The organism is Streptomyces caeruleatus (genome assembly GCF_001514235.1).
Taxonomy (GTDB): Bacteria; Actinomycetota; Actinomycetes; order Streptomycetales; family Streptomycetaceae; genus Streptomyces; species Streptomyces caeruleatus.
The window spans coordinates 434,301-481,778 of sequence record NZ_KQ948931.1 but is presented as its reverse complement, the minus strand read 5'-3'; the positions used below and the strand labels follow the sequence as shown (position 1 = coordinate 481,778).

Annotated in this window: 40 protein-coding genes and 1 pseudogene; 27 read left to right on the top strand and 14 right to left on the bottom strand. The window is 71.1% G+C overall.

The window, feature by feature from the left end; all coding sequences use genetic code 11:
* From AQJ67_RS25765 to AQJ67_RS25735, 8 genes and pseudogenes are all read right to left on the bottom strand, one after another.
* Window positions 1–1,655, bottom strand: a 1,655-nt coding sequence (locus AQJ67_RS25765) for a site-specific integrase (protein WP_159058830.1), incomplete at its 3' end; no start/stop codon positions are given.
* On the bottom strand, window positions 1,652–3,463 hold the full coding sequence (locus tag AQJ67_RS25760; RefSeq protein WP_159058829.1) for a hypothetical protein: 1,812 nt from the start codon (window positions 3,461–3,463) through the stop codon (window positions 1,652–1,654). The genes AQJ67_RS25765 and AQJ67_RS25760, both read right to left, overlap by 4 nt.
* Complete coding sequence (locus AQJ67_RS25755) at window positions 3,460–4,938, bottom strand: site-specific integrase (protein ID WP_159058828.1); 1,479 nt, start codon at window positions 4,936–4,938, stop codon at window positions 3,460–3,462. The genes AQJ67_RS25760 and AQJ67_RS25755 overlap by 4 nt, the downstream gene beginning before the upstream one ends.
* Before the next feature lie 576 nt (window positions 4,939–5,514).
* A complete protein-coding gene (locus tag AQJ67_RS25745) occupies window positions 5,515–6,414 on the bottom strand; it encodes an aldo/keto reductase (protein WP_062721545.1) in 900 nt (299 codons plus the stop codon).
* Window positions 6,411–7,598, bottom strand: a complete 1,188-nt coding sequence (locus tag AQJ67_RS25740) for a cupin domain-containing protein (RefSeq protein ID WP_062721543.1) — start codon at window positions 7,596–7,598, stop codon at window positions 6,411–6,413. Before AQJ67_RS25740 ends, AQJ67_RS25745 begins: the two co-directional genes overlap by 4 nt.
* A gap of 21 nt (window positions 7,599–7,619) precedes the next feature.
* Window positions 7,620–7,757, bottom strand: coding sequence for a hypothetical protein (locus AQJ67_RS48340; RefSeq protein WP_167366224.1), 138 nt, complete (start codon window positions 7,755–7,757; stop codon window positions 7,620–7,622).
* Window positions 7,758–7,994: 237 nt separating this feature from the next.
* The gene (locus AQJ67_RS47800; protein ID WP_159058827.1) at window positions 7,995–8,168 is read right to left on the bottom strand and encodes a hypothetical protein; all 174 of its coding nucleotides are present in this window, start codon (window positions 8,166–8,168) and stop codon (window positions 7,995–7,997) included.
* Window positions 8,165–8,530 (bottom strand): annotated as a pseudogene (locus AQJ67_RS25735) (ATP-binding protein); the annotation flags it as partial. The gene AQJ67_RS47800 and the pseudogene AQJ67_RS25735, both read right to left, overlap by 4 nt.
* 323 nt (window positions 8,531–8,853) lie before the next feature.
* On the opposite strand from AQJ67_RS25735, the gene AQJ67_RS25730 reads away from it, so the two are divergent.
* From AQJ67_RS25730 to AQJ67_RS25720, 3 genes are all read left to right on the top strand, one after another.
* On the top strand, window positions 8,854–10,110 hold the full coding sequence (locus AQJ67_RS25730) for an NsdA family TPR-like regulatory protein (RefSeq protein ID WP_482258143.1): 1,257 nt from the start codon (window positions 8,854–8,856) through the stop codon (window positions 10,108–10,110).
* Window positions 10,095–10,625, top strand: a complete 531-nt coding sequence (locus AQJ67_RS25725; protein ID WP_062721540.1) for a GNAT family N-acetyltransferase — start codon at window positions 10,095–10,097, stop codon at window positions 10,623–10,625. The genes AQJ67_RS25730 and AQJ67_RS25725 overlap by 16 nt, the downstream gene beginning before the upstream one ends.
* A gap of 496 nt (window positions 10,626–11,121) precedes the next feature.
* Window positions 11,122–11,916: a polysaccharide deacetylase family protein gene (locus AQJ67_RS25720; protein WP_062721539.1), complete on the top strand. Its 795-nt coding sequence runs from the start codon at window positions 11,122–11,124 to the stop codon at window positions 11,914–11,916.
* Between the two features lie 57 nt (window positions 11,917–11,973).
* On the opposite strand, the gene AQJ67_RS25715 is transcribed toward AQJ67_RS25720, so the two are convergent.
* Window positions 11,974–13,146, bottom strand: a complete 1,173-nt coding sequence (locus tag AQJ67_RS25715) for a serine hydrolase domain-containing protein (protein WP_062721538.1) — start codon at window positions 13,144–13,146, stop codon at window positions 11,974–11,976.
* 92 nt (window positions 13,147–13,238) lie between these two features.
* On the bottom strand, window positions 13,239–14,162 hold the full coding sequence (locus AQJ67_RS25710) for a LuxR C-terminal-related transcriptional regulator (RefSeq protein WP_244190594.1): 924 nt from the start codon (window positions 14,160–14,162) through the stop codon (window positions 13,239–13,241).
* A 258-nt stretch (window positions 14,163–14,420) separates the two neighbouring features.
* On the opposite strand from AQJ67_RS25710, the gene AQJ67_RS47795 reads away from it, so the two are divergent.
* The 16 genes from AQJ67_RS47795 to AQJ67_RS25635 all read left to right on the top strand — a co-directional run bounded on the left by AQJ67_RS47795 (window position 14,421) and on the right by AQJ67_RS25635 (window position 31,498).
* On the top strand, window positions 14,421–14,558 hold the full coding sequence (locus tag AQJ67_RS47795) for a hypothetical protein (RefSeq protein WP_159058826.1): 138 nt from the start codon (window positions 14,421–14,423) through the stop codon (window positions 14,556–14,558).
* Window positions 14,559–14,798: 240 nt separating this feature from the next.
* On the top strand, window positions 14,799–17,306 hold the full coding sequence (locus AQJ67_RS25705; protein ID WP_062721536.1) for a dCTP deaminase domain-containing protein: 2,508 nt from the start codon (window positions 14,799–14,801) through the stop codon (window positions 17,304–17,306).
* A 2-nt stretch (window positions 17,307–17,308) separates the two neighbouring features.
* Window positions 17,309–18,544: a hypothetical protein gene (locus AQJ67_RS25700; protein WP_062721534.1), complete on the top strand. Its 1,236-nt coding sequence runs from the start codon at window positions 17,309–17,311 to the stop codon at window positions 18,542–18,544.
* Complete coding sequence (locus AQJ67_RS25695) at window positions 18,544–19,326, top strand: HAD-IIA family hydrolase (RefSeq protein ID WP_062721532.1); 783 nt, start codon at window positions 18,544–18,546, stop codon at window positions 19,324–19,326. Before AQJ67_RS25700 ends, AQJ67_RS25695 begins: the two co-directional genes overlap by 1 nt.
* Window positions 19,323–21,029, top strand: coding sequence for an alkaline phosphatase family protein (locus tag AQJ67_RS48675; protein WP_062721530.1), 1,707 nt, complete (start codon window positions 19,323–19,325; stop codon window positions 21,027–21,029). Before AQJ67_RS25695 ends, AQJ67_RS48675 begins: the two co-directional genes overlap by 4 nt.
* 5 nt (window positions 21,030–21,034) lie before the next feature.
* Window positions 21,035–22,144, top strand: a complete 1,110-nt coding sequence (locus AQJ67_RS48670; protein ID WP_244190593.1) for a DUF6001 family protein — start codon at window positions 21,035–21,037, stop codon at window positions 22,142–22,144.
* Window positions 22,141–22,755, top strand: a complete 615-nt coding sequence (locus AQJ67_RS25680) for a DUF6031 family protein (RefSeq protein ID WP_062721527.1) — start codon at window positions 22,141–22,143, stop codon at window positions 22,753–22,755. Before AQJ67_RS48670 ends, AQJ67_RS25680 begins: the two co-directional genes overlap by 4 nt.
* A gap of 28 nt (window positions 22,756–22,783) precedes the next feature.
* Entirely contained in the window at window positions 22,784–23,239 is a 456-nt protein-coding gene (locus AQJ67_RS25675; RefSeq protein ID WP_062721525.1) for a type II toxin-antitoxin system RatA family toxin, read from the top strand.
* Complete coding sequence (locus AQJ67_RS25670) at window positions 23,236–24,315, top strand: hypothetical protein (protein ID WP_062721523.1); 1,080 nt, start codon at window positions 23,236–23,238, stop codon at window positions 24,313–24,315. Before AQJ67_RS25675 ends, AQJ67_RS25670 begins: the two co-directional genes overlap by 4 nt.
* On the top strand, window positions 24,312–24,872 hold the full coding sequence (locus AQJ67_RS25665; RefSeq protein ID WP_062721522.1) for an AAA family ATPase: 561 nt from the start codon (window positions 24,312–24,314) through the stop codon (window positions 24,870–24,872). The genes AQJ67_RS25670 and AQJ67_RS25665 overlap by 4 nt, the downstream gene beginning before the upstream one ends.
* On the top strand, window positions 24,869–25,396 hold the full coding sequence (locus AQJ67_RS25660; protein WP_062721520.1) for a dCTP deaminase: 528 nt from the start codon (window positions 24,869–24,871) through the stop codon (window positions 25,394–25,396). The genes AQJ67_RS25665 and AQJ67_RS25660 overlap by 4 nt, the downstream gene beginning before the upstream one ends.
* A complete protein-coding gene (locus tag AQJ67_RS25655) occupies window positions 25,383–26,744 on the top strand; it encodes a cation:proton antiporter (RefSeq protein ID WP_062721518.1) in 1,362 nt (453 codons plus the stop codon). Before AQJ67_RS25660 ends, AQJ67_RS25655 begins: the two co-directional genes overlap by 14 nt.
* 74 nt (window positions 26,745–26,818) lie before the next feature.
* On the top strand, window positions 26,819–28,510 hold the full coding sequence (locus AQJ67_RS25650; protein ID WP_062721516.1) for a CTP synthase: 1,692 nt from the start codon (window positions 26,819–26,821) through the stop codon (window positions 28,508–28,510).
* Between the two features lie 12 nt (window positions 28,511–28,522).
* Window positions 28,523–29,782: an ATP-grasp domain-containing protein gene (locus tag AQJ67_RS25645; RefSeq protein ID WP_062721514.1), complete on the top strand. Its 1,260-nt coding sequence runs from the start codon at window positions 28,523–28,525 to the stop codon at window positions 29,780–29,782.
* Window positions 29,772–30,749 carry a hypothetical protein gene (locus AQJ67_RS25640; protein ID WP_062721512.1) on the top strand — a complete coding sequence of 326 codons (978 nt, stop codon included), beginning with the start codon at window positions 29,772–29,774 and terminating at the stop codon, window positions 30,747–30,749. Before AQJ67_RS25645 ends, AQJ67_RS25640 begins: the two co-directional genes overlap by 11 nt.
* Window positions 30,746–31,498: a phosphodiesterase gene (locus tag AQJ67_RS25635; protein ID WP_062721510.1), complete on the top strand. Its 753-nt coding sequence runs from the start codon at window positions 30,746–30,748 to the stop codon at window positions 31,496–31,498. The genes AQJ67_RS25640 and AQJ67_RS25635 overlap by 4 nt, the downstream gene beginning before the upstream one ends.
* A gap of 31 nt (window positions 31,499–31,529) precedes the next feature.
* Here the strand turns inward: AQJ67_RS25635 and AQJ67_RS25630 are convergent, their stop codons facing one another.
* Window positions 31,530–36,830 (bottom strand): tetratricopeptide repeat protein, encoded by a 5,301-nt coding sequence (locus AQJ67_RS25630; RefSeq protein WP_062721508.1) that lies wholly within the window; start codon window positions 36,828–36,830, stop codon window positions 31,530–31,532.
* Complete coding sequence (locus AQJ67_RS25625; RefSeq protein WP_062721506.1) at window positions 36,827–37,636, bottom strand: hypothetical protein; 810 nt, start codon at window positions 37,634–37,636, stop codon at window positions 36,827–36,829. Before AQJ67_RS25625 ends, AQJ67_RS25630 begins: the two co-directional genes overlap by 4 nt.
* A gap of 312 nt (window positions 37,637–37,948) precedes the next feature.
* Between AQJ67_RS25625 and AQJ67_RS25620 the strand changes: the two genes are divergently transcribed.
* On the top strand, window positions 37,949–38,479 hold the full coding sequence (locus tag AQJ67_RS25620) for a Pycsar system effector family protein (protein WP_062721504.1): 531 nt from the start codon (window positions 37,949–37,951) through the stop codon (window positions 38,477–38,479).
* 11 nt (window positions 38,480–38,490) lie between these two features.
* Here AQJ67_RS25620 and AQJ67_RS25615 read toward each other — a convergent pair whose 3' ends face one another.
* Window positions 38,491–39,198 (bottom strand): Crp/Fnr family transcriptional regulator, encoded by a 708-nt coding sequence (locus tag AQJ67_RS25615; protein ID WP_244190592.1) that lies wholly within the window; start codon window positions 39,196–39,198, stop codon window positions 38,491–38,493.
* Between the two features lie 301 nt (window positions 39,199–39,499).
* On the opposite strand from AQJ67_RS25615, the gene AQJ67_RS25610 reads away from it, so the two are divergent.
* The 6 genes from AQJ67_RS25610 (at window position 39,500) to AQJ67_RS25585 (ending at window position 43,976) form a co-directional block, all read left to right on the top strand.
* Window positions 39,500–40,606, top strand: coding sequence for a sugar ABC transporter substrate-binding protein (locus tag AQJ67_RS25610; RefSeq protein WP_244190591.1), 1,107 nt, complete (start codon window positions 39,500–39,502; stop codon window positions 40,604–40,606).
* Between the two features lie 116 nt (window positions 40,607–40,722).
* The gene (locus tag AQJ67_RS25605; protein ID WP_062721499.1) at window positions 40,723–41,061 is read left to right on the top strand and encodes a helix-turn-helix domain-containing protein; all 339 of its coding nucleotides are present in this window, start codon (window positions 40,723–40,725) and stop codon (window positions 41,059–41,061) included.
* Window positions 41,062–41,299: 238 nt separating this feature from the next.
* On the top strand, window positions 41,300–41,503 hold the full coding sequence (locus tag AQJ67_RS25600; RefSeq protein WP_007383480.1) for a cold-shock protein: 204 nt from the start codon (window positions 41,300–41,302) through the stop codon (window positions 41,501–41,503).
* A 254-nt stretch (window positions 41,504–41,757) separates the two neighbouring features.
* Window positions 41,758–43,227, top strand: a complete 1,470-nt coding sequence (locus AQJ67_RS25595) for a DEAD/DEAH box helicase (protein ID WP_062721497.1) — start codon at window positions 41,758–41,760, stop codon at window positions 43,225–43,227.
* Between the two features lie 25 nt (window positions 43,228–43,252).
* Window positions 43,253–43,540: an SCO5918 family protein gene (locus AQJ67_RS25590; RefSeq protein WP_062721495.1), complete on the top strand. Its 288-nt coding sequence runs from the start codon at window positions 43,253–43,255 to the stop codon at window positions 43,538–43,540.
* 55 nt (window positions 43,541–43,595) lie between these two features.
* Window positions 43,596–43,976: a hypothetical protein gene (locus AQJ67_RS25585; protein WP_062721493.1), complete on the top strand. Its 381-nt coding sequence runs from the start codon at window positions 43,596–43,598 to the stop codon at window positions 43,974–43,976.
* 58 nt (window positions 43,977–44,034) lie between these two features.
* Here AQJ67_RS25585 and AQJ67_RS25580 read toward each other — a convergent pair whose 3' ends face one another.
* Window positions 44,035–46,095 carry a glycoside hydrolase gene (locus tag AQJ67_RS25580; RefSeq protein WP_062721491.1) on the bottom strand — a complete coding sequence of 687 codons (2,061 nt, stop codon included), beginning with the start codon at window positions 46,093–46,095 and terminating at the stop codon, window positions 44,035–44,037.
* A 341-nt stretch (window positions 46,096–46,436) separates the two neighbouring features.
* On the opposite strand from AQJ67_RS25580, the gene AQJ67_RS25575 reads away from it, so the two are divergent.
* Window positions 46,437–47,438: a LacI family DNA-binding transcriptional regulator gene (locus tag AQJ67_RS25575; protein ID WP_062721489.1), complete on the top strand. Its 1,002-nt coding sequence runs from the start codon at window positions 46,437–46,439 to the stop codon at window positions 47,436–47,438.
* Window positions 47,439–47,478: the final 40 nt, after the last annotated feature.

Below are 47,478 nucleotides of genomic sequence, written 5' to 3'. Positions count from 1 at the left end.
CTGTATCCGTCTGCCATGGTGAGCTGGAGATGGCCGTACTGAATGCCCAGCGCGAGGCGGCCCCCGGGCTGACGGTTGATGAACCAGGCCACCGTTCTACGGAACCGCCTCATGCTGATGCGTCCGGCGGGGTCCGCGGGGATCATCTCGTGCACCGCCCCGTGCCGGGCTGCCAGCCGGTTGACCCAGCGTACGAATTTCTGGATCCGCTTCGCGGCCATCTCGGGCGTCATGGCCGCTCCGAGGTGATCACGCTGCTTGGGCTGCTCGGAGAAACTCCGCGGGAACAACAACTCCTCCTCTCCCAGGGCCTCCAAGACCTCAACAGCCTGGTGGACGACGTGCAAAACGGTCCAGGGTTCCTCGCGGATCTCGCCTTCGGGTTTGAGGTTGCCCTCCTCGTCCCTCACTCCCTTGAAGTGGCGGCCGACGAGCCGGTAGCGGACCACGCCGCCGGCTTCCGGTTCGTCGACGCGACGGCAGCCGCGCTCGAGATGGAGAACTTCTTCGGGCCTCATTCCCGACAAATAGGAGATCGTGACCAGAGCCGCTGTACTGAGGTGGATCGCGATCGCATCGGCCTCGTTGAAATCGGGCTTGTGCCAGGGCTTTCCGTTGATCTCAGCGGTGACCGAAGTCTCCAGCGGGGCGCCGTCCCCGAAGACAAGGCCGGCGGTGGCTTCGGGGCAGTCGCGGATGACGCTGTCGACCTGTCGCTGGGCGACGCCCAGGGTGCCCGCGATGAACCGCTTGTGCACCGGTCTCCACCCTGCCGTCTCCTCACCGCGGGCAGCCCGCCGCTCGGTCAGCATGGGGTTGACCCTGGACTTCAGGGTGGGCAACGGCCGGCCTGTCTCTCGCAGCTGGTCGAGGTAGGCCCTCACCGTTTCCCGGCCGCCCTTCCGGGCCCTGCCGGGCACCGCGTCCTCGATGCGGCGGGCCTCACGGAAGGCGGCCAGGACGTCCGGGGCGAACTCGGTCACGAACCGGATCGCCCAGACGATCAGCGGTGACATCACCGACGGGTGGATCGGGGCGGTCTTGTTCTCGCTCGACGGGGCTTCGGTCGGATCGAGGTAGGCGTCGAGCCCTTCCTCGTCCCAGGGCGGCATCGGGATGCGGTCCTGCGGCAGCAGGTGCGGTGCGTAAGCCCACAATCTCGTGATCGCCAACAGGTGCTGGAAGGTCGTGTTGTAGGACCGCTGCGGCAGATCGTCGGCGTACTCGGACAGCACGTCCGCATCAACTTCCGCCAGACTGGTGATGCCCTGCTTGGACAGCCATGTGGCGAACCGGAGCCAGGCGCCGACGGTGTTCCTCGCCGTGCCCGGGCTGACGCGGGGCCGTGTCGTCGAGTACGGCCGGTTCAGCAGGACCGCCGGAGTCGGAACGTTCAGCAGAGCCCAGCCGCATCGCTTGAACGACGCCAGCAGCGGCAACGGAAACCCGCCCCAGTTGATCACTGCCGAGGTGTTCGACTCTCTGTGGTGCATCCCCGCCAACTGCCAGAGCATGGCCGAGAAGAGAGGAATCTCCGAGGTGGGAAAGCCGGGCTTGGCCCGCTCCGGAGCGAAAGCCAGCGTGCCCGGAGCCGGGTCGACGAGAACCACATCGCCGCCCTGCTCAGCGGCCCTGCGGATCGGGTGCCTCATCATGCGTCCAGCCTCCGCTCCAGCATCCGGTCGACCAGCCCTCGGTCGGCCTCCGTCAGCCTCGCCCGTAGAGCAGGCCGTTCGTCTTCTCGGGTATGGGTCTTCACCAGGTCGCTGATCCGGTCATGGTGGGCTGACCAGTCGGCATCCCAGACCGCCTCGCTCACCACCGAGCGAAGACTGTCGATCGCCGCCTGGAGATAGAGGATCCGCGGCAGGTGCCGTTCCGTCGCGATCGCGTTGGGACAGGCGAAGCACATCAGGAACGACACCGAGCACGGGCCCTGCGGGGTGAACGGGCTGTGCTCGAAGTCAGTGCAGGACCCCACCGCCGTATCGAGGTCTCCGGCCATCACCTGCTTCGCCGTGTCCAGCGCGATGCCGGTCTGTCCGGCAAGGCGGGCCGCCTGTTCCTCGCTCTCCCCGGTATGCCGGACCAACCGCATGCGGACCTTCTCGACGGCGTCGTCCACGGCCGCCTGCAGGCCCTTGGCGACCACGGTGGCCGCCCCGTCGCGGACCTGCGCGTCCCGTAGGCGGTAGGTGTCGTCGCTGACCTGGCTCGTGTTGTGCCGGGGCCCGCCGTAGAGGACCTGGACCGTCCGGTGGATCCGCTGGGGCGACAGCGACAGAGGCGTCCCCTCGGCGGTCAGCATCGCGGCCGCCTTCGACCAGTCCTTGACAGCCTGTTCCAGGCTGCCGGCGCCCATCCCGAAGGGTTCGCCCTCCACCGGCGTGAACCGGCGGGCGATCAGCAGCCGCTCGGTGGGCCGACCCAGTGCCGCCCGGGTCGCCCGGGCCTGCTCGGTGATGAAGACCACCTGCCGCATCGCGCGGCCCGCCGAGCCCTCTCCCAGGTCGACGAGGTTGTTGCTGCCGTGCCGTAGCCGCCGCGGCCTTCTCGCTTTCTGCGTGGACACCCTCTGGATCACCGCGTCCTCGTCCTCCGTCTCACCGTTGGGACGGTGATCGGGAACGTCCATCCTCGCGAGCGTCGTGAAGTTCCAGCCGTCGTGGCAGCACAGCAGGATCGCCGCGGCTCCCATCTCTTCGAACGTCGGGAACAGCCGCCGCCAGAAGTGATGGCCGGCTCCCGAGCCGCCGACCAGCCGCCGCAGCGGCCGGCTGATCGCGCCGCGAACAGCATCTCCGTTCCGCGGAGCGTCCGCAGTCTCGGAGACATGGTGCAGAGCCCGGCCCCACAAATCCTCGTCCGTGCCCGGCTCGAACTCGCCGTCGCGCCAGCGCTCCAGCAGTATCCGGCCCTCGCGGATGCGGATTTCCGCGACTCTCACCTTCGCCTGAGCCGCCTGTCGGATCGCTCTGAACTCCTCCGTCGAATGAGAGGAGACCTTCGCCGTGGCCCTCTGCCGCGTGCCGCGAGTCCTCATCGCCTCCCGTGTGGCCTGCGGAAGCCCGGGAATCCTCAGCAGCACCGGCCGCAACCTCACCCCAGCCGAGGCCGCCAGCATCCACGCCTTCCAGACCGCCGGCGTGACATGCCGAGCCGCCTCGACGTCGGGATATTTCTCCCGTACGAATCTCAGGAAATGGGTGGCGAACTTGAAGTAGGTGCGGCAGCTCGACTCGCTGGTCCAGTCCCCGACCGGCGGCGCCGCCTGAGCGAAGGCCCATGCGATCTCCCGCCGCAGTTCGTCCGGCCCCTCGCAGGACCGGAAGTCGTAGATCCCCAGGTCCTCACCGTCCTGGGACGCCGCCGCGATCACCAGGCCGGCCTCGCTGACCCGATCCGGGCGCCGGTATCCAGCCGGCGGCAGGGCTGCCGACCGACCCGTGGAACCCCCGCTCATGCAACCGCCCCAGCAACATCGAGGATCAGCCCGGTCGACTTCGCCAGCCGAGCGAGCAGTTCCTCGTTGTCCGACACCTCTTCGCTGCCACTGAGCAAGGTGTCCAACTGCAGCCCGCGGACCGGCTCCAGATAGATCTCCCGCGTCACTGTCTCGGACTTGTGTCCCAACAGGTCCCTGACCAGCAACCAGACGTTGCCGTAGAGCTCCTCGTACTCACGACGCTCCTGAGGACTCAGCCCCAGCCGGCGGTCCAGGACCAGGTTGAGCGACACGAGCATCCGCAGCGCGAACGAGTGCCGGCACATATGCGGCGTGCAGAACACCCCGAGCCCCAGCCGTTCACATCGCTCGCTCGCCCGCTCGAAAACCTTGCTCCAGCTGCGATACCGCATCGGCAGCCCGGCCTCGGTCAGCCAGAGCGCCAACGGCTCCAGTCCGTCCTCGCCCTCCGTGTAGAGGTTCATCCGCTGCCGGTCGTTGAGGTCGTTGAGCGAGCTCTCAAACCGTCCACCATGCTCGTCGATCCAGACGATGTTGCCCGCGCGGTTGACCGATTGAACGATCCAGCAGTTCTCCAGCGCGTCATATCGGCCTGCGGCCTGGGCTTTGCGGACGGCCTCCGCCCGCGTCGTCACCCGGTAGAGCTCCGTCGCCATCAGCGCGGAACGGCTCACATAGAAGAAGCGGTCCGAGGTCTTGGCGACTGCGGCGGCGCCCCGGCCCGGATAGTAGGCGCGGACCGTCGCCATGTCCGGAAGTTCGATGGTCAGCAAGGTGCCGGCCTCACGGCGTCGCAGTCCGCTCGTGAACAGGACGTCGGCGAACGCCGCGTCGCGTCCATCATTGCGACCGCGCCAGCTGCGATCGGGGTGGCCGTCGGCGCCGTAGCCGCGAAGACCGACATCCCGCCATAGTCGGAATGCCCGTGGGGTCAGCCACTTCACGTTCGAGCTGCGGATGTTCTTCGGCATCAGCTCCGGAGTCGATGTGACCTGCCCATTCGGCAGTACGACCTCTCGAAGCTGCACTGGGCTCACCGTCACGTAGCCCCGTCGTGCCGCCCAGTCGTAGAGCAACCGGAAGGCGGTCAGCTCCCGTCCGAACTTCGCGCCACCGACCCGCCTGGGGTTGCCCTCCCCGCGAAGGCGCCATTCCTCCCAGTTCTCCAGGTCATCGGGCGTCGCCTCGTCCCAGTAGCGGCCCTCCAGCCACAAGTACGAGAACAGCAATCGGTAGTCACGGACGTACGACTCCTGCGAGCCGAACTCCAGCCGCCTGAATTGGGACTTGCGGAAGAACTCGCTCAGCCTCGGATCGACCCGGAAGTTCGGGTCGACAAGGATCGGCTGACGCTCCCGAATCCGCAGCCGTCGTTCCCACGTCTCCAGATCGTCCCAGCCCTCAAGCTCCGGCCAACCGGCGTCCTTCGGTATCGCACCATCGGCCCAAAACAGACTCCACTCGCCCGCCACACTTCCGCCTTACGCGTGCAACACGACCTGCAACAACACGCGGAATGTATACGGAAGTGCAGGTCACCGTGTCCGGTAGTCCAGTCGGCGGCGGTGACTGGCGGGATGCCGAGGAAGGCGGGAAACCCGCGGTCGATCCACTGCTGCCGTACGGCCTGGCGGTTGGTGGGCACGGTGGCGATCTCGTTGACTGCGCGCCGCAGGGCCGCCCACCACGCGTCAGGCAGGTACGGGGACTGTTCGAGGACGGGGCCGCCTGCCTGGAGTACGGGGAGGGTTACGTACTCGGTGAGTTCGGCGCGGTAGGCGTGGCCGTCGTTCGTCCAGGTGCCGATGCCGACCAGCTTGGGGCGCGGCACGACCGCCGGGATCTGCTCGGCGGCCGTGGCCGTGCCCTCCCACAGTCGGCCGCCCGCCTTCTCTTCGGACATGGACAGCACCCGAAGCCACAGGTGCCCGGCGCGGCGGCCGAGGGTGCGGCCCTCCCAGCCCCACGCCTCCGGCCCGGACGGCTCGGCGTCGAGTGCCCGCGCGCCTTGGGCGTGGGCGTCGCGCATCCGGGACCGTGTGGCGTCGTCAGGCGGCGGCGAGGACATCGGTTACCTCTCTCAGTCGATGGGCGTCCAACGGTAGGGCGAGCGCTCCTTGCGCCTCCAACCAGTGCGCTTCGGTGCTGGCGGAGGTGAGGACCACATCGAGGCTCGGGCACGAGGCGGCGGCGAGCAGGCAGGCGCCTGCAGGGGAGGACCCGGGCCGGATGAAGTCCGCCAGTTCCGGGGTGACCATGCCCGGGAGTTCCCCGCCGTGCAGGGGGGATGAGCCGAACGTGGTCAGTCCGGCGGCGCGGGCCTGGACGAGCGGGCCGCGGCCGTCAAGAGCAAGCGTCATCGGCCGTACCGCGACCAGTGAGACGGGGAGTTGCACGGCCCTGAGATGGTGGTCCGGGCCGCCGGCGGCTTCGCGGGCCAGGGCGAGGAGTTCGGGCACCGTGAAGGCCCCGGTGTCGAAGCCCGACCATGTGGCGACGCCGTAACCGCCGATCCGTCCGCCGCGTGCGAAGTCCTCCAAAACGGTGAAAGCCTCACGCAGCGCCGAGTGGACGGCTTCCCGGTCGTCTCCGACTCGTTCGGGGTTGTGGACGAACACGAGGTCGACGCGGCTGAGATACACCAGGGATCGGGCGGTCTGCCAGCGCAGGAAGCGCGGAGCGAGGCTGTGGCCAGTCGCGGCGGCCTGCGCCGGGAGAACCCCTGTCGTGACTGCCGCCTGTCGCTGGTGGCCGGAAATGAACCCGGTCTTCGTCGACACCCTCACCCCCGGGTGGTCGGCGATGACGGGCGGCAGCTCCCGGTGAGCGCGGCCGTTTTGGTAGTTGGGGGCGGTGTCGATCCACGCGGCGCCCGCCTCGCAGGCAAGGTGCGCCGCCTTGGGGACGTCGCGCACCCGGTAGGTACCCAGCCCCAGGGCGGCGCTCACAGCGCGGCGCCTACGACGGCGGCGGCCTGTCCCTTGACGAGCACGCTCACCACGGCGGCGACGTCCTCCAGCGGCAGCGTGGAGCACTCGGCGAGGTCTCCGAGGTCGATCGGCTGACCGGCCACGAGGAGTTCGAGGAGCGGGCGGACGGGGGCGACGAAGTCCCACGCTGTTCCTGCGGCGGCGAGCGTGACCGTGCCGTCCTCGCCGTCGGCGAGTCGGGCGCGGGGGCAGGTGAGCCGCACCGTGACGAACGGGTTCGCCGGCACGTCGGTGACGTAGGGCAGGGAAGGACGGTGGCGGCCGGGGTGGGTGGTGTCCATGGAGCGGGCCCACTGGCCGAGGATGCCGGGCTCGTCGAGCAGCGCCGACAGTTCCCTGCCGAGCTTGGCGACGTAGGCGGCCTGGTCCTTTACCGGGGCGAAGCGCGGCACGTCGAGTCGGTAGGAGAGCCGGGAACGGAGCTGGTCAACAACCCAGTTCAGGAAGTCGGCGCCGATACGGGTACCGAGACCGAAGGTCAGATGCAGAGACGGGGTGCCCTGGTCGGCGGATACGGCGTGCCACCAGCCGCGGGGCAGATAGAGGACATCACCAGCTGCCAGGACCGCGTCCACCAGAGGAGGTCCCTCCGGAGCGGCCGGAGCCTCCGTGTCCCGCCAGGCGGGGGCCTGCCGGGTCGGCCCGTACAGTCGCCACCGCTTCGCGCCGTACAGCTGGACAACGACCACGTCATGATCGTCCCAATGAGTGCCGAAGCCCTCTTCGGCGGTCCACGACGCATAGGCATTCACCTGCACGGCAGTGCACAGGAAGCGTTCAAGGGATTCGGCGGCGGCACCAATCGGGGGGTGCATCTCGTCGATGGCGTCCACGACGAGGGAGGCGCCGTCGGCGAGCCGGTCGTGCAACGAAGCGGCCTGCAAACGCCGCCATGCCACACCCCGACGGGTCGTCTCCGGCTGCGTATACCGGTGGTGGTGGACGGGTTCGCCGCCCTGGGAGAGGCGCAGGCGCGGGGGGGCGGTTCGGTGGGAGGCAAGAAGTTGGTTCAGTGCGTCCCAGGTGAGCAGATCGCGGACGTCGTCCGCTTCCCCGGGGACGATCTTGTGTGAGCGGAAAAGCGTCTGGGTGAGGAATTCAACCCCACCCAGACGCTCCGCCCACGATGCGGTGTCAATCATCGTGGGATGCGGCCCCTTCGGTCAGTCGTTGGAGTCGGAAACGCCGGTGCTACCGCCGTCTGACTCCTGTTCGAAGCGGCCACGGGCCGCGGCGATCCGGCGGGCGGCGACGAGCAGGCCGCCCTCGTTCTCAGTGGACGGGATTCCGTTCTCGGGCATTGCATCCTCCAAGGTGTTGCGAGGCCGGGCCGGTCGCCCGCCTCGGGTGACCCTGCCGAGGTCGCGGTGTGTGTGCGGCCCTGGCAGGGGGCTTTGTGGGGCCGCCCGCCCCCAGGGAGAGGGGATGGGCGGGCGACCGATGGCCTGGTGACCAGGGGCGTCTCCGGGCAGGCCCCTGGACTGAGTTGGATACCGGCGGCCGGGCGAGAGCCTCACGCACCGCCCGGCCGTCGGAGATCACCAACCGTCGCTGTGGGAGAGCAGGGCGAGGACGAAGGCGGTGATCGCGAGGACGTATAGGACTTGGGCGATCACCTGCCGCCAGCCGATCCGGGTTCGCCGTCGGCGCTCGCGCCGACGCTGCGCCCGGGTGGTCCCCTGTAACGCCTCGTCGATGCCGTCGAGGATCACGGGTCCCCCTGCTTCACGGAGAGTTCGGCCCAGCAGCTCTTGCCCCACGGGCGGGCGGCGGGCCCTAGCCGGTCATAACCCCACCTCTCGCTGAGGGCCTCGATCAGGACCAGGCCGCGCCCGCTCTGCTCCTCGTCCTGCGGGATGTGCAGGTGAGGGAGGCGGTCGGGGGCCCGGTCGACGACGGCCAGGCGCACGCGCTTGTCGCTGGGCCGGTCGACGGTGATCCGTACCGACGGGCCCCAGGCGTGGCGGACAGCGTTGGAGAGGAGTTCGACGATCACGAGAGCCGCAGTGTCGGTCATCTCCTCCGTGAGACCCCAGGTTATGCACGCGGTCCGGACCAGGTCGCGGGCCAGGGGAGCCGCCGCCTCGTTGCGGGGATGGGTCTCGCTGTAGCCGGGGTGCCCATTGGAACGGTCTGGCCGCCGTCTTCGTCATGGATCAACGCCTTGGTCAGGGGACGGTGGGACAGACCGGCCCCGACGGGGGGACGCAGGGCCGGACTGCCAGCCGCCACACCCGGGGCACGGGCCCCGGGGGTGGCACGTATTCAGTGCAACGGCAAAGCGTGGTCAAGAGGTAGGAAAAATGGGCCGGTTGCTACTCGCGGTGACCGGAAATTTCCAGAGCGGGAACCCCCCATCCTCTGCACGCTCCATGATCAAGTGGCTACGGTGAGTGGGTGGCGAAAAATTTCCGGTTGCAGGCCCACATGGAACAACACGGACTCAAGCAAGGCGTGTTAGCCGAGCGGGTGAACGACGAGCTGAGGTCTGCCGGGCACAAAGGCACCGTCACAGACCGCACGGTCAGGAACTGGGTAACCCGAAAATCCCGATGGCCTCACCAGCGCCAACGCGAGGCGCTGGGAGCAGTATTCGGATGTACTCCCGAGTGCCTGGGCTTCTACCCTCCTGGTACACCCGCACCACCGCCCCCAGAGGACCCCGACGTGTTCCGTCGCCACTTCTGCACCGCCACCGTGGGCACCGCCGCCACAGCGGTCCTCCTCATCGCCGCCCGGCCCACCATCGGCACCTCCGACGTGATACGCCTGCGCAGCGGCATGGACACTCTCACCGCGCTCGACCAGAGCAAGGGCGGCCATGCCGCGCTGGAGAAAGCCGCGCTCTCCGGCGCGGCCAAAGCCGTCGGCCTACAAGACAAAGCCGCATCCCAGACCATCCGGCAGCGGCTGTTCAGCATCGCCGCCGACTACACCACCACCGCGGCGTGGTCCTGCATCGACGCCCGCCAACTCGACCGCGCACAGACCCACCTGAACGAGGCGCTACGGCTCGCCGGAATGGCACAGGACCCCATGGCGCAGATGCGCGTATGGAACTCCACCGCCATCCTCGCCCACCAGCGCGGCGACGCCGGCGAGGGCATCGCCGCAGCCCAGGCCGCCCAGGCAACTGCCATCACCCGCCGCGACCCGTTGTTCGGCTCCCTCGCCCACGCCCGCGCGGCCATCGGCCACGCCGAACAAAGGAACAGGCAGGCGGCCATCCGGTCTCTCGGATACGCCGAAGAAGCTCTCGCCAAAGCCGAGTTGCGCCCAAGGCCGGGCTGGGTGGCCTTCTACGGGACTGCTGAGCTTCACGCCCTGGCCGCGATCGTCCGGGAACAGCTCGGCGAACCGGCACACGCTGAGGCCGCCTCACACCGGGCCCTGGCCGCCCTACCGAAGGAGTACCGGCGCAACCGCGCGATGGCCACCGTGCATCTCGCGCTGGCCCAGCTCCGCCAGGGCGACGCCGAGCAGGCATGCACCACCACGGAAGACGTCTTCGAGCTGATGACCGGCAGTCAGCTCCCCGGCCGCCTGCGTGTCCTGCTCGGGGACTTCTATCGCGATCTGCTCACCCTCGCGCCCTCGGCTCACGTTGCGCGAGAGTGGGGCGACCGATACCGATCCGAATGGAGCACCGTGTGACCCCGGCAGTCGACTTCCGCCACTTCGCCCATGCCGATCTCCCTGATATCCGACAGACGCTCTTGGACGTGCACGCCGACGCCTACGCCGACCGCATCCACGAGGAGTTCGTACAGCGGTTCCCCTGGTTCGTGGACCACTGGGGGGGACGTGAGGGGTTCGCGTGCGTGATCGCGTACGCGGGCGGGGAAGCGGTCGGCTTCACCTACGGCTCACCGTCCGAGCCGGGCCGGGAATGGTGGCGTGACCACCTCGACCCCACGCCGACGAACACCTCCACCTTCGCCATCTCGGAACTGATGCTGCGGCCGAAGTGGCGCAAGCAGGGCTTGGGCGAACAGATGCACGCCACTCTGCTCGCCGACCGGCCAGAGTCGATGGCCGTGCTCACCGTCGACACCAAGCGGCCCAAGCTCCAAGCGATGTACGAGGGATGGGGATACCGAAAGGTCGGCGAGAATCAGCCGTTCCCCGACTCCCCGCTGTACGCGGTCATGCTCCGCAACATGAAATGACCTGGACGCACCACAGCCGCGGCAACTTCTGACCAGCCCCGACCAGGCCACCACGTCGCGGGCGCGGGCCGCGTTGCAGTGGGGTCAACTGTCATCGCGACGGCCCAACGCCGTAGTTCTCATAAGTGGCCAGGGGGGAGGTATGCCAGCCACGTGCGGGCACCCTGAAGACCCGAAGACGCCTGCGCGGCGGAGGGGAACGCGACGACGGTCCCCGCCGTGAGCGCCGCCGCCACGGCAGCGCGGCGAACGGCCCGTACCGTCCTGCTGGTCTTCGACCTGGAGTGATCCCCCTGGGGTGGTGGACGTGCCCGACAACGAACGGATCCGATGCTGGCCACGGCCGTTCACAAACCGATGACATGTCGATGACCCCGCAGGTCACGGCCGTCCCGCCCGGTCGGATTGTGCGTGGTCGGTAACAGACGGATCCCCCGGCCGCTTTCCCCCCTCTTGCCGTTTGCACGGGCCACAGCGACGGCGAGGGACAGAGGACATGGTGCGAAGCGGCGGACGGGGATGGTACGGCAAGGTGCTCGCGGCGGCGCTCGGCGTGACCGCGGTGGCCGCGATGACCTCGTTCTGGAACGCGCAGGTCGGCTCCCCCGACGGACGGCCCGCACAGGCGGGCGTGTCGGCGCCGCCCGCCGCGTCGCCCGCCCAGCCGCGGGGCCGGACGTCGACGCCGGTGTCGGCGGAGATCGCGCACGCCTCGGACGGCGGCGCCCGCAGCGTCAACATCACCATCGACGACGGACCGGACCCCGTGTGGACGCCCCAGGTGCTTGAGGTGTTGCGGGAGAACGGGGTGAAGGCGACGTTCTGCATGGTGGGCACGCAGGCCCAGGCCCACCCCGACCTGGTCAAGACGGTGGTGGCGGCCGGACACCGGCTCTGCGACCACACGGTCTCGCACGACGTCACCATGGACCGCAAGTCGGAGGCCTACCAGTCCCAGCAGATCCTGGACGCCGAACGCATGATCACCGAGGCGTCCGGCGGTGTCCGCCCGCTGTACTACCGGGCCCCGGGAGGCGCCTTCACGCCGTACAGCCGGCACCTCGCCGCGTCCCACGGGATGCGTCCGCTCGGCTGGAACATCGACTCCAAGGACTTCGAACTCCCCGGCACGGCCGCCATGGTCGCCACCGTCAAGAACGAGATCTCCAACGGCCCGACCCTGCTCTTCCACGACGCGGGCGGCGACCGCTCCCAGACGGTGGCCGCGCTGCGCGAGGTCCTGCCGTGGCTGAAGGACCAGGGGTACGCGTTCGGCTTCCCGGTCCGCTGACACCCGGGGCCGGGGCCGGGCCGGTCCACCGCCGGCCCGGCCCCGCACCCGTGCGCCCTACTCCTGGTCCGCCGCCGCCGACTTCACCACTTCTTCGATCAGCAGCCTGTTCTCGCGGTCCGCGCTCTCCCCGAGGGCGAACCGGCTGCGGACGTAGCCGTACGCGAGGCCGAGGCTCGGGCTCGCGAAGGCGACGGCGCCGGCCGCCCCGGCGTGGCCGAAGGCGTCCGGACCGAGGGCGGGGTAGCGGTCGTCGAAGACCTGGAAGCCCAGCGCGAACCGGCTCTCCACGCCGCCCACGGCGTCGATGCCGGTGGAGTGGATCTCGCTGAACGTCGCCATGGTGTCCGCGGTGAGCAGCGCCGGCCTGTCGTCCAGCCCGCCGATGACCGCCGCGTAGGCGCCGGCCGCGCCGCGGGCCGAGGCGACCCCGCCGGCCGAGCCCTGTCCGAGGGCCCGGGTGCGCCGGAAGTTCGGGAAGACGGACAGGTCCGGCATGTACCGGGTGCTGAAGGCTATGGACACCAGCCTCGGCGGCTCCGGCACGATCTCGTCCGGGTCCGGGACCGCGGGCTCCACGGGCAGGTAGCGGGGCTCCAGTTCCTCGGGCAGGCCCAGATAGAAGTCGACGCCGTGCGGCCGCCGCACCCGCTGCTCCCACCAGTCCTGGAGGGTCCGTCCGGTGGCGCGGCGTACGACCTCGCCGGTGAGGGCGGCGATGACGAGCCCGTGGTAGCCGAAGGCCGTGCCGGGCTTCCAGTAGGGGGCCTGCGCGGCGAGCCGGTCGGCGAGCAGGCGGTCGTCGGCCAGTTCCTCGATGGTGAAGACCTCGTCGGCGCCGGGCACGCCGGCCTGGTGGGCGAGCAGCTGGCGCAGCGTCACCTCGTCCTTGCCGGCCGCGCCGAACTCGGGCCAGTACGCGGCCACCGGGCGGTCCAGGTCGAGGACGCCGTCCTGGACGAGCAGCGCCACGACGAGGTGCGCCGCGCCCTTGCTCACCGAGAACACGCCGGTCAGCGTGTCCCCGTCGGCCACGGGCCCGGCCCAGAGGTCCACCACCCGCACACCGCGGCGGTACACCGCCAGTTGCTGCCCGGTCGGCTGCGGCTGCTCCCGCGCCAGCCGTGCGAAGACCTCGCGCACCCCTTCGTATCCGGCGTGGACGTGTCCACGCACCGTCGGCTCGCCGTCGCCGGTCGCGCCGCTGTGAGTCCCACCGTGGTCGGTCAACCGTTTCTCCCCTTGTCGGTTCCGTTGTGTGGCGCATCGTTTCTGCCCGGGCTGCCGCACCGGCACGCCCGCTCCCCTGAGGGCGAACACCGTCAGTCGTCCTGCTGGGCGCGGACCGTGAGCAGATAGCCGGCCTGGAAGCGGCTCTGCGCGCCCAACTCCTCCATGATGTCCGCGATATGGCGGCGGCAGGTGCGCACCGACATGCCCAGGCGGTTGGCGATGGAGGCGTCCGTGAGGCCTTCGACGAGCAGCCGGACGATGGCCTGCTTGATGTCTCCGGCTACCTCGGCCCGGGTGCCGAAGGCCACCGCGTAGGGCTCGGCCGCCAGCCACAGTCGCTCGTACGTCTCCACGATGAACGCGACCACGTTCGGCTCGCGGACCACGGCCGCGCCCAGCCGGTTGCCGGGCAGGGAGATGACCGCCGTCTCCCCGTCGAAGACCAGCAGCCGGCTGAAGTGGTCGTCCAGCGTCCGCACCTGCGCGCCCAGCTCCGACATGTGGTCGACGTAGGCGGCGGTGCCCGGGCTGAACCTGGCCGTGTGCTGGTACAGGACGCGCATCCTCACGCCCCGGTTGAGGGCCGCCCGGTCCCGGGGCGCGGCCTCGTTGAGGATGTCCTCCTCACGGGCGCCGCCCGGCTGGGCCGTCAGTATCTCGACGCGGGCCCGCGCGGTCAGGTCGGCGATGACCGCGCGGACCTCGTCGAGGTCCGGCACCACTTCGAACCTGCTCTCCCGCTCCCGGGCGAACTGGCTCGCCTCGAAGTCGGGGAGGAAGGACATGATCGATGCCCTGGTCTCCTCCGCGAAGGCGCGGCGGGAGCGGATCTCGCGCTCGACCGGGCTGACGACACAGGCCACGGCCTCCTCCGGTGCCACCGCGCGCAGTTCGTCGGCGGGACCGCTGCGCAGCAGTCCCAGGTCCAGCAGCTCCCGGACGGCGGCGCCGACGCGCTCGGCGGGCAGGCCGGTCGCCCCGCTGACGGAGTTGGCTGAAATGGTCTCCCCCACGGCGCGTTGCAGTGCATAGGAATACACACTCCGCAGGGCCGTACTGTTCACTCTACTTCCGTCCGTATCGGTCAACTTGTCCCCCTATAACGCCATATACAGACCTGGCATCAAGCTGCCATGCAGCTTGATGATCCATTCTGCTCCCTCATGTACCTGCAAGTCCTGGCATGGTGATTCATCCAGCCCCCATCGACGCAAAGGAGCTTCTGTGGTGGGTCGGTGAACAAAGCCCAACATTCAGATGAAGGCAGGGACATGAAGATTGCGCGCAAGGCGGTTCTCGCCGGCTGGCTCCTGGCCGCGGCGCTCGGTGTGCTCGGCGGCGCGAGCGCGAGCACGGACACCGTGAGCGTGGCCGGCGGCGCCTCGACCTTCGACACCGGCTGGGGCTGACCCCGGCCCCGCTGGTTCCGGTAGTCCCGGTAGTTCCGGTAGTTCGGTAGTTCCGACAGCTGTTCCTGCGGCGCCGCCCGTCACGCGGCCGCGCCCCTCAGGTCCTGTCGTCACCCAGGCCTCTCCGCCTCCCTCGCCGCCCGCCCCTCGCGTGGCCGCGGCCTTCCAGGCCCCTTCGCGGGGACGGCTCTCCGAGGCTCTTCACATCTCTCTCACGAGAACGAGCGAACAGGTCACCCCATGATTCTGACCGGGAGTGAGATCGCGCGCGAACGGGCGAATGGTCGTATCACCATCGAGCCCTTCACGCCCGAGCAGGTCAATCCCAACAGTTACAACTTCCGTCTCGGCAAGACCCTGCGGGTCTACCAGGAGATGCCGCTGGACGCCCGGCGCACCAACGACTTCGAAGAGGTCGAGATCCCGGACGACGGCTATGTGCTGGAGCCCGGACGGCTCTATCTGGCCCACACCATCGAGGTGCTGGGCAGCGAGCACTACGCGCCCACGTTCGCGGCCCGCTCCTCGGTCGCCCGGCTGGGTCTGTTCATCAACCTCTCCGCGAGCCTCGGCGACATCGGTTACACCGGACAGTGGACGCTCCAGCTCTACTCGATGAACCGGGTGCGGGTGTATCCCGGCATCAACATCGGCCAGATGATGTGGTGGCGTCCGCAGGGCGAGATCGTCCTGTACGACGGCAAGTACCAGGGGTCCGTCGGCCCCCGCTCCAGCGACATCCACGTCGACTTCGACAAGCAGTTCGCCCGCCAGCGGTTCCCCGGGCTCGGGGCGAGCTTCGACGCGCACGACGTCGGCCCCAAGTTCGCCCAACTCGCCGTCTCCAGCCATGACTTCCCCGTGCCGGCCGCCTTCTGCGTGCCCGCGGGAGAGTTCACGGACGCGCTCACCGCCGAGCAGAACGCCGCGCTCGCCGACGCCTTCGGCGACCTGAAGGCCACCGTCGGCGCCTTCTTCACCGACTCCGTGGCCAAGATCCAGAAGATCGGCGCCGAGATCCGCGTCCCCGAGCAGGCCCGCAAGCTGCTGGCCGCCCGGCTGCACGAGATGTTCCCGGACGCCGGGGAGGACAGGACCGAACTGGCCGTGCGCTCCTCGGGTCTGGACGAGGACACCGAGGCCTCCAGCCTCGCCGGAATCCACCAGTCCGTCCTCGGGGTCAGCGGCGTGGACGCCGTCGTCGACGCCGTCGAGCAGTGCTGGCGCTCCTACTACGAGGCCCCGGCCGTCGCCGCCCGTATCCGCGCCGGTGACTTCTCGCCCGCGCCCCGGCTCGCCGTGATCGTCCAGCGGCTCGTCCGCCCGACTCTCGCGGGTGTCGCGTTCACCGGGCTCGACGGCGACGGCGACCGGGTCTCCGTCGAGTACGTCGAGGGCCTCGCCGACGAACTGGTCGCCGGTGTCGCCGTGCCGCGGCGTGCCGAGTCGGCCGCGCCGGGCACCGGACCCGAGGCACCGGACGCGGCCGAACAGGAGGTCCTCGTCCAGGTCGTGGACCTGGCCCGGCGGCTGCGTGCGAGCCGCGGACAGGACGTGGACGTGGAGTGGGCGGCCGACGCCGACGGGGTCCACCTCGTCCAGGTGCGCCCGCTCACCGCGGCCCGCGAGGCCTTCCACGCCAGCGCCGAACCGGTCACCGAGGCGCACCGGCTGTACGTCGACGAACTCCCCGCCGACTTCAACCTCGGTGCGGTGGCCGCCGTCTACAGCGGTTACACCGCCAAGCGCGGTCCCGCGCACCGGCTGGCCCACGAGCACGGAGTGTCCACCGGCGCCGGCTGGGTCATCCGCTTCAACGGCCTTGGCCTGCACGGCGACGAGGGCGGCCGGGCCCTGCGCGACACGCTGGCCGGCGGCACCGACGAATGCGTCCTCGACTTCGGCGACACCCTGCGCCAGATCGTGGTGCCCAAGGAGGAGGTGCCCCGCCAGCTCGCCGTCACCACCGGCGTGTCCGCCGACGGCACCGACCTGCACACGGTGGTGGTGCGCGACTTCATCCGCGGCGAGCTCGGGGTGATCTCCCGGAAGGCGGGCGAGGCCGGTCTCGTCGTCGAGTACACCGACGAGGGCCTGATGGCCCTGAACCGCGGCACCGCGGGCGGCGAGGCGATCGTCGTCAAGGACGTGACGGCGGGCTACGACGACGCCTCCAACGTGACCTGCCCGGCCGGGGGCGAGGTGCTGCGCCCGCACCTCGACGAACTCGCCCGCTTCACCGCGGCGATGCACGCCAAGCACGGGCCGGTGACCCTGGAGTGGGTCTTCGACCGCGGCACGCTGTACTTCGTCGACTACTCGGTGCTCGGCGGCGACGACACCGTCACCGTCGCCCACGGAGAGGTCTGCATCTCCCCCGGCACCGCCCGGGGACCGCTGCTGCGCCTGGACGACGACGCGCTGCTGCGCCGCCTGTCCATCGGCCCGGCCGTGAGCATCGACAAGTCCCAGGACGTCACCGAGCACGAGGGCCTGGCCCGCATCCTCGACCTGGTCAAGTCGTACGACGAGAAGCCCGTGATCAGTGCGGCGCGGCCGTACGCGGTGCTCTCCGTGCTGCTGGAGCACGTCGCGGGATTCGTCTTCGACCAGGGCTCGGCGCTCGGCCACCTGGCGATCCTGCTGCGCGAGGCCCGCGTCCCCGCGGTGACGGCGGCCGGGATCAGCGGCGCCGAGGCAGTGATCAGCGATGGCACGGTCGCGACGACCGGCCGCAAGGGAGAGTGACCGTGAGCGACAGCACCCCCACCCCTGCCGGACGGCGGGCCTGGCTGGCCCTGGGCGGCCTGCACCTCCTCAACGGCACGGCCCCGCTCGCCGGGTCCGACCCGGTCGTCCTCGTCGAGCTCGACTCCCCGGTGGAGCAGGCCTTCCCGAGCAACACGGTCGTCCTGCGCTGGGACCGGCTCGGACCGCTGGAGCTCGCCGTCCGCACGGCCGACGGGACCCGCCGGCACACCGCGAAGGCGGCCGGCGACGAGCTCTTCCCCGGCATGCTGCCCGGCCCGGCGCTGCGCGAGGCCGTCACCGAGGTGACCGGTCAGGGCGTCGGCCCGCTGGTGCCGCTGTTCTACGTCACCGCGGACGGTGACCGGGCCCATGTGCACAGCCAGATCCGCTTCCTGGCCGAGGACGCCTGCTTCATCCGGATCACGCCCGAGGCCGTGGACACGGCCGGCGTCGAGGAGCTGGGCTGGCTGCCGGAGGCGGTCCGGCTGCACGCGGAGCAGTTCCTCTTCCTCAACAACCACCAGCGGTACTACCGCAAGTGCTTCAGCGGCAAGGAGCTGGAGTACAAGTACACGCTCACCCCACCCGTGGACTCCTGGACGCTGACGGTCGAGCTGTACCGGAGCCTGCTGGACGGCGAACTGCCCGGCTACGTCATGGAGTACCGGGACGAGTACCAGGCCTGGGACTACCTCAACCACCTCTTCGAGGTCACCGGCCCCACCGAGGCCGAGCGCGGCTACGCCTCCTTCATCCCCACCACCGACGGCAAGCACCTCCTCAAGCGCAAGTGGTACGCCGAGGACACCTTCAACCGCCGGGAGAGCCACACCTACGGGCTCGACCTGGCCGACGACGGCGGCTTCGAGCGGTACATCCGCGAGGAGCTGAAGGTGGAGGCCGTCCGGCTGCCGTCGTTCCGCAGGGTCCGCTACGACATCAACTTCGAGTCGGTGCGCACCGGTCATGTCTACGGCGTCTTCTTCGACCACTGCAGCCTGGTCGAGGCACGCGAGGTGACGCTCAACCAGTGCGAGCTGGAGTACCTGCGCAGCCGGGTCGCCGTCGAGCCCGACGAGGCCGAGGTGCTGGCCGAGATGGAGGAGATCGTCGGCTGGCTGGAGGCGTTCCTGCGCGAGCGCGGGCTGAGCGACCAGCGGGGCTTCTACTCCAAGCGCACCTTCCTCAAGGACGCCGTGGCGGCCCGGCCCGAGCTGGCCCGGAAGGTCGGCTGATGACGGGCGGCGCCGTGCGGGCGGTCCTGCTCGACCTGGAAGGCACCCTGTACGCCCGGGGTGCGGTGATCGACGGCGCGGTGGAGGCGGTGGCGGCCCTGCGCGAACTGGGCGTGGGGCTGCGCTTTCTGACCAACACCGACTCCAGGACGGCGGAACAGATTCGGGGCGAACTGGCCGGGTACGGCCTGGCGGTGGCGGCGCAGGAGCTGTTCACGCCCGTGGTGGCGGCGGCCCAACTGCTGACCGCCGCCGGGGCCCGCACCTATCCGCTGGTCTCCCGTGAGCTGCGCGCGGCGCTGCCGACCCTGGTGGACGAGCCCCCGTACAGCCATGTGCTGATCGGGGACTGCCGGGACACCCTGGACTACGCCGCGCTCGACGGCGCGTTCCGTGCGGTGCGGGACGGGGCGGTGCTGCTCGCCCTGCAGACGGGCCGCTACTTCAAGCGGGCCGACGGGGACCACCTGGACACCGGTGCGGTCGTCGCCGCCGTCACCTACGCCGCCGGCGCCGAGGCCCGGGTGCTGGGCAAGCCCGCCACCGACTTCTTCGAACTCGCGGCCCGCTCCCTGGACGTGCCCGTCACCGCGTGCGTGGTGGTCGGCGACGACGCGACGACCGACATCGCCGGCGGCCGTACCGCGGGGCTGCGGACCGTACAGGTCCGCACGGGCAAGTACGCCGACCAGCAGGCCGAAGGGCTGACCGGGCGGGCCTCGCACGAGCTGGACTCCGTCGCCGGGCTGCCGGGGCTGATCCGGGAGTGGGGTGTCGGATGACCGTCTACTGGGTGGTCTGGGACGCCGGGGCGCACTGGGTCGTGGACCGGCTGGAACGCGAGGGCGCCCTGCCCAACGTCAGCCGGATGCGGGAGCGCGGCGTGTTCACGGCGGCGCGGCCCGCCCGGCCCAACTGCCAGACCCCGCCGTCCCTCGCGACCCTGTTCACCGGCACCTGGCCGGCCGAGCACCGGGTCACCGGGTTCACCGTGCCGGGAGCCGGGGAGGGCGTCGCCAGCCATGTCAGCGGCTTCTCGCCGGGCTTCCCCGCCATGCCCACCGTGTGGGAGGCGATGTCCGAGAACGACCTGACCAGCGCGCTGGTGCACGCCCCCTGGGTCTTCGGCGCCGACGACCACGTCGGGCCGCACATCGACGGCGCGGTGGAGGCGTACAGCGACCGGCTCACCCGGCACGCCCTGCGCGTCCTGGACCCCGGCCCCGGCGAACAGCCCTGGGACATCGGCGGCCACCGCGTCGACGCCCTGGTCGAACGGGCCCCGGACGGGACCGAGCGGGTACGGCTCATCGGCGGCGAACGGCCGCTGCTGCTGGACCCGGACCAGGGGTGGCGGCCCTTCGAGCTCGACCGGCGCCACGGCACGTGGGTGCGCTGTGTACGGGCGGGCGGACAGCTGCTCCTGGTGCACACCGGGGTCTGGCGGACGCGTACCGCCGGGCGCAACGCCAAGACGCTGCACCGGCTCGCGCAGTGCCCGCCGTTCGCCGGCGAGGGGGTCGGGCCGCTCTACCGCCGGGCGGCGTTCGGGCCCCGGCTGGCCGAGGGCGGGGACGGCTCGGCCGAGGAGGTCTTCCTGTCCTCGGTGGAGTGCGTCGCCCAGTCCTTCGGTGCCGCGGCCGACGCGGTCCTGGAGACCCACGACGCCGACCTGGTCGTCGTCTACCTGCCGATGACCGACGACGTGGGCCATGAGTTCCTCGGCTGGTGCGACGAGCGCAGCGCGGCCCACCGCCCGGACCTCGCCGCCCGGGTGTGGTCGTACGTGCGGCGCTGCTACCGCTGGTCGGACGCGATTCTCGGCCGGGTCCTGGACCGGGCCGGCGCCGAGGACACCGTGGTGCTCGGCGCGGACCACGGCATGGTCGGCAGCACTCATCTGGTGCATCTCAACGACCAGTTGGTGCGGGCCGGCCTCGCGGTGCGCGACGCCGCCGGGGAGCTGGACCCGGCGGGTTCCCAGGTCTTCTACCACCCGGCGAACAACGGCTCCCTGTGGCCCGGCGAGCGCACGGCCGGCGATCCCGTGCGGGCCCGGCAGGCGATGGCGCGGGCGCGGGCCGCCCTGTGCGCGGTCACCGACCCCGAGACGGGCCGGCCCGTGGTGGCCGGTTTCCTCGACGGCGACGGCGAGCCGCTCACCGACCCCACGGCCGACGCCCCGGCCGCCCCCGCGGTGACCTATGTCGCCCTGGCCGACGACTACCAGCCCAGCTCCCAACTGGTGGGCGAGGGACCGGTCGTGCGGCGGGTCGCCAAGACCGGCGCCCACGTGGTCAACACCGGGGACAGCAGGCTGCACGCGATTCACGCCGCGATCGGACCGGGCATCCGGCCCGGCCGTGCGCCGGGTGTCCTCGACAACACCCTGCCGGCCGCGCTGGTCCTCGGTCAGCTGGGCCTGGGCACGGACGCCGAGCGCCTGTACGACTCCGGCCCTTTCGAACCGACCGACGAAGGATGATGGTCATGCCGTCCGCCTTTCCCCATTTCCTCTCCCCCGACGAGCTCACCGCCCGTCGCCACGCCCAGGTGACGGCCTTCCTCTCCGGCCGCGGCCTGGAGCCCGGGTGGCTGTCCGACCTGATGCGCGAACGCGTCGGCCCCGGCCTGCTGCTGTTGACCAGCTCTCCGGTGCACGGACTGGCCAACCCGACCAGCGACCTGGACTTCATCCGTATCCAGGAGGCCGAGATCGACGGCCCGCGGATCTCGACCAAGATCTTCGAGGACGGCCACCACCTGGAGGTCGTGTCGTTCAGCGAGGCCGAACTCGCCTCGAACCTGGACGAGTTGAACCGGCTCGCCGCTCTTCCGGCCGAGCAGACCGTGGCGGGCTTCCGCGCCTGGGACAAGCAGCGCGAGCCCCGCCGCAAGCAGACCGAGCGCATCGTCAACGGCATCGCGATGGACGGCTCCGCGCCCTACCTGCCGTGGCTTCCCGCCCTCAGCCGCGTCTGGTGCCGGGCCGCCCTGCAGACCGCGGTCGAACAGGTCACGCACGCCACGCTGGCCGAGGCCGCCGGCGAGACACGCGGACGCGTGGGCTACGCGTACAACGTGCTGCTGCACCTGATGGACGGCCTGCTCTCGCACCACGGCGACGTGTACACCACCCGCAAGTGGTACGCGTTGCGCTGGACCCGGCTGATGTCCGAGGGCGGCTGGCACGACGAGCGGCTCCAGTCGGCGGCCGCCGGGCTGGAGCGCCTCCGCAAGGAGGTCCACACCTTCCTCGACCCCGCCGCGGCCGCCGAGCCGCTGGCGGCACCGCTCACGGAGCTGGCCCTGGACGCCGTACAGGCCACCGGGACCGCCCGGTCCGTCACCGTGGGCGTCGAACTCACCAGCCGCGTACGGGCCTTCCTGCCCGGCGCCGCCGTCCTCGTGGGCAAGGACAGCGGAGTAGTGCTGCCGGGCGTCGGCACCGAGTCCGACCTGCCGCTCACCGCCGCCCCGGCCCGGCTGGACGAGCTGTCCGCGCTCGACGCGCCGGCCGCCGCCGCGCTGCTGCGGGCGCTGCGCGCGGGCGCGGCCCGGCTGCGGATCGGCTACCTGGACGAGGAGGCCGGGCGATGACGACGTACACCACGACAGACAGGGGCGACGCGGAGATGACCGACGACCGCGGCCGGGCGGCGCGCACCTCGCGCGGCGCGAACGAGCTGACCGCCTTTCCCTCGGTACGGGCCGGGCACGTCATGGCGGGCCCGCAGGCCGTGCAGGTCTGGGTGCAGGCCGCCTGGCTGATGCTGGCCGAGGGGCGGGCCTACATCGAGGACCTCGAAGGGGGCACCGAGCAGCCGCAGATGCAGCAGGCCGCCAAGCTGCGGTTCCTGGAGCAGCTGCTCGACATCGACCAGCGGCTGGCGGGCCGCGTCGCCGTGGACGACGCGCACTGCCTGGCGCTGGCGCTCGAGTACGGGATGCGCGAGGTCGTCGACGCCACCGGCCCGGAGCTGGCCGGGGTGTTCGGACTGCACGAGGAGTTCGGCGGCGACAGCTGCGCGGTGGACGAGATCCATGTGCTGTGGGAGCGGCTGCTGGAAGCGTTCCCCGGCGAGCTGCCCGACCGGCTGGTCGCCGAGGGGCAGCGGGACATGCTGCGCACCCTGCGGGTCTGGGCGGAACTCGCCCGCACGGCCGGACTCGACATCGGATTCCTGGCCCCGTTCATGAAGGCCGCCTGAAACCGCCACCACGAAAACGAGGTTGCACATGCCTGAAATACAGGCGGAGACCCTGATCGAGGGGCACGCCCCGGAAACAGTGTGGGAGTTCGTCAAGGACAGCTCGCTCGTCGCCTCCCGCGCCCGGCACGTGGTGGCCGTACAGCCGCGGTCCGAACAGGACAAGACGTTCCGCATCAACGAGTGGACCGTGCTGCTCAACGGCAGCGAGGTCACCTGGAGACAGCGCGAGGCCGCCGGGCCCGGGCTGCGGCTGCGCTTCGAGCAGACCGCCGGTGACCTGGAGAAACTGTCCGGCGAGTGGTCCGTGGCCACGGCCGGCCCCGACACCCGGGTCACCCTCGCCCTCGACTACGAGCTGGGCGTCGACGGTCTCGCGCCGCTGCTCGAACCCATCTGGTCCCAGTCCTTCCAGGCCCACGCGGACGAACTGCTGCGTGCCCTCACCGCCTGCGCCGCACAACGGGGAGCGACCTCGGCATGAACCTGTACCTGAACTTCCTGCACACCACCGTGCGCTTCGACGTCGCCGAGGACGCGACGGCCGTCTTCGAGCCCGTGCGCCGCTTCTTCCGCCACCTGATGGCACCCGCCCCGGCCGGGGACGTCACCTTCTCGGTGGACGTGCGCTCCTACGACCCGGACACGGACGTCGCCCCCGAGGTGTGGGGGCTGCCGCAGTCGGTGATCCGGCGCAGCAACGCCGCCGAGTTCAACTTCGACGCGCACATCGTCGACACCGGGGGCCGCAGAACGTACGTCAACCGCGCCACCCTGCTCGACGCCCCGGCCGACACCGCGAAGGACAACACCTTCCTGGTCCGGATCACCGAGGGCTCCACGGTGCAGATCCTCGACTTCGTGCGCGATCTCGTCATCCGGCACGAGGAGAACCTCGGCACGGTGGTGCTGCACGCCTCCGGTCTGCACCGGGACGGGGAGGCCGTGATCATCGCCGGGCCCAAGGGCGCCGGCAAGACCACCACCCTGCTGTCGGCCCTGCGCCGCCCCGGCTGGCAGTACTTCACCGGCGACAAGCTCTTCTGCACCATCGAGGACGGCCAGATCCTCGCCCACCCGTGGCGCGACTACCCCTACGTCGGGGTCGGCACCATCCGGGCCGACGCCCGGCTGGAGCGGCTGGTCCGGGACAGCGTCGACGACCAAATCGACACCTACGAGCCCGGCCACAAGATCCTCATGGACCCCGACGTCTTCGAGTCCTGGCTCGGCGCCGAGTTCACGGCCGAACCCAAGCGGCTGGCCGCGCTGCTGCTGCCCGAGGTCAAACCGGGCGAGCCGCTGACCGTGCGCCATCTGACGGACGACAACGAGCGCTGGGCGCATCTGAACAAGATCGTGGACCGGCAGGTCGACACCACCTTCTTCACCTGGCAGACCTACCTGGTCCCCGACTACACGGCGTTCTACCGGGGCCTGGCCGAACTGCGCGCCGTCCTCGGCTCCGTGGACATGGTGCGGCTGCGCGGCACCCTCGACGTCGACCCGGACGCCGTACTGCGGCACACCACCGAGACCGACAAGGAGACCGCACGATGAACACCGACTCCCGCAGCGGCCTGCGGATATCCGTCGTGGGCCTGGCCGGTGCCGGGAAGTCCACCTGCGCCTCGCTCATCGAGGAGTTCGCCGGGGACAAGGGCCTGACCCACACCCGGATCAAGCTCGCCGAGCCGCTGTACGACCTCCAGGCGGAGGTGTACCGCAGGGCCGGCGGCCCGCTGGCGGACGGGGCGCAGGACCAGATCCTGATGGAGGCGCTCGCCGACGCGATGCGCCGCATCCGCCCCGACTCGCTCGCCGCCGACTTCACCGCCCGCCTCACCCGGGCCGACGCCGACGTCATCGTCAACGACGACCTGCGCGACCCGCACGTGGACGCGCCGGCGCTGCGCGGCCACGGCTTCCGCGTGCTGCGCATCACCTGCGACGAGGAACTGCGCCGGGAGCGGCTGGCCGGCCGGGGCGACCCGTCCCGCGCCGACCGTTCGACCCGGGAGATCGACCTGATCACCCCGGACGCCGTCATCGACAACGGCGCGGGCCTGGACGAGTACCGGGCCGCCGTCCACGAGTTGCTGGGGAGCTGGCTGTGATCCTGAGCGGGCCCGAGATCCTGTCCGAGGTACGCGCGGGACGGATCCACATCGACGACTTCGACCCGGAGCGCCTGGAGCCGAACAGCTACGGCTTCCGGCTCGCCGACGACATCCTCTGGTACGAGCAGGACGTGATCGACTGCTACGAGCCGCCGACGGCCGAGCACGTCAAGATGGGCCCCGAGGGCATGGTCCTCGAACCGGGCCGCTTCTACCTCGGCGGCACCATGGAGGCCATGGGCAGCCCGCACTACGCGGCCACCCTCTACGCCTGCCGGTCCGCCTCCACCCTCGGCATCTGGATCCAGTTCTCCGCCCCGCTCGGGCACAGCGGCGCGGTCTTCCCGTGGACGCTGGAGATGAAGGTCGCCCACCCGGTCCGGGTCTATCCCGGGATGACGATCGGCAAGCTGGCCTTCTGGTCGATGCAGGGCGACTCGATCGGCTACGACGGCAAGTACACGGGCTCCACCTCCGCCGTGGCCTCCCGCTTCAGTCTGGACGCCCGTGTCACAGACTGAACTCTGCCGGGTCCTGCTCGCCCTGGCCCTGCTGCTGGCCGCCGCGCACGCCACGGGCCGGCTCTTCGCCCGGTTCCGGCAGCCGCCCGTCATCGGGGAGATCCTCGGCGGTCTCGTGCTGGGGCCGACCGTGCTGGGGCAGCTGCTGCCCGGCGTCGAGAACTGGCTGTTCCCCGCGAAGGGCCCGGTGGCCTTCGGACCCGCGCTGGTCTACCAGCTCGGCATGCTCCTGCTGATGTTCACGGCCGGGGTGGAGATGCGTACCGTCTTCTCCCGCAAGGACGGCCGCTCGGTCGCGGTGATCGCCGTGGCCGGGATGGCCGTGCCCTTCGCGATCGGCCTGCTGGCCGTCAAGGTCGTCGACACCGGCGACCTCGTCGGACCGGCCGACGACGTGACCGCGCTGACCCTGGTGCTGGCCTGCGCCATCGCCGTGACCAGCATCCCGGTGATCTCCCGGATCATGCTCGACATCGGCATCATCCGGACCCGGTTCGCCAAGGTCGTGCTGTCGGTCGCGGTGGTCGAGGACGTCGTGCTGAACGTGATCCTGTCCGTGGCGCTGGGCATGGTCGCGGGCGCCGGGAGCGACGGCTTCGGCCTCGCCCACACCCTGGGCGTCGGCTCGGCCAACGCCTCCGCGGCCTACCACTCGGTGGCCTCCGTGGTCTTCTTCGTCGTGATGGCGCTGGTGGCGCTGGCGCTGCGGCGCCTGCCGCGTCCGGCGCGCGGCGGGCCGGCCGGTGCGGGAAGCCCGCTGGGCGCGGTCGCGGTGCGCATGGCCGTGCTGCTGGCCGTGGCCGCGAGCTGTGTGTACCTGGGGGTCGCGCCCATGTTCGGCGCGTTCGTCGTGGGCCTGCTGTCCGGCATGGCGGGGCAGACCTCGCGGAGCGAACCCCTGGGGCAGCTGCGGGGGTTCGCCGCCGGGTTCTTCATCCCGGTGTACTTCGCGACGGTCGGCCTCAAGCTCGACCTGGTGCACTCCTTCGACCTGTGGTTCACGGTCGGCTTCATCCTGGTGGCCTGTCTGGCGAAGGCGGCCAGCGCCTACGTCGGGGCCCGGCTGGCGAGCCGGTCGAAGGCGGAGTCCCTGGATCTCGCGGTCGCGCTGAACGCGCGGGGCGGGCCGGGCATCGTGCTGGCGACGGTGTCCTTCGACGCCGGGATCGTCAACGCCTCGCTGTTCACGACCCTGATCCTCACGGCCATCGTCACCTCGCAGATCGCCGGCTGGTGGCTCGAACGGGCGGTGGCCCGCGGGGCGTTCGCCGCGGAGGGCGTCCCGGCACCCCGCGCCGAGGACGCCGGCGCCGGCACCAAGACGCCCGTGGACGCCACCTCGGGCTGACCCCGGCGCGCCGAGCGCGCGGCCCCGGCGGCCCCCCTTCCCCCCTTCCACCCCGCGACCTACGGGAGTCCCAGTTGGACACGCAGACCCGCCCCTCGCCGTCCACGACGACCAAGCACATCTTCGTCACCGGGGGCGTCGCTTCCTCGCTCGGCAAGGGGCTGACCGCCTCCAGCCTGGGATCCCTGCTGAAGGCGCGGGGCCTGCGGGTCACGATGCAGAAGCTGGACCCGTACCTGAACGTCGACCCCGGCACGATGAACCCGTTCCAGCACGGCGAGGTGTTCGTCACCGCCGACGGCACCGAGACCGACCTGGACATCGGCCACTACGAACGCTTCCTCGACGTCGACCTGGACGGTTCGGCGAACGTGACGACCGGTCAGGTGTACTCGACGGTGATCGCCAAGGAGCGGCGCGGCGAGTACCTCGGCGACACCGTGCAGGTCATCCCGCACATCACCACCGAGATCAAGCACCGCGTCCGGCGCATGGCGACCGACGACGTGGACGTCGTCATCACGGAGGTCGGCGGCACGGTCGGCGACATCGAGTCGCTGCCCTTCCTGGAGACCGTCCGCCAGGTCCGTCACGAGGTCGGCCGCGACAACGTCTTCGTCGTGCACATCTCGCTGCTGCCGTACATCGGCCCCTCCGGCGAGCTGAAGACGAAGCCGACCCAGCACAGCGTGGCCGCACTGCGCAACATCGGGATCCAGCCGGACGCGATCGTGCTGCGCTGCGACCGCGAGGTGCCGGCCGCGATCAAGCGGAAGATCAGCCTGATGTGCGACGTCGACGAGGCGGCCGTGGTCGCGGCGGTCGACGCCAGGTCCATCTACGACATCCCCAGGGTGCTGCACACCGAGGGCCTGGACGCCTATGTGGTCCGCAAGTTGGGCCTGCCCTTCCGTGACGTGGACTGGACGCGCTGGAACGACCTGCTCGACCGCGTCCACCACCCGGACCACGAGGTCACCCTCGCCCTGGTCGGCAAGTACATCGACCTGCCCGACGCCTACCTCTCCATCGCCGAGGCGCTGCGGGCCGGCGGCTTCGCCAACCGGGCCCGGGTGACGGTGAAATGGGTCGCCTCGGACACCTGCGAGACCCCGGCCGGCGCGGCCAAGCAACTCGCCGACGTCGACGGCGTCTGCGTCCCGGGCGGCTTCGGCGACCGCGGCGTCGCCGGCAAGATCGGCGCCGTCAAGTACGCCCGCGAGAACAAGGTCCCGCTGCTCGGGATCTGCCTGGGCCTGCAGTGCGTCGTGATCGAGGCGGCCCGCAACCTGGCCGGCATCCCGGACGCCGACTCCACCGAGTTCGACCCGGCCACCGCGCACCCGGTGATCTCCACCATGGCCGAGCAGTCGGCCATCGTCGCCGGCGACGGGGACCTGGGCGGCACCATGCGGCTCGGCTCCTACCCGGCCAGGCTGGCCGAGGGCTCGCTGGTGCGCGAGGTGTACGACGGCCAGGAGTACGTCGAGGAGCGGCACCGTCACCGGTACGAGGTGAACAACGCCTACCGCGCGGAGCTGGAACGCAAGGCCGGGCTGGTGTTCTCGGGCACCTCACCGGACGACCGGCTCGTCGAGTACGTCGAGTACCCGCGCGAGGTCCACCCCTATCTGGTCGCCACCCAGGCCCACCCGGAGCTGCGCTCCCGCCCGACCCGCCCGCACCCCCTCTTCGCCGGCCTGGTCAGGGCCGCCGTCGACCGCATCACCGCCACCCCGTCCGCGGCCACCCCCACACACCGATAAAGGAGCCCCCGCATGGGTACCTCGCAGGGCCATCGCCCGGTCGTCGCGATAGTCGACGCCTTCTCCACCGCGAGCCATCTCGCCCCGCTCTTCCACGCCCGCGGCTACGACTGCGTACATGTCCAGAGCCTGGCGCAGCCGCCCGCCGCGTTCGGCGCGTCCTTCAGTCCCGACGACTTCCTCGCCAACGTCGTCCACGGCAGCGACCCGGCCGAGACGCTCGCCGCCCTGGCGCCGTACGCCCCGGTCGCGCTGCTGGCCGGTGCGGAGATCGGCGTGGAGCTGGCGGACGTCCTCAGCGAGGCGCTGGGGCTGCGGACCAACGGGACCGAACTGAGCAGCGCCCGGCGGGACAAGTTCCGCATGGTGGAGACCGTCAAGGCCGCCGGGGTGCCGGCCGCCGACCAGATCCTCGCCACCGACCTGGACACCCTGCTGGACTGGTACGGCGAGACCGAGCGGACCGTCGTCCTCAAGCCGGTCCGCAGCGCGCTGAACGACGGGGTGTCCTTCTGCGGCACGGCCGAGGAGGTCCGGGCGGCGTTCACCGCGCTCGTCGGCGCCGAGAGCGCGGTCGGTCTGCGCAACGACGCCGTGGTCGCGCAGGAGTACCTGGTGGGCGCCGAGTACTACGTCAACACGGTGAGCCTGGACGGCGAGCACTACGTGTGCGACGTCTGGAAGACCCAGCACCTCGGGGTGAACGGCGTGCGCGACCTGCTCGGCGGGTCGGCGCTGATGGTCCGCCGGGGGCCCGAGCAGGATCTGCTGACCGAGTACGCGTTCTCCGTGCTGGACGCCCTCGGGGTCCGCAACGGCCCCGCCCACACCGAGCTGAAGCTGACTCCGCAGGGCCCCCGGCTGGTCGAGACCGGCGCCCGGGTGTGCGGCGCCATGCTGCCCCTGCTGACCCGGGCGGCGATCGGCGAGAGCCAGCTGGAGTGGACGGTGCTCGCCTACACGGACCCGGCGGCCTTCGAGGCCCGTCGGCACACCGACTACGAGGTCGCCCGGCACGCGGTCTGCGTCAACATGATCGCGCCCGAGGCGGGCAAGCTCGTCGACTACCCGAAGATGGCCGACCTGCGCGCGCTGGAGAGCTTCCACGACGTGCTGCTGAAGGTGAGGCCGGGCGAGGAGATCTCACGGACCGTCAACGACCTCACGTACCCGATGCTGGTGCACCTGCTGCACGAGGTCGAGGGCGTCGTCACGCACGACTACATGACCGCCCGGTACCTGGACGGCGAGGGTTTCTACGATGTCGTCTAGCCGCCGTCTCGCCGTGGCCGCAGGCCCGCTGCTGGTGCTCGGCTACTGCGTCATCAACTCGACCAAGTCGGTCTTCGAGGGCGCCCTGGTCCAGGACCTCTCGCCGGAGTTCATCGCCTTCAACTCCTTCGTCGTGGCCCAGGCGTTCTACTTCCTCACCCTGCGCGACAAGCGGGAGCTGCGGGCCGCGGTGCGGCGCTGTCTGCCGGACGTGGTGATGCTCAACGTGTCCACCGCGGTCTGCTGGATCGCGGTGCTGTACGCGTTCACCGCGTTCGAACCGGCCCTGGCCAACTCGTTGATCATCGGGCTGGGCCCGGCCGTGACCATCGCGCTCGGGTTCAAGCTGCGGCCCGGCACGAAGGCACTGCCGCTGGAGATCGCCGCGGCCGGAGCGATGCTCGCCGCCATGGCGTATCTGCTGGTCACGGCCTCCGACGGCGAGTCGGCCATCGGGGCCCTGCCCACCGGAAAGCTGGTCTTCGGGCTGGTGATGTGTGTACTGACCACCATCTCGCTGTCGGGGGTGACGTACTACACGAAGCGGCTCGGCGACGCGGGGATGTCGGTGCGGCAGATGATGGCCTCCCGGTTCGTGGCCCTGATCGTCGCCACCTTCGTCATCCTCGTGGCCCGCGACAGCTTCGGCGCGTACTCCCGGGACAACGTCGGCGCCATCCTCGTGATCAGCCTCGTCGGGGTGATCATCTCGCTGTACCTGCTCCAGCAGGGCATCGTCCGGACCGAACCGATCACGGTCTCCATGCTGTTCGGGACGAACCTGCTGATCACCTACGTCGTCCAGTTCTTCGACCCGCGTCTGCACCAGTCCCAGGACACCTTCTACGGCGTGCTGGCGATCTCCCTGGCCATGTGCCTGGGCACCTGGGCCCGCTGGCGGGCGGGCAAGCGGGACGCCGAGCAGCCCGAACAGGACCTCAACGCCGAGGCGGAGGTGAAGGCGTGACCGTCCTCGCCCACCTCAGCGACCTGCACCTGGACGGCACCGCGCGCAGCGCCGAGCGCACCCGCCGGGCCGTGGCCCGGCTGACCGCGCTGCCGGGCGCGGTGGACGCCGTACTGATCACCGGGGACATCGTGGACCGGGGCACGGTCGCGGAGTACCGCCAGGCCCGCGAGGTCCTCGCCCCGCTGTACGAGCGCCACGAGGTGCTGCTGTGCCCGGGCAACCACGACTCCCGCCCGGAGTACCGGGAAGTGCTGCTCGGGGGCGGCGGTACGGCGACGGCACCGGTCAACGAGGCCCGTGACGTCGTCGGCGTCCGCGTCCTGATGTGCGACTCCTCGATACCCGGCCGCCCCGAGGGCCTACTGGAACCGGAGACCCTCGACTGGCTGGACAGGACCCTCGCCGCCGCCCCCGACCGGCCCGCCTTCGTCGCCCTGCACCACCCGCCCGCGACGCTCGGCCTGCCGTACATCGACCGCATCGCCCTGCGCGAACCGGACGCCCTGGCGAGGATCCTCGACCGCCACCCCCAGGTCGTCGCCGTCCTCTGCGGCCACGCCCACACCCCGGCCACGACCTCCTTCGCCGGCCGCCCCCTGCTCTGCGCCCCGGGCATCATCTCCACGGCCCTGCTCCCCTGGGAACAGGGCCCGGACTCCTCGTGGAAGACCTACGAGGCGCCGCCCGCGCTGACCTTCCACGTCTATGAGGAGGGCCGGCTCACCAGTCACGTACGGGTGGTGTGAGGCCGGGGGGGCGGGGCGGGGCCGGGCGGAGTCAGTACTGCCGGTGGTCGCCCCAGCGCAACCCCCGTTCGGCCTTCTCCAGTTGGCTCTGGGCGTGGCGCAGCCCCTGGGCGTTGCCGAGGGTCCGGCAGGCGGTCACGGCCTGTTGGTTGGCGGGGACGGCTTCCGTGTAGCGCATCGAGTCGACCAGGGCGCCGCCGAGCAGGACGAGGGCCCAGCTCTCGCGGAGGCCGTCGCCGCTGTCCCGGCAGGCCTCGCGGCACCGGCGCATCAGGGGGATGAGTTCCTGCGGGCGTCCGTACGGGGCGAACTCGTTGGCGAGTTCGAACAGCGCATAGACCGCGGCGGCGGGGCCCTGCACCGATTCGTACAGGTCGGCGCCGCGCACGCCGAAGGTGACGGCCTCCTCGTACCGGCCCTCCTTCCAGAGGGCCTTGCTGAGGGCGAGCAGGGCCGTGCCCTGGTGGCCCTGGGCGCCAATCGTGCCGTACGCGGTGGCGGACCGCAGATAGGCGTCGGCGGCCTCCTCGTAGCGCCGCGCCTCCATGAGGTGGTGGCCGAGGTGGAGGCGGGCCTTGCCCTCGCCGTCCCCCTCGCGGATCTCCGCGTAGATGTCGGCGGCCTGGCGCAGGACGGCGATGGTCTCCTTGAGCCGACCCAGTCCCTTCAGGGCGCGGGCGAGGTTGAGGAACGCGGAGGCCTGGAGGCTGGGGAAGCCCAGCCGGCGCATGATGTCGGCGGTGCGCACGTAAGCGGGGATGGCGTCCTCGTACCGCTCCTCGTCCAGGAGGAACTCCCCGAGGTTGTACAGCGACAGGGACTCGCCGCGCTGGTCGCCCGACTCCTGGTAGCAGATGATGGACCGCCGCGCGGCCGTGATGGCCTCCTTGCGCCGTGCCAACGACGCGAGGGCGAGGCTCAGGTTCCGGAGCGCGTCGGCCTCGCCGTGCCCGTCGCCACGTTCGCGGAAGAGCGCCACTGCCCGGGTGCCGGCGGCGACGGCCTCCTCATGCCGGCCGCTGCTCTCCAGGCCGAGGGCGACGTTGTCCAGGGCCTTGGCCTCCTTGGCGCCGTCGCCGAGTTCCCGGAAGAGCTCGGCGGCCCGCCGACTGGCGGCGACGGACTCGGCATACCGGCCCAACCGGCCCAAGTCGTTGCCGAGTTCGCCCGTCGAGGTGGCCTCGGATTTCGGTTCGCCGGCGGCGCGGAACGCCGCGACGGCCCGGGTGCGGGCGGCGATGGCCTCCTGGGTTCGATCCGACTTGACCAGCGCGGTCCCGAGGCACTCCCACGCCGCGCCCTCGCCACCCCGGTCGCCCGACGCACGGCAGATGGCCGCGGCCTCCTCACTGACGGCGACGGCCCGCTCGTACCGCTCCAGATACACCAGGCAGAGGCCGATGCTGAGGAGCACGTTGCCCTCACGGTCGCGGCCGGTCTCCCGGCAGATCACCAGTTCCCGTTCGTAGGCGCTGACGGCCTCGTCGTATCGGTCCATCGAGAGGAAGTTGGTGCCCAGTGCGTGCAGCAGCGCGCGATCCCGGGGACGGTTGCCCGTCTCGCGGTACAGGGCCAGGGCCTGCTCACAGACGGCGACGGCCTCCTCGTACCGTTCCGCCTTCGTCAGGGCCTCGCCGCGGTTGGACAGGGCATCGGCCTCACCGCTGTGGTTGCCGGCCTCCCGGAACACGGACGCGGCCTTGCCGCACGCCGTGGCGGCCTCCGCGAACCGGGCCGCCCGGACACAGGCGCCGCCCAGATTGGCCAGCGCCCGGGCCTCGCCGTCTCGGTTGCCGGTCCCGCCGAGGAGGACGGCCGCCTTCTGACAGGCGGTGACGGCCTCCTCGAACCGCCCCACCTCGACCAGCACGACACCGAGTCTGCCGAGTGCTCTGCCCTCCCCGGCGGGGTCGCCGATCTCCAGGCGCAGGGCGGCTGACCGTTCGTAGACGGGAACAGCGTCCTCGTACCGTTTCAGCTCGTACAGGGCGTCGCCCAGGTTGGTCAGGGAGTCGGCCTCGCTGCTGCGGTTGCCCTTCTCCCGGTAGACGGCGGCGGCCCGCCGGGTGGGGTCGAGGGACTCCTCGAACCGGCCCAGCCGCAGCAGGGCATGGCCCAGGTTGTGCAGCGGCGGCCCCTGCGAGCCACCCGCTTCGTGCTCCTCGAAGACGTCCAGGGCGCGTCGGCTGACGGTGACGGTCTCCTCGTAGCGCTCGGCCGCCGTCAGGGCGTTGCTCTGGTTGGTCAGCGCGGCGGTCTCCAGGTGCCGCTCGCCGGTCTCCCGGTAGATGGCCGCGGCCCGTCCGGCCGCGTCGGCGGCGTCGACCGCCCGCTCCAGCCGGGAGAGGGCGTTGCTGAGGTTGGTCAGCGCGGCGGCCTCCAGTGCGCGGTCGCCGGCCCGGCGGTAGAGCCCGACGGCCCGCTCGCTCGCGGTGGCCGCATCCTCGAACCGCCGCAGGTTCACCACCGTGCCGGCGAAGTTCAGGAAGAGATCCGCCGCGCCCTTCTCGTCGCCGCTGTCGAGACGCGCGTCGGCGGCCCGCTCCACGGCGGTGACGGCCTCCCCGAAACGCCCCAGCCCGGCCAGGACTTCGCCGAGCTCGGCCAGCGACTTCGTGAGCTCCGTGAGGTCGGTGCCGGGAGCGGCGGCGTCCAGTCGCCGCCGCAGGTCCGCGGCCTTCTCGACGGCGGCCAGCGCCTTCTCCCGGCGTTCCTTGCGGGGCAGCGACAGCCGGTGCATGACCTCCGCGTACGCGGGGAGGTCGAGCGCGGGGTGGGCCACGGCCACCTGCCGGTACAGGTCGGCGGCCTCCTGGGTGAAGGCCACGGCCTCTTCCTCACGGTCGAGGTCCCACAGCCGCCTGCCGAGGCTGTTCAGCGCGTTGGCGAGAGCGAGGGGCGAGTTGAAGCCGTCCTCAGCCAGCTGCCGTTGGATGTCCACCGCTTCCTGGATCGGCGCGAGCGCCTCGTTCGCACGGCCCACTCGCACGAGGAACTCGCCGAGGTTGAGCAGCACTTTGGACAGGTCGGGCCGATAGGCGGTCGGGTTCGCCTCGGCCAGCTCCCGGAACAGGCCGGTGGCCTCCCGTACGGCGTCCAGCCCCTCGTCCGTGCGGTCCAGTTCGAGCAGCGAGCGACCGAGGTTGTTCAGCGCCGCCGCCAGATGGGGCCGCTCGGCGCCGGGGTGGACGACGGCCAGTTGACGGTGCAGGTCGGCGGTCTCGCGTGCGGCCTCCAGGGCCTCCTCCCGGCGGCCCGCGTCCGTCAGCCGCAAGCTGAGGTTGCCCAACGCCCCCGCGAGAGCGCTCCGGTGGCCGGCCGGGTCCTCGGCGGCCGTCTGCCGGTGCAGGTCGGTGGCCTCCCGGGTGGCAGCCAGCGCCTCCTCCGGGCGGCCGTGACCCTGCAGCCGGTTGCCCAGGCTGGTCAGTGCCTTGCGCAGGGTGTGCCGGTGCGCGATGGGGTCGGCCGCGGTCAGCCGGCGACTGATCGCCACGGCCTCCTCGGTCAGGAACAACGCCTCTTCCGGACGGTCGACGTCGGACAGCCGGTCCCCGTGGTCGGCCAACGCGGTGGCCAGGCGACCCAGATGGCCGAGGTTCCCGGGGTCGGCCTCGATGAGTTCCCGGTACAGCGCGACCGCCTTCCCGGCCGGACCGACCGCCTCCTCCCGGCGTCCAGCGTTGGTGCGGCGCCACGCCAGGGTGCTGTACAGCCCGGCCCGTTCGCCCAGGTCCGTGGCGACGGCCAGGCGGTGGGCGATCAGGACCTCCATGACCGCGAGGATGCCGATGTCCAGGTTGACGTCGCTGCCTGCGGGGAAGCGGGACTCGACGGCCTCCAGTACGGCCAGCACCTCGGGGTCGGTGGCGGCGGCGTCCGGGGAGCCCTGGAAGCCCTGCGCCTTGATGTCGGCAAGCCCGGCCAGGGTGGTCAGGGCCGGGCTGCCGGCGGTGATCGCGAGGTCGGGATCGTCGAGCAACAGCGGGAACAGGACGTTCTCGCGGACATGGGCCCAGCGGCCGGCGGCCGACGCGAGGAAGGTCACCGCGCGCGGGGCGATGACGGTCCGCAGGTCCTCCTCGGCGGTGAGGGCGCCGGGGACGTCGCTGGCCCAGGGATCGGGCTCGTAGGACGTGATGTCGTGCCCGGGGGTGAGCAGCCCGAGGAAGTCCTCCGCGAGCCGGTCGGGGTACAGGGGCTCCAGGACCAGGGAGCGGTCGGCGGGCGGGTAGCAGAACCGGTGGTCCTTCAGCAGGTACCCGGAGTGTTCGGGCAGGTCCAGGGTCTGCAGGGCGCGCTTGCCGGTGAAGTGACCGACCGCTCCGGTGAGGACGGAGGTGAACACGGTCTGGGCCATGACGTCGGGGTCGGTCCGGTAGGTCTGCCCCTGCTTACCGGCGTCGTAGAGCCGCTGCCAGGCCAGGCGTTCGCGGTCCAGCAGGTACGCCGACAGTTCGTGCGGCTCGGTGAGCGACGGCTTCTTGCCGTCGGCGTGCGCGTCCACGGCGACCAGGGCCGCCATGTGCAGGTTCAGCGTCAGGCCGAAGTCCCGGTGATCCAGGGAACCCGGCGGCTCGATGTCCGCGGTGTCGGACAGTCCGTACAGGTCGGCGGCGCCGTAACGGTCCCGGGCGGCGGCGAACATCCGCGCGCGGTCCGCGGCCAGTGAAGGCAGGAGCAGGTCGTCGGAGTCGGCCCGGCGTTCGCCGAGCTCACCGCGGAGCGCGGCGAACCAGCGAACGGTACGGCCCACCAGCAGGACCCGGGTGGGCCGGTCCTGGTTGAGCACGGGATCGGACAGCAGACGTGCCAGTTCGCTGTGCGCCCACCGGTCGGCGTAGTCGACGACGAGGAGCACCCCGGCCCCGGCTCCGGCCTCGTCCGGGGCGGACGGACCGTCCGGCGCGGCTGCGCCGACCACGCCGCGGAACCCCGCCTGGCGGACCAACCACCGCTCGCCGACGGGCAGTTCCGTGCTTCTGGACTGCTCGGCGAACTCCGTCGCCAGCCGGGTCTTGCCCTGCCCGCCGGGGGCGTGCACCAGCAGGACCGACAGCCGCGTCCCCGGATCGTCCCGCCACCGCCGCAACCGCTCCAGTTCGGCTTCCCGGCCGACGAACGGCACGACGTGGCTGCGCGCGTCGAGCAGACGGCTGGGCTGCGTCATCAGCCAGGCGGAGCGGGGAGCGGACGGGGCGGGGAGGGGCTCGATCGCGGGTACGCGGGTGCCGTAGACGTTGATCGCCGTCGCGGTACCGCCGTCCCCGACGACGATCGCGCTGCCCTCACCGCTGCGCAGATAGTTGACACTCGGGCCGGGGTTCTCGGTCACCGCTGCTCACCCGCGCTCTCGGGACCCGGCGAAGGCGCACCACCGGTCCCGTTGGTGACACTCGCGTTCCCCCCGTTGCCCACGACGATCGCGCTGCCGTCCCCGCTGTGCAGGCTGCCGACGTAGGGGCCGGGGCCCGGGGCGTGGCCCGGTGCGGGCTTCTTCGGGGGCGGGTCCAGGTCCAGTTGGCGTATGTCTCCGCCGGGGAGCCAGATCCAGGCCTCGCCCCGGTGTTCCTTCTTCTCGACGTCGACGCGCCGGAATTCCTCCGGCGGGATGGTGGTGTACCCCTCCTCGACGACCTCGTGGAAGACGGTCGACGACAGCGCGACGGCCAGGCAGGCGTACGGCGCCGTGTCCAGGGCGGCGCGCAGGGGCGCGCAGTCGAGGATGCGGCCGGTCTCGACCGGGGCCCGTCCGACGAACCCGTTGGCGCCCAGCGCGACCGCGCCGAAGTGGACGACGGCGCGCAGCCTGAGCCAGGGCCGCCGCCCCTCGCCGAGGTTGAAGTTGAAGGCGCGCAGGCCCGCGTCCAGGGCGCGCATGAAGTCGTCGACCAGGGCGGGCTCCGAGGTGTCCGCGGGCAGGACGGCGAACAGCGAGTCCCCGCCCTCCTGTGTCTCCCATGCCGCACGGTCCAGCCCGGCCTTCGCGGCCGCCGAGTCCAGCAGCCCCACGATCGCCTGCTGGAACTGACGCTGTGTCTCCGCGTCGACCCCGCCGTACCCTTTGGCGTCGACCGCCAGCAGCGGCCTGCGCCCGAACGCCGTTACGGCGTCCGGCTCGTCCACACCGTTCCCCACCATGACACCTCTCGGTACACGAACTTCACTGGGGAGATGGGCGTGTCTCTCAAATCCCCTTCAAATCAACGGAGTTACCGCACAGACTCCGTCCGGAGGGGCCCGGCGCCCGCCCGCTCCCCCGAAGGCGAGCGCCGGTGACAGCATTCGTACACCTGTCGTCCCGTGTGAACCCCGTGGAAGTACGGGTTGCTGGTCCGCCTGGGAAGAGCGACCGCTGTCGAAGTCCGGAGAACCCGCAGAAGTGACTGGTCCGGTCGCGGTCTTCGCCCGCCTACTGGACGGACCTCGTGCACGTCGACCGAAGGAGACTTCATGGCACCGACCGGACAGGCGGCGGCCGGCCGCCCCGCGCAGTACATGCTGACCGCGCTCCAGACGACCCACCAGCACGCGGACGCCAAGGCCGGGATCCTGGCGGCGGTGCAGGCGGCGCTGGTCGGCACCTCGGGGACGTGGATCCGGCAGTCCGTGGCCGTCTGCGGGCAGGGCGGCGCGGCCGGGGTGTACGCGGGGACGCTGCTGGCCCTGTTCGTCTGCGGGCTCGTCGCGGGCGCGGTGACCCTGGCGGCGGCCGTGCGTCCCCGGTTGCTGCGGGGCTCGGCCGACAGCAACCGGTACAGCTTCGTCCAGCTGGCCTCGGGTCCCGACCTCGCCGGCACTCCGCCCACCGGCACACCGGCCGCCGACGAGGCCGCGGACCGCCTGGAGCTGTCGCACACGCTGCGATTCCTCGCCCGTGTCGCCGTACGCAAGTACCGCTGGCTGACGGGAACCGTGGTGTGCACGGCCGTCATGGGGGTGAGCGCGGGGCTGAGCGTGGCCCTGCTGCCGGTGCTGAGCTGACCTGGCACCCTCTAGGGGAGCGGAGGCGTCAGGTCCGCGAGGCCGGTGAGGCGGGGCAGGTTCAGGATCGTGGTGGTGCGGTAGCCGGTCTTCAGCACGCGGTCCTTGCGGAGGTCGCTCAGCACCTTGTGGATGGTCGTCTCGGCGGCGCCGACCATCGTGGCCAGCTCCGGCTGCGTCAGCGAGCAGCCGATCTCCACTCCGTCGGCCCGCTCGGTCCCGTAGCAGTCGGCGAGTTCGACCAGCAGCCGGGCCAGCCGCGCCTTCGCCGGATAGCCACGGAAGTCCAGCCGCCGCCGGTTCGCCCAGCGCAGCCGGTTGGCGACGATCCCGGTGAGCGCCAGGGAGATCTCGGGCCGGCTCAGCAGCAGTTCGCGCAGTGTCTCGGCCGAGATCCGCCGGGCGGTCAGCGGGCCGCAGGCGGTGACCGTCGCGGAGCGCGGTGCCCCGTCCATGGCCGCCATCTCGCCCACGGTGTCGCCGCCGGCCCGGACCGCGAGAAGCGAGGTCTCGCCGTTCTCCACGGTCGCCGTGACCTTGACGAACCCGGACAGCAGCAGCAGTACGTGCCGGTCGTCCCAGCCCTCTCGCAGCAGTACGTCACCGGCGTCGAACCGGACCTCCGTGCCCCGGCGGAGCAGTTCGAGCCGCGCCGGGAGCGGCAGCATCCCCAGCAGACTGCGCGCGGGCCACTGTGCGGCCCCGATCGGAACAGCCACGGGCATCCCCCTGTCTCCCGGCGCCGGCCGTGTTCGTGTCCGCTCTCGTGTCCGGCGCCCTCAGGACATCATCGGGCGGCCGTCGAGGGAAGCGTTTTCGCGTCGACGGCCCGAGCGGCCCAGGGCGATGAGGCAGGTGTCGATGGCGTCCCGTGCGCGCGGCCCCAGCCGTGAACCGGGGCCTCGGCCCGCCGTCCCGGCGTATCCGCACGTCACCGCGCCCGGCCTATCCTTGGCAGTGAGTGACCGGCCCGCCGGTCAGGGGGTCTCGGACGTTCCCGGACGAGCCAGGGAGGCCCCCGTGAGTGTGCGTCGGGGTCGTGCGGTCCTTGCCGCAGCCGTGTTGCCGCCGGTCGTGGCCGTCGCCCTGTCGCTGGGGGGCTGCGGCTCGGGTGGGAGCGGGTCCGCGGAGGGCGGGTTCAAGGTCGGGCTGTTGCTCAGCCAGAACGTGCAGACGCGCTGGGAGAGGTTCGACAAGCCGCTGATCGAGAAGAGGGTCACGGAGCTGTGCGCGCGGTGCACGGTGGAGTACGCCAACGCCGAGGGGGACGTCGCCACCCAGAAGCAACAGGTGGAGACCATGATCAACAGGGACGTCGAGGTCCTGCTCCTCAGCGCCGTGAACTTCAGGTCGCTGCGCTCCTCCGTCGAGAGGGCCCACGACGCCGGCATCCCGGTGATCGCCTACGACGGTCTCGTCGAGGGCCCGGTCTCGGCCCATGTCTCCTTCGACAACGAACGGGTCGGCAGGCTCCAGGGCGAGGCACTCCTGAGGGCGCTGGGGAACAGGGCCGACAAGGCCGACAGCGGGCAGGTCGTCATGATGAACGGCCCCCAGACCTCCCCGACGAACGTCGCCTTCAAGAAGGGCGCGCTGTCCGTCCTCCAGGGCGAGGTCAGGATCGTCAAGTCGTACGACACCCCGGGCTGGAGCCAGGAGACCGCCCACACCAACATGGACAACGCCCTCGCCGCCCTGGGCACCGACAGCGTCGACGGCGTCTACGCCGCCAACGACGGACTGGCCGCCGGTGTGATCTCCGCCCTCAAGAACGCCGGCATCGACCCGCTGCCGCCGGTCACCGGCCAGGACGCCGACCTCGCCGCCGTACAGCGCGTCGTGCTGGGCGAGCAGTACATGAGCGTCTACAAGCCCTTCAAGGCCGAGGCCGACGCGGCCGCGAGGATCGCCGTCGCCCTGGGCCGCGGCGATGACATCACCGACCTCACCGACACCACGGTCGACACGGCCACCACCAAGCACATCCCCGCCGTCCAGCTCGACCCCGTCCCCGTGACCGTCGCCGACATCAGGTCCACCGTGGTCGAGGACGGCGTCTACACGGTCGACCAGATCTGCGCGCCCGAGCTCGCGGCCGCCTGCCGGAGGGCCGGACTCACCGAGTGATGCGGGACGCGCCCCGTCGCCTCCCCTCGACCCTCGCGAGAAAGTCTGTCTTCGCGGATCCACATCTCCGCACCCGGCGGCGCTAGGGTTGTCGGAGTCCCCGAATCGAAGGTGCTATGCCCGCTGAGAACGTCCCCGTCGCCGGGAACCTCGACGACGACGACTATCCCGCCTACACCATGGGACGAGCCGCAGACGTTCTCGGCATCACCCCCGCCTTCCTCCGCGCGGTCGGGGGCACCGGGCTGATCACCCCGCTGCGTTCGGAGGGCGGCCACCGCCGCTACTCCCGCCGCCAGTTGCGGATCGCCGCCCGCGCCCGTGAGCTCGTCGACCAGGGCACCCCCGTCGAGGCCGCCTGCCGCATCATCTCCCTGGAGGACCAGCTGGAGGACGCCCTCCGGCTGAACCGGGACCTGCGCCGAAGGCTGGACGAGCGGGACGCGGGCGCTTAGATACCTGATCCGGCCGGTACAGAATTACGGTCCACGGCGGACGAGAATTCCTGGTCCGTCCCCAAAATGCACAGGGCCTTCCGGCCCGACTGTGTTAGCGTGATAGCAGTTGCAGTTTTGGTTGCCAGAGACTTGTTTCTTTGCAGAGCTTTCCGGATCTTTCCGGAGGGGTGATCATCGCGGCGACTCGGATCCGTAAAGTGCGGATTCCGGCACTGCCCCCCAAGGGAGATTCAATATGGCATCTGGCACCGTGAAGTGGTTCAACGCGGAAAAGGGCTTCGGCTTCATCGAGCAGGACGGCGGCGGCGCTGACGTGTTCGCCCACTACTCGAACATCGCCACCAGCGGCTTCCGCGAGCTTCAGGAAGGCCAGAAGGTTACCTTCGACGTCACGCAGGGCCAGAAGGGCCCGCAGGCCGAGAACATCGTTCCCGCCTGACGCTGACTGTCGCGAACATGTGGCTGGGGCCCGCGCTCTTGGGGTGCGGGCCCCAGCCCATTGCTTTCCCCGAGTTCCCCGGGCTCCCCGGGGTCTCCCAGCCTCGGTGATCCCGGATTCCCCGAGTCACTGACAGCCCCGGCTTCCCGCCGAGCGGCATTTCGTATTCCCCTCGGCTCATTCTTGTGAATCCGCGTGCGGTCTCCCACCGCTGGGCAGAATTCCTCGATACGCCGGATCGAGGAAGGTTCCCCATGAACCGCACCCGCCGTACCGGCGGCAGCTCAGGACGTGTCCGTGCCCACAAGTCCGGCCGGCAGAACCCCCGAGCACGCACCACCACCACCCGTCCGCAGGAGTTCACCCTCCCGGTCACCCTCACCGAGCCGCTGCCCGCGGTCGCGACCTTCGCCGAGCTTGAGCTGCCGGCCCGGCTGCTGACCGCGCTCGCCGCCGAGGGCGTGACCGTGCCCTTCCCGATCCAGGCCGCCACGCTGCCGAACGCGCTGGCCGGACGGGACGTGCTGGGCCGGGGCCGCACCGGGTCCGGCAAGACGCTCGCCTTCGGCCTGCCCGTGCTGGCCCGGCTGAACGGCCGGCGAGCCGAACCCCGACAGCCCCTCGCGCTCGTCCTCGTCCCCACCCGGGAACTGGCCCAGCAGGTCACCGACGCGCTCACCCCCTACGCCCGCGCCCTACGGCTGCGGCTCGCCACCGTCGTGGGCGGCATGGCGATCGGCCGCCAGGCGACCGCGCTGCGCGGCGGCGCCGAGGTCGTCGTGGCGACACCCGGCCGGCTCAAGGACCTCATCGAACGCGGCGACTGCCGGCTGGACCAGATCGGCATCACCGTTCTGGACGAGGCCGACCAGATGGCCGACATGGGCTTCATGCCGCAGGTGACCGCCCTGCTCGACCAGGTCGCCCCCGGCGGCCAGCGACTGCTGTTCTCGGCCACCCTCGACCGGAACATCGACCTTCTGGTCCGCCGCTACCTCCACGACCCCGTGGTGCACTCCGTCGACCCGTCCGCGGGCGCCGTCAGCACCATGGAGCACCATCTGCTGCACGTGCAGGACGCCGACAAGCACACCACCGCGACCGAGATCGCCGCCCGCGACGGCCGGGTGATCATGTTCCTGGACACCAAGCACGCCGCGGACCGGCTGGCCAAGCACCTGCTGTCCGTCGGTGTGCGCGCCTCGGCCCTGCACGGCGGCAAGTCCCAGCCGCAGCGCAACAAGACGCTCGCCCGGTTCAAGGACGGCGAGGTCACCGTCCTGGTGGCCACCAACGTCGCCGCCCGCGGCATCCACGTCGACGACCTCGACCTCGTCGTCAACGTCGACCCGCCCGGCGACCACAAGGACTACCTGCACCGCGGCGGCCGTACCGCACGCGCGGGCGAGTCCGGCACCGTCGTCACCCTGGTCCTGCCGCACCAGCGGCGCGCCATGGACCGGCTGATGGCCGACGCCGGCATCACACCGCGCTCCGCCCGGGTCCGCCCCGGCGAGGCCGAACTGCACCGCATCACCGGCGCCCGCACCCCCTCCGGCGTGCCCGTCACCCTCACCCCGCCGCCCGCCGAGCAGAGCGAGCGTACGGGAGCCCCCGGCCGCGGCCGGCGCGGACGGGGCACCGGCCGCAGCGGAAACGGACGCTCCACCACCACCCGCAGCCGTCGCTCCGCCCCTAGGAACACTCCGAGGAACACCCCGTAGCCCAGGCAACCCCGTGGAGGCACCCATGCGTTGTGTCATCGCCCGTTTCCCGTTCGACCTGATCAAGAGCGAGGTCGAGCACTCGATGAGCGGCGTCACGCCCGAACCCCTCGTGGGCGTGGCCGTGACCATCGGCAGCAGCGTCTACCCCGTGATGCAGGTCGGGGAAGTGATCACCCGGCAGAACCGCCGTGACTTCACCGCCGGAGAGATGCGCCGGGCCCTGACCCGGCTCGGTTTCACCTGCCACGACACCCCTCCGGTCACGTCGGCCGGCGGCACGCGCGCCGACGAGGGTGCGCTGGGCTGGTGACGTCCCGACCGCTGTCCGTACCGTGACGGCTGTGGTCGGGCTAGGCTCCTGAGACATGACGCACCCTGACGACCTGCTCGTCGCGATTGCCGCGATGGTGGAGTCGCGGCACAGCAGCCAGATGTCCCTGACCGTGGTGATCCCGGGAGCCGTCATCACGGGACGGCTGGCCCCGGAGGCCCTGTGGAAGGAACGCGTGGCCGAAGTCCTCGGGGACTCCGACCACCTGCGGCCGTTCGCCGCGGCGTTCGCCCCGCCCCGGGACCGCGGCGGCCACCGGCCGGAGGACGGCTCCGGACCCACGCATCTCCACTTCCACGTCGCCCGGATCCTGCAGGGCAGCTTCGGCATCCCCGACACGGGCGGCATGTACCGGGTCGCGCTGAAGGACGTGAGCGCCTGGACCATCGGGGACATCGGCTACTCGGACCAGTAGAGAGCCCCCGGCTCCTCCCCTGCGCGGGGAGGAGCCGGGGGCTGACCCGTCGCTCGGTCTACGCGGCGTCGTCACCCGTCACATCGGTCACCGTCCAGCGCTGGTTGGCGCCGGAGTTCGGCTGCCACAGGCCGACGGCGGCACCGTCGTTCGTGGACTGACCGGAGACGTCCGGGAGCTGTCCGGTGGCGGCGTTGACGAGGGTCCAGGTGCCGTCGCCGGTCGTCGACATGATCCACTGGGCGGCGCCGTCACGGCGGCCCTCGTCGGGCTCGGCCACCAGGGCGCCGTCACGGACGGCAAGACGCTTGTCCTCGGTCGCCTCGGTGAACGCGTACCGCTTGCGGTTGTCGCTGCCGTTGCCGCTGATCTGCTCCACCCGCCACTGCTGACCGCTGGGGTCGGCGGCGTCGGCGGCCCTGATGACGAGGCCGGTGCCGTTGTCGGCGATGGTGAGGTCCTTGCCGCTCTGGACGCCGGTCAGCCGGTAGGTGTGGCCCTTGCGCAGCTCGGCCGCGTCCTTGGCGACCCCAAAGACGCCCTTGACGAGGAACGACGTCACGGACTGGGCGGGCACGGCGATCGTGGCCTGCTTGCCGGTGACCCGGACGGGCTTTTGCTGCTCCAGCTTGCCGTCGGCGCTGGTCACCACGGGGGTGACGGTGGCGTGCGAGGAGACGCGGCCGAACTTCGACAGGTCGAGCGTGACGTCGCGGGCCTCGGTGGTGCTGTTGACGTGGACGACGGTCGCCGCGTCGCCCTTGCGGGAGATGGCCGCGGTGCTGGAGGTGTCGTTCGTCTTGATCAGCCGGTCGCCGGGCTTGATGTAGTGGGTGAAGTTCCGGGCCGTGTCGAACTTGGTGTTGGTGTAGATCGGGCAGGACTCCAGGGTGTCCTTCGAGGTGCAGCTGAACGACAGCTGGATCTCGCCCCAGTTGCCGCCCTTCGCGGACTCGCCGCCCGGCTTCATGTTGTCGTAGTCCTCGACGGGCTGCCAGAACACCCAGGCGCGGGGCTCCAGTTCACGCAGGTCGTCGACGATGCGCTGGGCGAGGCCGAGGCCGGGGCGCATGTCCGTGAAGCTCTGCCCGTCGCCCCAGTCACCCTCGACCTCGCTCATCCACAGCGGCTTGTCGGCGGCCTTGGCCAGGTCCCGGACGGTGGTGCGCTGGCTGGTGCCGTAGGTGTGGACGTTCATCTGGCCGACCAGGTCGCGCACTTCCTGGGGGTAGGAGTTCCAGTTGGTGGCGAAGGTGCCGGGGTTGGTCTCGTCCATCGCGGAGATCTCCGCGTCGGACTTGGACTTTGCCAGGGTCGGGGCCAGCGCGCGGAGCACCTTCTGCTGGAGCTCGGGGCCGATGTGGGCGCCTTCCTGACGGCCGCCGACGGGCTCGCCGTCCGCGCCGAGCTTGGTGCCCCAGTAGTTGGTGTTCGGCTCGTTGAACGGGTCGAGGGTGTCGACCTTGATGCCGTGCGCCTTCTCCAGGCGTTCGGTGGCGCCCACCAGGTACTTGGCGAAGTCGTCCACGGACTCGGTCTTGAGCTGGTCCTTGCCGGCGTCGAAGTTGCCGGAGACGTAGCCGCTCTCGGTCATGAACCACGGCGGGGAGTTGCTGAAGGTCTCCCAGTGGGTGATGTCCTTCTTGATGCGGTCGATCCACCAGCGCTGCGTCTTGTCGGCCTTGTTGTTCCAGTCGGCGGGGTCGTCCGCGTCCCACCAGTCGACGTCCTCGCGGGTGGTGCCCGCCGGGGCCTTCCACCAGCCCTCGACCGCGCCGCCGGCCCGCAGGTAGTCCTTGACGTCCGGGGCGTTGCCGCCGCCGATGTTGTAGCGGGCGATGTTCAGGGCGAGGCCGTCGTCGCCGAAGAGGAGCTTCGCGAGCCTCTCGCGGATCGCGGGCGGGTAGTCGCCGGTGGCGTTGGCGAACCAGACCAGGCTGGTGCCCCAGCCCTCGAACTTCTCCTGCTTGTACGACGGGTCGGGGCGGACGGTGACCGAAGCGGCGGCGGTCGTGTCCGCGGGCGCGGCCGGCAGTGCGGTGGCCGCCAGCGCGGTGCCGGTCGCGAGGGCGGTGACGCCGATGCCCAGGAGTCTTCTCTTACGGGTGCGGTGTGCCATCTCGAGTACTCCAGCTCTTCCGTGCGCCGCGCGGACCGGTGGGGGTTCGATGCGGGTTCGGTGCGGGTTCGATGCGGGTTCGATGCGGGTTCGATGCGGTTGGATTCGGTGCGGTTCGGTGTGTTCTCGTCCGGTTTCGGCTCGTAATGTTTACGTAAACATCCGCTGGCGGGATGTCTACACTGTGCGAATCTCGGCGGTCAAGGAGTTGGCCGGAATCGAAAGTTGCGCACCCAGGGGGCAGCGTGGGGACGACGGACAGGGACGGCGCGCCGATGGACGCGCGCCCCGCGGGAGGCCGTGGCCGGGGGCGTGCCGCACGCCCGCGGCAGGGCGCCTCCATGGCCGACGTCGCCCAGCTGGCGGGGGTCTCCTCCCAGACGGTGTCCCGCGTCTCGAACGGCTTCCCCGGGGTGACCGAGGAGACCCGGCAGCAGGTCATGGCCGCGATGCGGGAGCTGGGCTACCGGCCCAACAGCGCCGCCCGGGCCCTCAAGCGGGGCGAGTTCCGCACGCTCGGTGTGATCACGTTCTCGCTCTCCACCCACGGGAACATCCGCACCCTGGAGGCCATCGCGACCTCCGCGGCCCGACACGGGTACGCCGTCACGCTGCTGCCGGTCGCCGTGCCCACCCAGGACGAGGTGAACGGCGCCTTCTCCCGGCTCGGGGAACTCGCCGTGGACGCCGTCATCGTCATCATGGAGATCCACCTCCTCGACGCGGCGACGGTCTCGCTGCCGCCCGGCGTCCAGGTCGTCGTGGCCGACTCGGACGCCGGCGACCGCTACACCGTCGTCGACACCGACCAGGCGGGCGGCGCCCGCGACGCCGTACGGCATCTGCTGGACCTCGGCCACGACACGGTCTGGCACCTCGCCGGTCCCGAGGGCTCCTTCGCCGCCCAGCGCCGCGCCAACGCCTGGCGTGACGCCCTCACCGGGGCGGGCGTGACCCCGCCGCCCCTGGTCCGCGGCGACTGGTCGGCGGAGTCGGGCTACCGGGCCGGGCTGCGCCTCGCCGACCACCACGACTGCACGGCCGTGTTCGCGGCCAACGACCAGATGGCCCTGGGCCTGCTCCGCGCCCTGCACGAACGCGGCCGCAGGGTCCCCGACGACGTCAGCGTCATCGGCTTCGACGACCTGCCCGAGTCCGCGTCCTTCCTGCCGCCGCTCACCACCATCCACCAGGACTTCGCCGAGGTCGGCCGTCTCTGCGTCGAGAGCATCATCACCAAGATCCGCCAGGGCGGCACGGCCCACGGCACGACACTGGTGCCGACGCGTCTCGTACGCCGTGCGAGCACGGGCGCGCCGGCGGGTGCCCGGGAGGGCGGCTAGGAGGTTCCGCGCGGTCGCCGTCGCGGGGCAGGATCACTCG

Coding starts and splice junctions, on each gene's coding strand:
- AQJ67_RS25760 (WP_159058829.1), bottom strand. CDS start 3,463: ATGAGCGGGGGTTCCACGGGTCGGTCGGCAGCCCTGCCGCCGGCTGGA.
- AQJ67_RS25740 (WP_062721543.1), bottom strand. CDS start 7,598: ATGATTGACACCGCATCGTGGGCGGAGCGTCTGGGTGGGGTTGAATTC.
- AQJ67_RS48340 (WP_167366224.1), bottom strand. CDS start 7,757: ATGCCCGAGAACGGAATCCCGTCCACTGAGAACGAGGGCGGCCTGCTC.
- AQJ67_RS25725 (WP_062721540.1), top strand. CDS start 10,095: ATGGAGCACCGTGTGACCCCGGCAGTCGACTTCCGCCACTTCGCCCAT.
- AQJ67_RS25720 (WP_062721539.1), top strand. CDS start 11,122: ATGGTGCGAAGCGGCGGACGGGGATGGTACGGCAAGGTGCTCGCGGCG.
- AQJ67_RS47795 (WP_159058826.1), top strand. CDS start 14,421: ATGAAGATTGCGCGCAAGGCGGTTCTCGCCGGCTGGCTCCTGGCCGCG.
- AQJ67_RS25705 (WP_062721536.1), top strand. CDS start 14,799: ATGATTCTGACCGGGAGTGAGATCGCGCGCGAACGGGCGAATGGTCGT.
- AQJ67_RS25695 (WP_062721532.1), top strand. CDS start 18,544: ATGACGGGCGGCGCCGTGCGGGCGGTCCTGCTCGACCTGGAAGGCACC.
- AQJ67_RS48675 (WP_062721530.1), top strand. CDS start 19,323: ATGACCGTCTACTGGGTGGTCTGGGACGCCGGGGCGCACTGGGTCGTG.
- AQJ67_RS48670 (WP_244190593.1), top strand. CDS start 21,035: ATGCCGTCCGCCTTTCCCCATTTCCTCTCCCCCGACGAGCTCACCGCC.
- AQJ67_RS25680 (WP_062721527.1), top strand. CDS start 22,141: ATGACGACGTACACCACGACAGACAGGGGCGACGCGGAGATGACCGAC.
- AQJ67_RS25675 (WP_062721525.1), top strand. CDS start 22,784: ATGCCTGAAATACAGGCGGAGACCCTGATCGAGGGGCACGCCCCGGAA.
- AQJ67_RS25670 (WP_062721523.1), top strand. CDS start 23,236: ATGAACCTGTACCTGAACTTCCTGCACACCACCGTGCGCTTCGACGTC.
- AQJ67_RS25665 (WP_062721522.1), top strand. CDS start 24,312: ATGAACACCGACTCCCGCAGCGGCCTGCGGATATCCGTCGTGGGCCTG.
- AQJ67_RS25645 (WP_062721514.1), top strand. CDS start 28,523: ATGGGTACCTCGCAGGGCCATCGCCCGGTCGTCGCGATAGTCGACGCC.
- AQJ67_RS25640 (WP_062721512.1), top strand. CDS start 29,772: ATGTCGTCTAGCCGCCGTCTCGCCGTGGCCGCAGGCCCGCTGCTGGTG.
- AQJ67_RS25625 (WP_062721506.1), bottom strand. CDS start 37,636: ATGGTGGGGAACGGTGTGGACGAGCCGGACGCCGTAACGGCGTTCGGG.
- AQJ67_RS25620 (WP_062721504.1), top strand. CDS start 37,949: ATGGCACCGACCGGACAGGCGGCGGCCGGCCGCCCCGCGCAGTACATG.
- AQJ67_RS25605 (WP_062721499.1), top strand. CDS start 40,723: ATGCCCGCTGAGAACGTCCCCGTCGCCGGGAACCTCGACGACGACGAC.
- AQJ67_RS25600 (WP_007383480.1), top strand. CDS start 41,300: ATGGCATCTGGCACCGTGAAGTGGTTCAACGCGGAAAAGGGCTTCGGC.
- AQJ67_RS25595 (WP_062721497.1), top strand. CDS start 41,758: ATGAACCGCACCCGCCGTACCGGCGGCAGCTCAGGACGTGTCCGTGCC.
- AQJ67_RS25590 (WP_062721495.1), top strand. CDS start 43,253: ATGCGTTGTGTCATCGCCCGTTTCCCGTTCGACCTGATCAAGAGCGAG.
- AQJ67_RS25585 (WP_062721493.1), top strand. CDS start 43,596: ATGACGCACCCTGACGACCTGCTCGTCGCGATTGCCGCGATGGTGGAG.
- AQJ67_RS25580 (WP_062721491.1), bottom strand. CDS start 46,095: ATGGCACACCGCACCCGTAAGAGAAGACTCCTGGGCATCGGCGTCACC.
- AQJ67_RS25575 (WP_062721489.1), top strand. CDS start 46,437: ATGGCCGACGTCGCCCAGCTGGCGGGGGTCTCCTCCCAGACGGTGTCC.